At 51.5% G+C, this 56701-nt stretch carries 42 protein-coding genes and 1 other RNA gene (1 of these 43 running past the window's edge); 19 read left to right on the top strand and 24 right to left on the bottom strand.

Going from position 1 to position 56701, the window contains the following annotated elements:
- Positions 1 to 108: 108 nt before the first annotated feature.
- The 5 genes from B2U47_RS07065 to B2U47_RS07045 all read right to left on the bottom strand — a co-directional run bounded on the left by B2U47_RS07065 (position 109) and on the right by B2U47_RS07045 (position 6865).
- Entirely contained in the window at positions 109 to 1134 is a 1026-nt protein-coding gene (locus tag B2U47_RS07065) for a response regulator (RefSeq protein WP_296676142.1), read from the bottom strand.
- A 21-nt stretch (positions 1135 to 1155) separates the two neighbouring features.
- The gene (locus B2U47_RS07060) at positions 1156 to 4056 is read right to left on the bottom strand and encodes a hybrid sensor histidine kinase/response regulator (protein WP_296676140.1); all 2901 of its coding nucleotides are present in this window, start codon (positions 4054 to 4056) and stop codon (positions 1156 to 1158) included.
- 4 nt (positions 4057 to 4060) lie between these two features.
- The gene (locus B2U47_RS07055) at positions 4061 to 5893 is read right to left on the bottom strand and encodes a methyl-accepting chemotaxis protein (protein WP_296676138.1); all 1833 of its coding nucleotides are present in this window, start codon (positions 5891 to 5893) and stop codon (positions 4061 to 4063) included.
- Between the two features lie 41 nt (positions 5894 to 5934).
- Entirely contained in the window at positions 5935 to 6384 is a 450-nt protein-coding gene (locus tag B2U47_RS07050) for a chemotaxis protein CheW (protein WP_296676135.1), read from the bottom strand.
- Between the two features lie 94 nt (positions 6385 to 6478).
- Entirely contained in the window at positions 6479 to 6865 is a 387-nt protein-coding gene (locus tag B2U47_RS07045; protein ID WP_296676132.1) for a response regulator, read from the bottom strand.
- Positions 6866 to 7093: 228 nt separating this feature from the next.
- On the opposite strand from B2U47_RS07045, the gene ffs reads away from it, so the two are divergent.
- The 7 genes from ffs to B2U47_RS07010 all read left to right on the top strand — a co-directional run bounded on the left by ffs (position 7094) and on the right by B2U47_RS07010 (position 12949).
- Positions 7094 to 7190: signal recognition particle sRNA small type (gene ffs / locus B2U47_RS07040), an RNA gene on the top strand.
- Positions 7191 to 7224: 34 nt separating this feature from the next.
- A complete protein-coding gene (gene dnaX, locus B2U47_RS07035; protein ID WP_296683054.1) occupies positions 7225 to 8898 on the top strand; it encodes a DNA polymerase III subunit gamma/tau in 1674 nt (557 codons plus the stop codon).
- Positions 8899 to 8945: 47 nt separating this feature from the next.
- Positions 8946 to 9272: a YbaB/EbfC family nucleoid-associated protein gene (locus B2U47_RS07030; protein WP_296675413.1), complete on the top strand. Its 327-nt coding sequence runs from the start codon at positions 8946 to 8948 to the stop codon at positions 9270 to 9272.
- A gap of 7 nt (positions 9273 to 9279) precedes the next feature.
- Positions 9280 to 9876, top strand: coding sequence for a recombination mediator RecR (gene recR, locus B2U47_RS07025; RefSeq protein WP_296675167.1), 597 nt, complete (start codon positions 9280 to 9282; stop codon positions 9874 to 9876).
- A complete protein-coding gene (locus B2U47_RS07020; RefSeq protein WP_296675171.1) occupies positions 9877 to 10221 on the top strand; it encodes a histidine triad nucleotide-binding protein in 345 nt (114 codons plus the stop codon).
- Positions 10222 to 10244: 23 nt separating this feature from the next.
- Positions 10245 to 12026, top strand: coding sequence for a hypothetical protein (locus B2U47_RS07015; RefSeq protein ID WP_296675173.1), 1782 nt, complete (start codon positions 10245 to 10247; stop codon positions 12024 to 12026).
- Positions 12026 to 12949, top strand: a complete 924-nt coding sequence (locus tag B2U47_RS07010) for a hypothetical protein (RefSeq protein ID WP_296675176.1) — start codon at positions 12026 to 12028, stop codon at positions 12947 to 12949. Before B2U47_RS07015 ends, B2U47_RS07010 begins: the two co-directional genes overlap by 1 nt.
- Before the next feature lie 15 nt (positions 12950 to 12964).
- Here B2U47_RS07010 and B2U47_RS07005 read toward each other — a convergent pair whose 3' ends face one another.
- Positions 12965 to 16045, bottom strand: coding sequence for an SdrD B-like domain-containing protein (locus B2U47_RS07005; RefSeq protein WP_296675179.1), 3081 nt, complete (start codon positions 16043 to 16045; stop codon positions 12965 to 12967).
- Between the two features lie 334 nt (positions 16046 to 16379).
- Between B2U47_RS07005 and B2U47_RS07000 the strand changes: the two genes are divergently transcribed.
- The 6 genes from B2U47_RS07000 to B2U47_RS06975 all read left to right on the top strand — a co-directional run bounded on the left by B2U47_RS07000 (position 16380) and on the right by B2U47_RS06975 (position 32820).
- A complete protein-coding gene (locus tag B2U47_RS07000; protein WP_296675182.1) occupies positions 16380 to 19559 on the top strand; it encodes an SdrD B-like domain-containing protein in 3180 nt (1059 codons plus the stop codon).
- A 110-nt stretch (positions 19560 to 19669) separates the two neighbouring features.
- A complete protein-coding gene (locus tag B2U47_RS06995; protein ID WP_296675185.1) occupies positions 19670 to 25033 on the top strand; it encodes an SdrD B-like domain-containing protein in 5364 nt (1787 codons plus the stop codon).
- Between the two features lie 41 nt (positions 25034 to 25074).
- Complete coding sequence (locus B2U47_RS06990) at positions 25075 to 26619, top strand: DUF11 domain-containing protein (RefSeq protein WP_296675186.1); 1545 nt, start codon at positions 25075 to 25077, stop codon at positions 26617 to 26619.
- 297 nt (positions 26620 to 26916) lie between these two features.
- Positions 26917 to 29058 (top strand): SdrD B-like domain-containing protein, encoded by a 2142-nt coding sequence (locus B2U47_RS06985; protein WP_296675188.1) that lies wholly within the window; start codon positions 26917 to 26919, stop codon positions 29056 to 29058.
- A gap of 56 nt (positions 29059 to 29114) precedes the next feature.
- The gene (locus B2U47_RS06980) at positions 29115 to 30641 is read left to right on the top strand and encodes a DUF11 domain-containing protein (protein WP_296675192.1); all 1527 of its coding nucleotides are present in this window, start codon (positions 29115 to 29117) and stop codon (positions 30639 to 30641) included.
- 112 nt (positions 30642 to 30753) lie between these two features.
- On the top strand, positions 30754 to 32820 hold the full coding sequence (locus B2U47_RS06975) for an IPTL-CTERM sorting domain-containing protein (RefSeq protein WP_296675194.1): 2067 nt from the start codon (positions 30754 to 30756) through the stop codon (positions 32818 to 32820).
- A 59-nt stretch (positions 32821 to 32879) separates the two neighbouring features.
- Here B2U47_RS06975 and B2U47_RS06970 read toward each other — a convergent pair whose 3' ends face one another.
- From B2U47_RS06970 to phbB, 9 genes are all read right to left on the bottom strand, one after another.
- The gene (locus tag B2U47_RS06970) at positions 32880 to 34601 is read right to left on the bottom strand and encodes a nickel-dependent hydrogenase large subunit (RefSeq protein ID WP_296675196.1); all 1722 of its coding nucleotides are present in this window, start codon (positions 34599 to 34601) and stop codon (positions 32880 to 32882) included.
- A 10-nt stretch (positions 34602 to 34611) separates the two neighbouring features.
- Positions 34612 to 35052, bottom strand: a complete 441-nt coding sequence (locus tag B2U47_RS06965) for a hypothetical protein (RefSeq protein WP_296675199.1) — start codon at positions 35050 to 35052, stop codon at positions 34612 to 34614.
- Positions 35049 to 36326: a (Fe-S)-binding protein gene (locus B2U47_RS06960; protein WP_296675201.1), complete on the bottom strand. Its 1278-nt coding sequence runs from the start codon at positions 36324 to 36326 to the stop codon at positions 35049 to 35051. The genes B2U47_RS06965 and B2U47_RS06960 overlap by 4 nt, the downstream gene beginning before the upstream one ends.
- On the bottom strand, positions 36323 to 36982 hold the full coding sequence (locus B2U47_RS06955; protein ID WP_296675204.1) for a hypothetical protein: 660 nt from the start codon (positions 36980 to 36982) through the stop codon (positions 36323 to 36325). The genes B2U47_RS06960 and B2U47_RS06955 overlap by 4 nt, the downstream gene beginning before the upstream one ends.
- A complete protein-coding gene (locus B2U47_RS06950; RefSeq protein ID WP_296675206.1) occupies positions 36979 to 38085 on the bottom strand; it encodes a hydrogenase small subunit in 1107 nt (368 codons plus the stop codon). The genes B2U47_RS06955 and B2U47_RS06950 overlap by 4 nt, the downstream gene beginning before the upstream one ends.
- Before the next feature lie 142 nt (positions 38086 to 38227).
- Positions 38228 to 39496, bottom strand: coding sequence for an AI-2E family transporter (locus tag B2U47_RS06945; protein WP_296675209.1), 1269 nt, complete (start codon positions 39494 to 39496; stop codon positions 38228 to 38230).
- Between the two features lie 82 nt (positions 39497 to 39578).
- Complete coding sequence (mog, locus tag B2U47_RS06940) at positions 39579 to 40112, bottom strand: molybdopterin adenylyltransferase (protein ID WP_296675211.1); 534 nt, start codon at positions 40110 to 40112, stop codon at positions 39579 to 39581.
- Positions 40113 to 40152: 40 nt separating this feature from the next.
- Positions 40153 to 40605: a polyhydroxyalkanoate synthesis repressor PhaR gene (phaR, locus tag B2U47_RS06935; protein WP_296675214.1), complete on the bottom strand. Its 453-nt coding sequence runs from the start codon at positions 40603 to 40605 to the stop codon at positions 40153 to 40155.
- A gap of 198 nt (positions 40606 to 40803) precedes the next feature.
- Positions 40804 to 41532, bottom strand: coding sequence for an acetoacetyl-CoA reductase (phbB, locus tag B2U47_RS06930; protein ID WP_296675218.1), 729 nt, complete (start codon positions 41530 to 41532; stop codon positions 40804 to 40806).
- A gap of 242 nt (positions 41533 to 41774) precedes the next feature.
- Here phbB and phaE point away from each other — a divergent pair, with 242 nt between their 5' ends.
- The 6 genes from phaE to B2U47_RS06900 all read left to right on the top strand — a co-directional run bounded on the left by phaE (position 41775) and on the right by B2U47_RS06900 (position 46115).
- Positions 41775 to 42884, top strand: a complete 1110-nt coding sequence (gene phaE / locus B2U47_RS06925) for a class III poly(R)-hydroxyalkanoic acid synthase subunit PhaE (RefSeq protein WP_296675222.1) — start codon at positions 41775 to 41777, stop codon at positions 42882 to 42884.
- Positions 42885 to 42913: 29 nt separating this feature from the next.
- Positions 42914 to 43975 (top strand): class III poly(R)-hydroxyalkanoic acid synthase subunit PhaC, encoded by a 1062-nt coding sequence (locus tag B2U47_RS06920; RefSeq protein ID WP_296675225.1) that lies wholly within the window; start codon positions 42914 to 42916, stop codon positions 43973 to 43975.
- Positions 43976 to 44091: 116 nt separating this feature from the next.
- Positions 44092 to 44463, top strand: coding sequence for a hypothetical protein (locus tag B2U47_RS06915; RefSeq protein WP_296675229.1), 372 nt, complete (start codon positions 44092 to 44094; stop codon positions 44461 to 44463).
- A 177-nt stretch (positions 44464 to 44640) separates the two neighbouring features.
- On the top strand, positions 44641 to 45213 hold the full coding sequence (locus tag B2U47_RS06910) for a Uma2 family endonuclease (RefSeq protein WP_296675234.1): 573 nt from the start codon (positions 44641 to 44643) through the stop codon (positions 45211 to 45213).
- A gap of 9 nt (positions 45214 to 45222) precedes the next feature.
- Entirely contained in the window at positions 45223 to 45795 is a 573-nt protein-coding gene (locus B2U47_RS06905; protein WP_296675238.1) for a Uma2 family endonuclease, read from the top strand.
- Positions 45741 to 46115: a XisI protein gene (locus B2U47_RS06900; RefSeq protein WP_296688294.1), complete on the top strand. Its 375-nt coding sequence runs from the start codon at positions 45741 to 45743 to the stop codon at positions 46113 to 46115. The genes B2U47_RS06905 and B2U47_RS06900 overlap by 55 nt, the downstream gene beginning before the upstream one ends.
- Here B2U47_RS06900 and B2U47_RS06895 read toward each other — a convergent pair.
- The 9 genes from B2U47_RS06895 to B2U47_RS06855 all read right to left on the bottom strand — a co-directional run.
- The gene (locus tag B2U47_RS06895; protein WP_296675245.1) at positions 46110 to 47465 is read right to left on the bottom strand and encodes a hypothetical protein; all 1356 of its coding nucleotides are present in this window, start codon (positions 47463 to 47465) and stop codon (positions 46110 to 46112) included. The two genes, B2U47_RS06900 and B2U47_RS06895, sit on opposite strands and share 6 nt — an antisense overlap.
- A 4-nt stretch (positions 47466 to 47469) precedes the next feature.
- Positions 47470 to 49542 (bottom strand): ATP-binding protein, encoded by a 2073-nt coding sequence (locus tag B2U47_RS06890; protein WP_296675249.1) that lies wholly within the window; start codon positions 49540 to 49542, stop codon positions 47470 to 47472.
- Positions 49543 to 49554: 12 nt separating this feature from the next.
- Positions 49555 to 50541, bottom strand: a complete 987-nt coding sequence (locus tag B2U47_RS06885) for a DNA-methyltransferase (protein ID WP_296675252.1) — start codon at positions 50539 to 50541, stop codon at positions 49555 to 49557.
- A 271-nt stretch (positions 50542 to 50812) separates the two neighbouring features.
- Entirely contained in the window at positions 50813 to 51139 is a 327-nt protein-coding gene (locus B2U47_RS06880) for a BrnA antitoxin family protein (protein ID WP_296675255.1), read from the bottom strand.
- Between the two features lie 132 nt (positions 51140 to 51271).
- Positions 51272 to 54097: a valine--tRNA ligase gene (locus B2U47_RS06875; RefSeq protein ID WP_296683917.1), complete on the bottom strand. Its 2826-nt coding sequence runs from the start codon at positions 54095 to 54097 to the stop codon at positions 51272 to 51274.
- A gap of 47 nt (positions 54098 to 54144) precedes the next feature.
- On the bottom strand, positions 54145 to 54483 hold the full coding sequence (locus B2U47_RS06870; RefSeq protein WP_296675267.1) for a hypothetical protein: 339 nt from the start codon (positions 54481 to 54483) through the stop codon (positions 54145 to 54147).
- A gap of 17 nt (positions 54484 to 54500) precedes the next feature.
- Positions 54501 to 54929: a DNA polymerase III subunit chi gene (locus B2U47_RS06865; RefSeq protein WP_296675273.1), complete on the bottom strand. Its 429-nt coding sequence runs from the start codon at positions 54927 to 54929 to the stop codon at positions 54501 to 54503.
- Positions 54926 to 56413, bottom strand: coding sequence for a leucyl aminopeptidase (locus tag B2U47_RS06860; protein ID WP_296675275.1), 1488 nt, complete (start codon positions 56411 to 56413; stop codon positions 54926 to 54928). Before B2U47_RS06860 ends, B2U47_RS06865 begins: the two co-directional genes overlap by 4 nt.
- A 56-nt stretch (positions 56414 to 56469) precedes the next feature.
- Positions 56470 to 56701, bottom strand: partial view of an RDD family protein gene (locus B2U47_RS06855; protein ID WP_296675278.1) — the 3' portion only. The gene runs 215 nt beyond the window's last position; the window shows 232 of its 447 coding nt (coding positions 216-447); the start codon falls outside the window, past its right edge; its stop codon occupies positions 56470 to 56472.

Below are 56701 nucleotides of genomic sequence, written 5' to 3'. Positions count from 1 at the left end.
TGTTACGTTAGCAGGGCTTTTTTTTATGGAAAAAATTTGAAAAACAAAGCAAGGATGCCGAAAGCTAAAATGCAAGCTATGCGCTACCCACAAGCTGGAAAGCCCGTGTTAACGGGCAAACTCAGTTAGCCATTTCGATACTCTTTTCAGGGTTTGCTGAAATTGTTCGTGTTTGACGGGTTTAGTCAGATAGGTTGACGCACCAGCAATGACACCTTGCACTTCATCCAGTGGGGACGTTTTGCCGCTAAGCATGATTATAGGTGTTTTCTTCATGGTTTTACGCGAGCGCATTTGACGACATACTTCATAGCCGTCAATTCCTGGCATGATAATATCGAGGAAAACTAAGTCATATTGTTTTTGAGTCGATTTTTCCAGAGCCTCTTCACCACTTTCCGCAAAGTCAGCTTTGATTTGGGCATTACGCAACTCGATTTCTAGTTGTTTGCGGATAGCTGCGCTGTCATCAACTACCAGTGCCAGATAACTATATTCTTCTTCTGTTGCTGCATCGGGTGATACTGTGGGTAAGATTTGTAGTGTTTCTTGACCATTTTCTGTATTGGCTGGAGGTGTCGTCGCTGCCTGACTGGCAACAGGTGCTTCTTCAACAGGGGCAGGAGGGCTTGCTGTTGATGCCGCAGGAGTTTCTGGAACTGGTATTGCTACTGAGACGGGGGCTGTTGGTGGGATTTCCAGATGCTGGGTTTGTTCAGGGATGATGCCTGTGTTGGTTTCCTGATCCTGATGTGCTGTCGTAATGACCGCTTGGATCTCTGGCACAAGGGATTCACTAGTCGGATCTGTTTGTTCAACGACTGGGCGGGTTTGCAGCAAATGGGCGGCATCATCCAGTGCCCGCATGACGCGGGTCACTAGCAATGGACGTTGCAATATCAGATCACTGGGGTGTATACCGGCATCACCAATGCGGATGGTCAGGGCATTAGTTGCTGGAAGGCTGATATTGTCCAGTGCGATAACGATATGTGCGCCTTCCACTTGTGGGTGCTGCGCATAGGGTTTTCCTTGAGAGGAGCCGAAAGTGATAACACGCTGGATGACCGCCTGATCTTTGTCCGGCAAGTCAAACAAGCAGATGCCAATGGTTGTGCTTTTTGTCGCAAGCATTGCTGTATTCTCTCCGTGGGCTCAGGCCGCTAGCTGTGTTCTGAGCCATTTGTCTAGTTGTGTATTTAATGTGTCCTGGCTAACTGGTTTCGTCAGATAATCATCAACACCAGCTTGATGTGCCATCTGCCGGTGTTTAAGTGTGCTACGTGACGTAATCATGATAACAGGTATGTGGCGCTTTTCTGGCCAAATACGGATAGCTTGTGTCATTTCCAAACCGTTCATACGCGGCATTTCAAGGTCGGTCAATACCAGTTCTATTGGATTTTCGTGCAAACGTTGCAGAGCTTCCAACCCATCTACCGCTGTAATCGCCTGATAACCCATGTGTTCTACCATCAGGCTCAGAGATTTGCGGTTGCTGAGTGAGTCATCAACAATCAGGATGCGGGAACGGGCTTGGGCAACACGGGATTGTGTGGTCAGTTGTTTGCCGGGTGTCAGCAAGCCTTGTTCCAGGCTACGCAATAGACGCAAGGTATCAAGCACTGGCGCAACCGTACCATTGGCAAGAATACATGCACCACTGACACCTTGGGTGATATTTATCCACGGCGCAAGACTTTTGACAACAATATCACGTGGCTGAAGGATTTCATCAACGTGCAAGGCGTGAAGTTTATGTTCGCTTTCCATGAGCAAGAGTGATTGTCCTTTGCTCAAGTCAGGAGGTGTACTTTGCCAGCCAAGTAGATGGGCAAGTTGCATGACGTGTAACGTTGTTTCCTGATGCTGGATAGACCATTGTCCGTTTTCTTGCAGATGTTCGTTGGCTGATACATACAGCAGTTGCTGGATGGTGCTACCGGGAATTGCAACAAGATGACCCCCAGTACGTACCAGCAGTGCGTTAGTTGCAATCAGGGTGAGTGGAACCTGGATGTGGATACTGGTTCCTTGTCCTGGCTTGCTGTCGAGGTGAAGCAAGCCTTGCAGGTTTTCGACCGCAGTCTGGACAACATCCATGCCAACCCCGCGCCCGGAAATTTCGCTGACCTGATCGCGAGTGGTGAAGCCGGGTTGTAGAATCAGGCGTAGGATGTCTTCTTCCTTTAATTGGTCGTCCGGCTGGATTAGTTTGCGCTCAATGGCACGTGTACGAATGCGCTGGGTATCAAGCCCTCGCCCGTCATCCTTGAGGGTCATGTGGATGTGACTGCCTTTTTGTTCAAAGCGCAATTCAACATGCCCTTGGGCGTCTTTTCCAGCCGCGTTACGTTCTTCTGGCAGTTCGATGCCGTGGTCGATGGCATTGCGCAGCATGTGTAGCAGGGGGGCTGTCAGCCCTTGCAGGATGTCCGTGTCGATTTGCAGGTTTTGACCATGGATGCGGATAACAGCATTTTTGCCGGTACGGCGGCAGGTTTCGCGCACGGTGCGTTCTACACGGGCGGTAATGGCTTGTACAGGAACCAGACGTGTACGCAGGATGGTTTCGCTCAGTTGGCGTTGCAGACGTTGTTGTTGGTAAACCTGATCGGAAATTTGGCGGATTTGTTGTTGCAGGTTACGGGTCAGCTCCCGGTTGTCAGCAATGGATTCTGTTAGCAGGCTGGAAGTGCTGTGCAGGTCATTGTATGCCTCCAGTTCCAGTTGGTCGAAATTGTCCACAGTCTGGCTGGGCAGGAAATTCCGGCGACCTGATGCCTGCCCGATATTGGCAGATTGTTGGTCAATGGCTTCACCCAGCTCGTCCAGCATTTGTCGGACATGCTCATCTTGCTGTTGCAGGTATTTGCCGAAAGCCAGTGTTTGTTGAGCATGTTCGGCAATTTGGCTGGTGGAAGTAATCAATTCACCTGCCAGATTGAGCAGGCGCTGGACTGTTTCCATCGGTACGCTGAGGTGGGTCGAACTGCTGCGGGGAATATCGGCGACAGGGGTGTTGTCATCACTGGCTTCGTCATCCTCCAGCCCGGTTTGCAGGATGAAATCGGGCAGAACCAATGGCTCCGTGGGGAGCAGGTCGGCAATCTCTTCTGCGGCGGGAACGGCTGTATCTGTGGCAGGTTCGCCCAGGCGTTGTTCCCAGTCATCCATCGCTGCCAGCAGGATGGAATATTCATCTGGCAGGGGTTTGTTTTCCTGCAAGTGATCAAACAGGCTTTCCAGACAATCAGCGGCTGCTTCGAGGGTGGCACCCAACCCGTTCGGCAAGTGCCGGTTGATGTCCAGTTCGAGAATGTCTTCCAGCCTGTGGGTGAATTCTGCAATGGCACTGACACCGACTACCCCGCTGGCTCCCTTGACAGTATGGGCAAGGCGGGCTGCATGGCGTTTCTGTTCAGGTGTGCTGCTACCTTTGGCAATCAGGTGGATCAGACGGGCAGCCTCCGCAATCTGACCGGGGGTTTCCTGCATGTATGCTTCAAGCAGTTCAGGATGGATGTCGGCATCCCATGCCAGCAGATTGGGTTGCCCGCTAGCGTTGGCACTCAGTGACTCGGCTGTTGCGTCGTCATTGCCTTCTTCCGTTGCCGTCGAGTGGGCAGCTTGCAAGGAACTCATGCGCAGACCGACCAGCAGTTTTTCCATTAGTTCTGGTGCTGGTGGTTCCGGCCATGCATCGCTCATCAGTTCGGCTGACAGGGCTGGCAGGTGAGAGAGTTCTTCTGGTTCCCGCAAGACAATGGCGGTGAGTTCGATCCAGCCAAACAGTTGCCCGCCTTGCAGCAACTCCAGAATCGCTTCCGGTAGTGTTTCCTGAAAACTGACCAGCATTTCACTGATCCATTCGGTTGCCTGCTGGACACCTTCCTGTCCATACATGGCAGCGGTCATGCCAAGGCGTTCGTATTCGGCAACGACAGTTTCCACGGTAGTCGCAACTTCATCCGGCTCTTCTACCAGTGGATTGAGACTGGAAAGTTGCAGGGCAACGTCTTCCAGTTCCTCGGCAAAAGCGATGGCGTCATCCATAAACTCAGGCTTCCAGCTTGAAGACGTTAACGGATTTCACCAGACGTTGACCGTATTCAGCCATGTTTCTGGTCAGGCCGGTCAGGGACAGCAGTTCCTTACCCGTGGATTGTGTGGCATCCAGAATGCGTTCGGCACGGTTTTGCAGTTCCTTGCTGATGGAGACCTGTTCTGCGGAGGAGACCGCAATTTTTTCAACGGATGTAACCAGTTGGTTGGTTGCTTCTAGGGTGGCCTGCATTTGCTGGGCAGCTTCTTCGGCAAGGGATGAGCCGTTCACAACCTGTTCGATGGTGTTGTCCATCGTGGCGATGGTGGTGTTGGCCTCTTGCTGGATGTTGCGGATCAGGGTGGAAATCTGGTTGGTGGATTCGCGCGAGTTTTCTGCCAGCCGCTGGATTTCTTCCGCGATCATGGAGAAGCCGCGCCCCGCTTCACCGGCTGCGGTGGCTTGCATACTAGCGTTCAAGGCCAGTACGGTGGTGCGTTCGGAGAGGTTGTTGATTACGTCGATGATCTGGCTGATTTCCTGGGAACGTTCACCCAAACGTTTCAGGCGCTTGCCGGTTTCTTGTACGGTGGAGCGGATGTTGGTCATGTTATCGAGAGTACGGGATACTGTTTCCTGCGCATGACGGGTGGTGCTGGAGGTGGTATCTGCAACTTGGTTGGCCTGCTGGGCTGCGTGCGCGATGCTATCCAGTTTTTGCAGGATGTTTTCAAGCTGGTTGGCGGTTTCTTCTGCTTCCGACTGTTCCAGTTGTGCCAGTTTGTTAACTTCCAGTGCGTAATGATTTACATCCTGCGAGGCTGTTTCTACCGAGGTGGCAACTTCACGTACCTGTTTCAATACGTCGGAAGTGTCTTCCGCAAACTGGTTGATCGCATCTGCCAACGGGCCGGTAGCGTCTTCGGTTACTTTGGCGCGGACAGTCAGGTTACGTTCGCTAAGGTCGAATACGGCATCCAGCAAGGAACTGACTGACTGGTTGAGTTGTTGGTGATCCCGGTCGATACGTGCTTGGGTGGCAAGACGCTCTTCCACCATCTGGTCAAAGTTATGCCCAAGTTCTGCCAGTTCGTTGGTCCCTTCCAGTTCAACCCGTGCGTTCAAATCGCCCGCAGAGATTTTGCGTACTGTGTTGAGCAGTTTATCAATAGAGGTCGCAATGGAATGGTAAATGAAGTAACTGAGGAAAGCTGCTAGCAGCGTTCCCGCTAGGATCAGACCGATGGTGATGTACAGGAATTTTTTAACATTGCTTTGCGCGGTCATGAAAGATTCTTCAACCTGCTGAATGTCACGTTCTACTTCCTTGTGGATACTGTCACGCAATGGTGTTGTGTCTTTTTTGAGTTCGTTAAGCAGATATTGGCGTAGTGTCTCAGGGTCTTCGGATTGCAGCAGCTTTTTACGTTCTTCTGTGGTTGCGAGCAGTTTTTCCAGTTCGGCAAAGGCTGTTTTGGTTTGTTCATCCTGTTGTTCCGGTGCTGGTTTGACCGCTTGGTAGGCGGGCAATACAGAACTGTGCAAGTCAGCATCCAGTTTTTCCAAGGCGGTGATGCCTTCTTCCTTGGTTCGGCTGCCGATATGTACTTCGTACAGGACGCCGATGTAATCACGTTGCATCCGGCGGATAACCTTGTTGCCCTTGTCGATGGCCACTACCCGGTTGTTGATGTCCTGGAATGCCACGCGGTTCTGGTTCAAGGCGATGACAGCAAATATGCCTGTAATGAACAGGATGACCAACGGCACCAGGATCAGCATGTAAATCCGGCGGGCAACCGACAGATTGCCTAGAAAGTTGGAGGGTTTCTTTTCCTGGATAGCCATTATGTTTCTATCTCCCTTGACTTGAAACGGGTGGTTGATTGCTAGCTGTTGTTGGTGGAGCGCTGAATTTGTCGCAGAAGCCTGCCATGATCTGCAACCAGCAGGGTTTGTCCGTTGTGTTGCAGCGTATGGGGAATCCAGCCTGGCAGGTTTTCGGCAGGATATTCGGTCATGTCTTCATCCGGCAACCTGATCTGGCGTGGGTAGCCGTCACAGGTCAAAACAACTGGAGGAAAGCGGAAATGTTGTACCAGCAGTAACTGTTGCTGTGTAGTGGATGATGAACCCTGTACAACCTTGTGCATATCAACAACCGGAAACAGGTCGCCACGCAAGCTAATGAGACCGGCGCACCATGAGGGAGCAAAAGGCACAGGGTAGAGCGGCTGCGCGGTCAAGACCTCAGCCTTCATTTCAGGTTCCAACAGGATCAGGTGCGATCCGATACGGTAACAAAACCGGCTCGCAACCGGCGTAGGCAACTCAGACACCTATGTTTCCTCGCTTGTTGTTCATTTCCCCTCTCAGGTTTTTACTGTTCTGGAAGGGTTGTTTTTATTGTTCTTGGATACCGGGCTTTCTTTACTACAGGGCTGCAATTTGCTGTAGAACGTCTTCGTCCTTGTAGGGTTTGACAATGTAAGCATTTGCGCCCAGTTTTTGCGCCCATTGCCGATCCACCGGGTTGGATTTGCTGGAAACCATGATCACCGGAATCGACTGGGTAGCCGGGTTGCGTTTCAATGACCGGCATGTCTGGTAGCCATCGCCATCTTCCATGATGATATCCAACATGACCAGATCGGGCATATGGGACTCTGCCAGGGCTTTGGCTTCATTACCTGACTGGGCTGTGATTACTTCATAGCCAGCCGCTTCAAGGATCTGCTTAAGATTCAGTCGTTCCGTATTGGAATCATCTGCAATCAATACTTTGTGGATGGCAGATGGGGTTCCTTGCTCACTCAACATAGGGTTCCCTTCATGTTGTTGGGGGCATCAGGGTCTGTCGCCCTGTCTCTCGACCGCTTGGGGGAGCGGACAAATTAATCACTCGCACCTTTATAGTCAAACCACTGGCATTAAGCAAACTTATTTCTACGGAATGCCGAAGATCGTCGACTAAATAACTCGGTCAGCAAATGCTTGTGACTCCCAGTTAATTTAGTCATAATCGGCACTCTTCGCAATGGTGGCCTGCATTGGTTCTCCCGCGACGATAAGTGGTGAACCCCGCCAGGCCCGGAAGGGAGCAACGGTAACTGCTGATTCGGGCGCCGGGATGTGGCTGGTGCGGGCTGCCACCCACTCCAAAAATATTCAATTATTCCATGAGTTATCAGGTACTGGCACGAAAATGGCGACCGCAGGACTTCCAGCAGATGGTGGGTCAGGCGCATGTGCTGCGTGCCCTGATGAATGCACTCAACGGGGATGATGGTCAGCAACGCCTGCATCATGCCTATCTGTTCACTGGCACGCGCGGGGTCGGTAAAACCACGCTAGCACGTATTTTCGCCAAATGCCTCAATTGCGAAACGGGCGTCACCGCCAAACCTTGCGGGGAATGCCGCAGTTGCCGCGAAATTGCAGAAGGTCGGCACGTTGATCTGATCGAAGTCGATGCTGCTTCCCGCACCAAGGTCGAAGATACCCGTGAACTGCTTGATAATGTGCAATACGCGCCGACTCGTGGTCGTTTCAAGATTTACCTGATTGACGAAGTGCACATGCTCTCCGGGCACAGCTTCAATGCGCTGCTGAAAACGTTGGAAGAGCCGCCGCCACACGTCAAGTTCCTGTTCGCCACCACTGACCCGCAGAAACTGCCGGTGACGATCCTGTCACGTTGCCTGCAATTCAATCTCAAGCGGATGCCGGTGGACATGATCAGCGGGCATCTGGCGAATGTGCTGGAGCAGGAACACATTCCTTTCAGTGATTCCGCCTTGCGACTATTGGCTCGGGCGGCAGATGGCAGTATGCGCGATGCACTGAGTCTTACTGATCAGGCGATTGTTGCCGGGGGAGGGGCTGTCAGCGAAGACGATGTGCAAGACATGCTCGGCCTGTTGCCACACGAACATCTGGTCAGCCTGATCCAGTCGATTGCGGATGATGATGGCAAACGAATGCTGGCAACCGTTACGCAAATGTCGCAACTGACCACCGATTTTACCGCTGCGGCTGACAGCCTGATTGCTTTGTTGCACAGCGTGGCAGTCCAGCAGGTTGTCACGTCGGAAGAGGTGGATGCGGACGTGGCGGCACTGGCGAAATTGCTGTCGCCAGCAGATGTGCAACTGTACTACCAGATGGCATTGCATGGGCGGCGCGATTTGCCGTTAGCTCCTGACCCGCGCGGCGGTTTTGAGATGCTGTTGTTGCGGATGCTGGCATTCCGGCTGGATGACGGCAGGGCACAGAAGGTGGTAACAAACTCGGCACAGGCTGAGAAAAAAAAAATTGTAGTTGATAACACCCCTCACCCCAACCCCTCTCCCTCAAGGGGAGAGGGGCTAAAGAATCTCCCCGCTGTTGCTTCATCTTTTCTTTCTCCCCCTCGCCCCTTGAGGGAGAGGGAGAGGGGGGCGGGGGGTGAGGGGTTCTCCACCAACGACTGGCACAACATCCTCCCCCAACTAAACCTTTCCGGCATGGCGCTACCACTCGCGCAACACTGCCTGCTCGAAAGTGTCGGGGAGGAGCAGATTTCCCTGCTGCTGGACGAAAGCGGTTCTACTCTGCAAAGCCCCCGTGCCGCAGCTCAACTGGCAGAAGCGCTGGCAAAACATTACGGGCGTGACTTGAAACTGCATTTCAATCAGGTGGAGTTGAGCGAGGAAACGCCGGAAAAACGCACAAAACGTGAAGCCACTGAAAAACAGGTGGCAGCAGAAGCCGCGATCAGGAATGACCCCTTCGTCAAGCAATTGCAGGAAACGTTTGGCGCGGTGATCGTGCCGGGCAGCATCCGACCACGCACAGATACGGATAAAATGTAGTAAACTGCATTCCATATTGATCAAAGAATGAGGAAAGACAAACCATGATGGGTAAAGGCGGAATCGGCGGCTTGATGAAGCAGGCGCAAAAAATGCAGGAAAACATGCAGAAGGCGCAGGCTGAAATTGCCGCGATGGAAATCACCGGGCAATCCGGTGGCGGGCTGGTTTCTGTGGTTATCAACGGCAAGCATGAGTGCAAGCGTGTCAACATCGACCCTAGCCTGTTTGAAGACGACAAGGACATGATCGAAGACCTGGTGACTGCCGCTTTCAACGATGCCGTCCACAAGGTCGAAGAAGCCAGCCGCGAGCGCATGGCTGATGTGACTGCCGGAATGCCAATGCCCCCTGGCTTCAAAATGCCATTCTGATTGACGCATGAGTGACTCGTCGCTGCTGAAGGAACTGGTTGATGCCCTGCGTTGCCTGCCGGGGGTAGGAGTTCGCACGGCACAGCGCATGGCGTTCCATTTACTGGAACATGACCGGCGCAGTGGCGAGCGCCTTGCCGATGTGATGGGGCGGGCTATGCGTGACATCAAGCATTGTTCACGTTGCCGTACCCTGACTGAACACACTACCTGCCGTATCTGTGCCAACCCGGCGCGGCAAAAAGAACTATTGTGTGTGGTGGAACACCCTTCCGATGTGGTTGCCATCGAGCAGGCTACCGGTTATCGCGGTTACTACTTCGTACTGGGTGGTAGGTTGTCGCCACTGGATGGCATTGGCCCTGAAGACATCGGGCTGGACATGCTGGAAGCACGGCTAGATGAAGGTGAAGTACGTGAACTGATCCTCGCCACCAACCCGACGGTGGAAGGTGAAGTCACCGCGCATTACATCAGCGAACTTGCCGCCAAACGTGGCATTCCGGCATCGCGGATTGCCCACGGTGTACCAATGGGCAGCGAACTGGAATACGTTGATAGCGGAACCCTTTCCCATGCCTTTGAAGGACGGAGAAAATACTAAATGAGCAATTGTTTATTCTGCCGCATTGTCGCGGGTGAGATTCCGGCAAAAATCGCTTACCAAGATGAAGATGTCATCGCGTTTCATGACATTAACCCGCAAGCGCCGCTGCATGTGTTGGTGATTCCGCGTAAACACATTGCGACCATCAATGACATTCAGCCGGAAGATGCGGCACTGGTGGGTAAGCTATTTTTGGCGGCAAAACAGATTGCGGCGGATGCAGGGTATGCCGAAAATGGCTATCGTGTCACCATGAATTGTGGGGTGGATGCGGGGCAAACGGTGTTCCATATTCATTTGCACTTGTTGGCAGGGCGGGCATTGGGCTGGCCGCCGGGTTAAATTTTTCTTTTTTAGGGCTAAACATGAACACCCGTATTGGCATATGGCTATGCCTGCTTTCGCTGTGGCTTGGGGGCTGCGGGGAAGAAAAACCGCAAGCGGTGACGTTACCGGCTGTTGATAAATTCACCGATACCAGCCAGTTGGCTGCACACGTGTCGCGTGAGCAGTTGCAGGCGCAAATCCCGGAGTTGGCGGACTATTTCCAGCGCGTGCAGGCTGCCTTGCAAGCTGATCCGCCAATTTTGCAATTGGATAACACCCAATTGCCGGATGCCAATGCACAAACGGCGCAACAATTGGCGGTCGCTAACCCCGATTTCCGCAAATTTACCCGTGATGACAAGAGCGGTGCGGCGTTGCGCAATGAAATCATGAATGTGCGCAAAGCATTACCGGGGGATTTCAACGGCGGCAATGCCGGGCCGTGTGCGCAAGCCGAGTGTTGGCGGGTGGAGATGTATAGCCATTTTCATAATGCCTCGACCATCGCGTTTGTGGATGTTAGCAAGCAGCAGGTGTTGGGGGTAAGTCGTCAGAATTTCGCCCAGCCGGATTTGCCACAACACTTGGTGGAGTTGGCGGCGAAAATTGCCGGAGCAGCACCGGAAATCCAAGCCATTTTGCAGGATCGTAAGCGCGAACCGGACAAGAAAGAGTTCAAGACCGCGTTGCAGAATTCCATGTGCGAACGTTCGCATCATCTGTGTGTTGCGCCAACCTATGTGTTTGAAAACGATGCACTGTGGGCGATTGTCGATTTGACTGATGGCAAACTGGTGGGATCGCGCTGGACAGATTTGGGCAGCAGTGGTCCGAAAACGGTGGTGACAGAACGCAGTTTAGAAAATGAAACCACCTTCCGTAATTTCTGTGAAAAGGTCAATTCGCTGGCGCAAGATGGCTGGAACATGGATTACGTGATTACGGGGTCGGATGGTTTACAGCTTAGCAACGTCAAATTCAACGATAAGCCGGTGTTGAAAAATGCCAAATTGCTGGATTGGCACGTGAGTTATTCGACCCGCGAAGGCTTTGGGTATAGCGATGCGATTGGTTGCCCGCTGTTCAGTGCTGCGGTGGTGATTGCGTATGATGGCCCTAAAGTGGAGCCGATTGTCAATGATGGGCAAGAAGTGGGCTTTGCGGTGGTGCAGGATTTTCGTCAACCGCCTTGGCCTACGCCGTGCAACTACCGTTATGTGCAACGCTTTGAGTTTTACAAAGACGGGCGGTTTCGGGTAGCGCAAGCCGATTTCGGGCGTGGTTGCGGGACGGATGGGATGTACCGTCCGGTGGTGCGGATTGATCTGGAAACTGGCGCGGAACAAACGGTGGCGGAGTGGGATGGCGGTCAATGGCAAACGTGGGACAAAGAGCAATGGCGGTTGCAGGATGATAACAAGCTGACCCCAGAAGGTTATCAGTACAAGGTAACGAGCAAGGATGGCACGGGCTTTTTCGTCGAGCCGGGGCGCGGGCAGTTTGGTGATGGCGGGCGCGGTGATAAAGCGTTTACTTATTTCAGTGCTTATAAACCTGAAGAGGGTGAGCAGGATACGGTAACGATTGGTTCGTGCTGTAACAGTGATTATCGCCAGGGACCTGAGCAATTCATCGAGCCTGCGGAGCCGTTGCAGGATAAGGACGTGGTACTGTGGTATGTACCGCAGATGAAAAACGACGGTAATCCGGGTAGTGAGTATTGCTGGGCGGATATACGGGTAAAAGATGGCGTGGCAAATATCGAGGTTTGGCCTTGCTGGTCAGGGCCGATGTTTGTGCCGGTGAAGGGGGCTTTGTGATGCACAAGGTATTGGGCATAATCATACTGGGCGTATTGTTGAGTGCTTGCGGCGAGCCGGACATGGGTAATTTCAAACCCGGTGTGGCAAACGCTTGTCAGGCGATGCCTGCGTTCATCAGTCAAACCGGGATTGGGCAGGCGGTGGCGATTGATACCCAGCAGCGCGGTTACACCGGCTTGCGCTTGCTGAATCCACAGACCCGTAAAACTTGGCAACACCCGACGTGGGATGATGCCGGGCATGTAGGGGCGTTTACCCGCGATAAAGATGGCAATATTTACGTTGCGCCGACACCGGAAGTGAGCCTTGCAGATAATCCGCCTGCTTTGCAAAACCGCATTTACAAGATTGATGCCAAGAGCGGGGAAATGGCATTGTGGCTGGAATTGCCAGCGGTTGCGCCGCCGTCACCCGCAAATCCGTTTGGGACGATGGGGCTGTTTTACGATTGCGATACCCACAGTTTGTATGCCAGTTCGCTGGCGGGGTCAGCGCCGCGTCAGGCACATGGGCGTATTTACCGCATTGAGGTTGCCAGCCAGCAAGTGCAAGCGCAGTTGGAGGCAACCGATGCGATTGGGGTTGCGGTGTTCAACGGTGTGCAACACAAGCGACTGTATTTCGGTTCGGCACGTTCTTCGGATGTGTATTCGGTAGCGTTGGATACCAAGGGTGATTTTACCCAGGATGTACGTCATGAGTTTGCCCTAGCAACACTGCCGGACGGGAATTCCACCAGTGTGCGCAAGCTCGAGTTTGCAGCAAAGTCGGGGCAATATGTCATGCAGGCGAAGGAAACCGAGTTCGGGTTCCGCTTGCTGGCGGAAAACAATCCGCGCAAGCGGCTTTACCAGTTTACCTACGATGCTGGGCAGGATCGCTGGGTATTCGTCGGCGCACAGCAGGAAGCGGGGGTTTGATGTTACTGCAAGCCATCACTTCACTCGTGCCTCAATCCGCAATTGTGTTTGCGTACCTGCTGGCACTGTGCCCGCGTTCCAGCTTCCGTTAACCGGGTCGTAAACCCCGTTGGGGCTGGCTTGCAGAAACAGCAATTCTGGCGGCAAACGCTCTTGTACACTCACTTCCGTAGCGTCTGCGGGGCCAGTGTTGCTCAATGTGAGGGTGTAAAATACGGTTGCTCCGCGCCGTAATACGGTGCTGTCGCAGGTTTTTTGCAGGCTGACATCCACGCCAGCGCCCCATGAGAAGCCAGTGTCAGTGATGGCTTTGATTCCCGCATCCCAGCCGCTGGCCTTGTCGCCCGCAAGTAGGGTGATCAGCGGTGTTTTGCCGCTGGTGTCGGTATCGCTGTCGGTGAGCGGGTCGCCACTGGCTCTTGCTTGGGTAAAAACATGGTTGGCGGGTAGCCCGGTAAACGTCAGCACATAATGCCCTGCACTCAAATTTGCAAAACGGTAATAGCCTTGTGGGTCGGTTTGGGTCATGGCAATCGTATCCCCCTTGCTGTCAGCCAGCCTGACTTGCACATTGGCAACCCCCGGCTCATCCCCATCCTGTAAGCCATCGGCATTATGATCCAGCCAGACTCTATCCCCCAGTTGGGCGGGCAAGGTAAAGCCAACATCAGCATCTGTCATCAAACTGCCCGCCATCCCGGTGGTAGCATTCATGTGAGTGACTGGGTATTCGCCGGGTTTTTCTGCCTGTAGGGTGTAGGGATGTTGCGGCAACAAGCCCTGAAAGCGGTAATGCCCATCGGCATCCGTGAGGGTTTCCGCTACCAGTACTGCACCGTCGTACAAACGCACACTGACATCTGCCAGTAGAGGTTCATCTGCATCCTGTTTACCGTCGGCGTTGCGGTCGAACCAGACGGTATCGCCGATACCTGCGGTAGTGGCTGCATCCAGCAATACCAGCCCCAGTCGGGGTGGCTCGGTGCGTAACAGGGTTTCTGTGCTGTTGCTAGCGGGGTCGAAATAGTGGGCAGTGTAGGCAAAACTGTTCCATGCCACCCCACTGCTGGCGGTGTCTGTATCGGCTTGTTGTACCGGGACATGGATACGCAAGGTTTCCCCCGGTTTCAGACCCGTGGCAGGAATCCAGTGCAGCCGGAAAGCACGAGGATCCGTTTGGTAACGGATGCCATCGCCGAGTTCGCTGCCGGGAATGGCTTGTACCGTACCATCCGCAGCAACCCTTTCTAGCGTAACAGCACCTGCCAGCGCAAGCTGCCACGCTGAACCCCGTGGTGTGCCACTGACCAGCATGGTGTCATTGGTGTGGGGCAATACATCTTCCACTTCCAGTTGGGTATGGGTGACATTGCCGGTATTGCGGATTTCCAGCCGGTAATTGCCCCGACCCTCCGGCAAGGCGGTTTGCCCAATACCGGGGACTCGGGTATGACTGGCATCCAGTGAACCCTTGACCCATTGGGTGCTATCCAGATTGGTTAGTTCCGGCACGGTGAAACTGGTCGTGCTGGAGCGGCACTGCGGCAGCCAGGTTTTGCCCGAGTCTGCGCCATTGGCGCAATGCACCAGCGGGTAGTCGCCGGTCAAAGCGTGGGCGATATTGCTGATTTTTGTGCCTGCGGCAGTGCCGGGGCGGATACGGGTGGAAAAATACACTGCCAATGCCGGGTCAGACATGCCCGCAGGCAATTCGCAGCCGTCGAATTCCCAGCGCAGTTTTACCCGCCCATCGGCTTGCAGGGTGCGGCTGAAGCGTGGGTTGCTACAGGCGCTTTGGTTGGTTGAGGCTTTGTTGGTGGGAACAGAAACGCGCCACCAGTTGCCCGCCGGTGTGTTCAGGTAGTCAAGTTCGGCGGGCAGGGTGTCTTCGATCACTGGAAAACGTGTGCCCGTACCAGAGAGTTCATCGACCGCAAAGGCAGCACGGTACACATGGTCATGGCTGGCAGGAGCGGGGGCAACGGTTGGTTTCCAGCCAACCACGTTGTAGGTGATGGTTGAGCCATTCGCCGAGATGATGCCGCCACCGGGGGTGGTTTTGCTGATGGTAATCAGGGGCTGCCCATTGGCAAGCACGGGTACTGGCGGTGCACAGCTCGTACCGTGCAGGGAGGATGATGCACAGTTTTGCAGGTTGTCACCGTTAAAGCTGCTATCCAGCACCAGCCTGATGTCCAGTGTCTGGTTGCCACTATTGGCGTTGACTACCCAGCGCAAGTGTTTGGCATTGAGTGTGAGCAAACCCGAGGCTTGCTGGCTGGCACGACAGCCGGTTGCGATACCGCTGGCATTGCGCAAGTCGGCTCCACGCCCTGCGTTGTATTCCGCTGCGACCCAATCCAGCAATGGCTGGTTAATAGTGTGAAAATCATCCACGCCGTTATCAGTGCAATCCACTTCAGGGTGGCTCATGATTTTGGGGGTATTGCTGGCAGTGGCAGTGTAAACCTGCATTCCGGCAGGAATGGTTTCGGTGACGTGGTAGAGGTTACTGCTGTTGGGCAGTTTGACACTCCAGCGTTCCAGTCCGCCGGGCTGGATGAAGTCTGCGCTGCCGGTTTTACTGAAATCGCCAGCGGGTAGTGGAGGGGGTGCTGGGCAAGGTTGCCCGGTAGCGACTGGTACGATGACATCCGGCGCATTACTGTTGTGGGTGCTTGTACCGGCCTGGGCAACGGCTTGATTACTTACGGTGGCTGGTGGGGTGATCGCTCCGCAGGTGGGGAATTTTACCTGTAGCTTGAGGATGCCGGTTGAACCTGCTGCCAGACCATCGGCTGGCACGCCTTCGGGCAAGCGATCAGGTGGTGTTGCCAGATGCCATGTCAGGGTTTTGCCATTCAGGTTTGTACTCGCCACATTGCCGCCTTCCGGGGTATGACTGACAATTTTCAGGGGGGCAGGTACATTGTCCGTCACTGTTGCAAGGGGGCAATAAGTGCCATCGGTAGCGGCACAACGATAGCGGATGGTGTAGGTGAAGACTTCCCCGGCGGCAGGTGTAGTGGTACTGGTTTGCTTGATGATGAGTAATTCAGCGTCAGCGGCGTAAACCCACGGAGTTACCCATAACATAAGTAAATTAAGTAGCGCAATTTTATATTTGCTGTCGCAAACAGCCTTGTTTTTATTGTGCATGGCAAGCCCGCCAGGAGAGTTTCCGAAAGCGGGTGATTGTTGGGTGTTTGTGTATCTATAGTCAAGTATCGCCGACAAACTGTATTTGTTGCGCTGGCGTAGTGACTCGTTGTCGTGCAACTACCGTTCTTCGGGTTTTGATCGTGGTTATATAGTGCCAGTGGTAGAGTTTCACCGATTAATGGCTAATGTATCCAGTCAGTGGTTATCCGTGTTCATTTGACCAACAACGATAAAACGGATCGGGGCAATGTATATAATAATAAAATCAATGAAGTACCGGCTTTTTGCGCTGGGAATCTTGCTACTGGCTTCACCTGGAGTTCATGCAGATATTTCCGGTAAAGTGTTTCTGGACTACAACCTGAATGGGCAACTGGATAACACTTCCACGATGCGTAACTTCGCGAATACTCACGATATTCATGTAGCAGTTGACACTGGAGTTGCTGGTGCTGAAATTCGTGCCGAATGCGTTACCGCCAGTGGCAAAACAGCTTTCGGGCCGGTAACGACTAATACGAATGGTCAGTTTACCCTGCCAACTCCTGCAGCAATCGAGGGTTCACTTAATTGTGTTGTGCAACTGTCAACGCTGCCAGCCGCCTATGCAGTGGCAACGCAGGCAGGTGCAGGTAATATCCTGACCCAATTCGTTAGTCCCACTAGCGATACCGCGAATTTTGCTGTGCAACAGGCTGCCAGTTACTGCCAGAATAATCCCGATTTGGTGACTAGCCGTTATGCCAATGGGCAACAAACTCACAATATTCCTTGGGGCGGTAATCATGATGTCGCCAATTTGTTTGGCTTTCCCTACAACAGTGGGGTGAGTGGTCAACCGCTAACACTGCCTACCGGGTATGATGTTCCCAAGGATGCAGATGCGGCCAAAAAGAATCTGGCATTGGCCAGTGAGGTGGGCAGCGTGTTTGGTTTGGGGTGGCATCCTGCCTCCAAAAGTCTGTTTTCAGCCGCGTACATGAAACCCTGGACAGGTTTTGGTACAGGTGGAACAGGGGGTATTTACCGCACCAATATCAGTGATCCAACTAATCCGGTAACAGTGCTGTATGCTGATCTGAACCAAATTTTTCCATCAGCGCCACCGACAGCCGGTGAAGACCCCTATTTGACGGGTGTATTTTCACCTGCTAACCCCGGCTATGCCCAGATTTCAGACGGTACTGCCCCCAAGGGGGATGGTACGAATTACCCGGATGGTAGCTATGTTCCCTCTGGTGATGCAACCCGTGACAATCAAGATGGTCAGATAAGCAATGCCTTGGGCAAGGTGGCGTTTGGTGATCTGGATGTTACTAGCGATGGCACGTCTATTGTGGTTGTCAATATGGCTGACCGTCATTTGTACGTACTGCCAGTCCAGGAGACTCCCTTGTCGGCGGCTGATGCAGGCAAGATCGAGCGTTACCCTATCCCGTTTGAAAGCACTTGCAAAGCAGATGGTGTCGGTTTCTTCGATAAGGCTGCTTTTGGGTTAGGGGAATATCAAAAAGCTATCTATGTAGCGACCCGTTGTGATACAGGCTGGGCAGCACCGCTTTTTTCCATGTTCCGTTTTGATCGCCAGACCAAGACTTTTACCGCGACACCCAGCATGAGTTACAAGGTGACAGGCGATATTTATGGTTTGCATTTTGAGTTTCCGTCTGACATTGCATTCAACCAGCAGGGTAATGCGGTACTGGCCTTTCGGGAAGTGATGAGCGAGGGCAAGGCGGCTGGTGCTGCTTATGGTGTGGTTCGGCATCTTTGTGTGCAGGATGCGTCAACCCACACTTGGGTGATGGAAAACAATGGCAGTTGCGCTGGTGTGACTACTGCTGGTAAAGATAGTGGGCAAGGGCCTTTTGGCGGCGATTTTTTCTTCCAGGAATGGCCCGTTGATCAGGGCGCAAACTACCATCAGGCAAGTTATGGTGGGGCAGCGCATATTCCGGGGTTTCTGGAGTCTGCCTATACAATAGCTGACCCTTTCCAAACCTTTGAGGCCGGAGTTTCATGGTTTGACCTTGGCTTGGGTGATGTGGCAACAGCCGGGCAACGCAACCGTGGATATGGTTTCTACCGTGGTACAGGGGCTTTCACTTACCCGGATAACCGCCCCATCAATGGCAAGCAGGCAGCAATTGGCGATCTGGAAGTCATGTGCGATAACCCGGCGGTTGAAATTGGCAACAGGGTGTGGGAGGACAAGGATGGTAACGGCATTCAGGATGCTGGTGAGCCAGCCATTGCAGGGGTGAAAGTCGAGTTGTTTGCCCAAGGTGCAGATGTTGAAAGTGCAACCCCATTGGCAACCGCTTTGACAGATGTTGATGGTTATTATGTGTTTTCTGGTGATGGACGTGGCTATCCAATGGGGGGCAATACTGCGCCTAACGATACCGCAGGGAATTCGGGTGGGTTTGATCCGACGGATATACAGGGAGGGCGAGCGAGTACTGCTAGTCGTAAGTATGGCTTGGTATCCCTGCGTGCTGCCACGACTTATCAGGTAGTGATTCGCCATGTTGATGGTGGTGGCAAACAGTCAGCTCTGGCTGGTCTATTCTTGACCCCGGATCAACAAGGTTCAGATGCAGAGCGTAACTCGGATGGGCAATTGAGTGGTATTCATGCGGTTGCTGTGGTTATGACTCTGGACTCGGGCAAAAACACTCATGCGGTGGATTTTGGGTTTAAAAATACGCCAGCTCCCCCCGTCACCCACAGTATTGGCAACCGCATCTGGTTTGATACCAACAACAACGGCACTGCGGATTCCGGCGAGCAGCACGCGGGTAATGGTATCAAGCTGGAACTGAAAGACAGCACAGGCAACGCTGTCCTGCAAACTACCACGACGGACGCCAACGGTCGTTACCTGTTCTATGGTTTGACAGCAGGCAATTATCAGGTCTGCGTTACTGCCGACAACTTTGCCTCAGGCAGCAAGCTGGAAAAATACCGCTCCAGCACCGGTCAAGCCGATACGGAAGGTTTCAGCACAGACGGCACTGACCGGGGTGATGACAACCTCAGCAACGGCAGTTGTTCCACGATTATCGTGCTGGATGACAAAGAACCGACTGGCGAGTACGGCATCACCGACCAGCAGGACGGTGCAGATGGTCAAGGTACGCCCGACACCCATTCCAACCTGACGGTAGACTTTGGCTTTGTGCCGCCGACTGACCTGAAACTGGTTAAAACCGTGGATAAGGCTTCTGCCAAGCGGGGTGATATGCTCACTTACACGTTAACCCTGAGCAATGAATCCGCAGTAACTGCCACTGGGGTGCAAGTGACTGATCAGTTACCGGCTGGAGTTTTGTACGTCAGTGATGACAGTGCAGGGGCTTACACGCCAGCAACAGGGCTTTGGTCAGTGGGCAGTTTGGCAGCAAACGCAACCAAAACGCTGAAGATTACCGTGACCGTAAAATAGGCTTATTAGTGGATTGAACTACCGTTCTTCGGGGATTAGTGGTGCATTGCTCTGATGAGCGGTATTCTTCCCCTGATAAGATCAAGCCAGTAATAATAACAATGGGCTGAATGATGCTAACGAAAAACATACCCTATTACGCGAGATACGCAGGTGTTGGGCTGCTGCTCTCTGCCGCTGCGGTACAGGCCGATATTTCCGGCAAAGTTTTCCACGATTTCAACGCCAACGGTACATTCGATACCGGTACAAGTTTCAACGAAGTTGGGATGGCGGGTGTTACCGTCAAAGCGTTTGATGCAACAGGTGCACAAGTTGGCACGGCAGCGACTACCAACGCAGATGGCAGCTATACCCTAACAGGTTTAACCGCAAGCACGGATTACCGCGTGGAATTTTCGTGGGCGCAAAGCTGGCTCAAGCCGGGGACAGCGGGCGGCACTTCGGTACAGTTTGTCAAGGATGGCACCACTGGCGTGAATATGGCCGTTGGTAATCCAGGGCAATATTGCCAATCCAACCCGACGATAGTGACATCGGAACTCATGTCAGGCGCAAGCAATCAAGCATCTACTTTCCGCAGCATTCTCGGCTGGCCTTACGATGCATCAGGCACAGTGGCAGCTAATCCCGGCGTTATCACCACACTGTCTAATAAAAATCAAACTGGGGCGGTGTATGGGCTTGCCTACAGCCGGACAGAGAAGCGGCTATTTGCCTCCGCTCTCCTGAAGCGCCACGTTGGGTTATTGGGCAGTGATGCAGGTAATTTGGGAGCTATTTATGCAGTTGACCCTTTTTCCGGGGTAGCTAATGCAAGTCTGTGGCTAGATGTGACGACGCTTGGCATCAATGTTGGTGCTATTGGCTCTGATACTGCTCGTGGTCTGGGAGCATATGATTCTGCAAGCCACGATGATGACGCTTTTGATGCAGTCGGGAAGCGTGGTATCGGTGATATTGAGATTAGTGATGATGAAAAAACTATCTATTTCACCAATCTATATGATAAAAAAGTTTATGCCATTGACATAGCAAGTAAAAGTCTTTCGGGTAGTTGGACAATTACAGGTGTGGATTGCGGCACGTATTCGCCAGACCATTTGAGGATTAATTCGGGTTCTGAAACTAATTTTACAGATAGCAAAGGCCACACATGGCTAGCGGATGTCATGTACCGGCAATCTTGGAAATATTCCAATGCAGCGGTTATTGACACGGCAAGCAATGCAATTACGGGTACTAGCGATGCTGGTTTGTATGCAACTTACAATAGCACAAAACATAGTAATACTGCGATTTCTTATAATATCCCGGTTAAAACTGGGACAACCTACACCATTAAGTTACATTTTGCGGAGCCAACAAAAACTGCTGCCGGTCAACGTACTTTCAATATTGACATTGAAAATGTGAATGTTACCAGTGGTTTTGATATTTTTTCTGAGGCGGGTGGGAAAAATAGGGCGATTGTCAAAACCTTTACAGGGCAAGTCGTTTCCGCAGACGGTGTACTGAATATTGATCTATTGAAACCCGGAGCAGTCGAAGCAGATCGAGCTATTATTTCTGGCGTGGAAGTCATTAATGAAAACCCTGCTGCTATTAATGTTGCTGCTGGGGAGTATCGGCCTTTTGGTCTTAGTTTTCATAATGGTTCAGTATTTGTAGGTGGAGTATGTACAGCGGAAACTTCACAAAATGAAGATCAGATGCAAGGGTTTGTTCACCGGATTGATGCTGGCGGCGCTGCTACACGAGTCCTCAACTTCCCACTAAATTATACAAAAGCTAATGTTTACAGCACTGATGCACAAGCCAAAGGTTGGCATCCTTGGGTATCTGGAATGGCTGGTATGAAGAATGACGGACCCGATATGGCCACGTATCAGCAACCTATCCTTGCGGATATTGAGTTTGATGAGCAGGGTTACATGATCCTTGGGTTTATAGACCGCTTGGCACTTCAACTTGGGAAAAGAAATTATGGCGTTTCTGGTGAGCAAGGTGTGTTAATTACAGGCGAGGCTGGCGGTGATATTTTGATGGCAGCCCCTAATAGCGACACTAGCTATACATTGGAAAACAATAAAGTGGTTGGGCTTAGAATGGGGAGTGGCAGCAATAATCAAGGACCAGGTGGCTCAGAGTTTTTCAATGATACCATTAGAGGCGGGCATAACGAGCAAATATTGGGTAGTCTGATACTGTTGCCCGGCTCTGGTGAAGTTGCTGCTACAGGATATGCATTGTTAAATGACTATGATAATGGCGTTGCTTTTTTATCAACGACTAACGGCAACTATGTTGACCGCTTCCAGGTTGCTTTACCAAGTGTTGTTGGCAAGTCTGGAGGACTTGGTGATATTGAAATGTTGTGTGACCCAGCACCTATCGAAATTGGCAACCGTGTGTGGCATGACATTGACAGCGATGGTATTCAGGATGCAGATGAACCAGGCATTGATTCCGTCGAAGTCAAGCTGTTTTGCGGTTCATCGGGTACAGAGTGGGCAACGACAACCACGTCAAACGGTGGTTTATTCCGTTTTACCAATGCAGCCGGTGGCAATGCGCTGTTCATGGACTATGGCGAAGATTGTACCCTGTGGGTGGACAATAACCAGATAGCACTTTCTACTTATAGTCTGACTGATCAGGATGCCGATAACATCACCGATAACAACGCCCTGACAGACTTGCGTGATTCGGATGCTGCGACGAATGCAAGCATGGCAGAAATTAAATTTACTGTCGGCAAAGCAGGTGAAAACAACCACACGCTGGATTTTGGTTACAAACCTACGCCTAATGAAACCCGTAGCATCGGCAACCGTGTCTGGTTCGACACCAATAACAATGGTACGGCTGATGTGGGGGAATCCCCTGTAGGCGCTGGCGTTAAGCTGGAACTGAAAAATGCCGCAGGCGATGTCCTGCAATCGGCCACTACTGATGCCAACGGGCATTACGTCTTCGCAGGGTTGGCATATTCGCCCACAGGCTACCAAGTCTGCCTGACGGCGGATAACTTTACAGCAGGCGGGTTATTGGAAAACCATGAGTCCAGTACCGGGTTCACCGACCCCAATACCACTGCTGTGGATGGGGATGACAGTGGGGATGATAATGAGAGCGATGGGGTTTGTTCGACCGTAGTAATGCTAGATCACAACGAACCTACTGGAGAACTCGGCATTGACGGTAACTATGATGGCAATGATGGTGCGGGCACATTGGATTTCCTGTCCGACCTGACAGTGGATTTTGGGGTTGTCGCCAGCACGCCCAGTTTTCCACCGCCACCCGGCCCATCTGCCATGAGTTGTACTGCTGACACCCGTCTGGCGACCTCCATCCACGTCAACGGCGATAGCCAAGCCGCAGGCAGTACAGGTGCGAGCGTTAATGGCTTGATTACCTTCGATTACGCTGCCACTGGCGAATTGGCTGCCCCATTTAGCAAGGGTACGGCAGGGCAGGTTGGCTCAGTTTGGGGTTTGGCGTATGACGTAACCCGTAAAAAACTGTATACCTCAGCTTTCCTCAAACGCCATGCCAGTTTTGGCCCTGGCGGTGTCGGTGCTATTTACCAAATGGATGGCAGATCTGCCAGCGCAACGCCAAGCCTGCTGATTGATTTGGCAGCGAATGGTGTGGATTTGGGTAGCAGCCCGCGCACCCTTTCCAATGGCGTGGTGGATGACCCTAACGAATTGCCTGCTGATGCGTCCCAACCCTCATGGGACAGGGATGCCTTTGCCCAAATTGGTAAAATCTCCCTTGGTGACATCGACATCAGTGCGGATGGCAATATCCTGTGGGCGGTCAACCTCAAGCAGCGCGAACTGGTTGAAATCAATCTGACTAACACCACAGTCACTGCCAAACACGCAATCCCCGACCCCGGTTGTAGCAATGGCGAATTCCGCCCTTGGGCGGTCAAGGTACACGATGGCAAGGTCTGGGTTGGCAGCATCTGTTCCGCCGAAACCTCACAGCAAGCGGCTGACCTGAAGGCTTATGTGCAAGCGTTCGATGGCACAACGTTCACTACCGCCACCAGTTTTGCGCTGAACTACCCCAAAGGTAGCGTTGGCAATGGTCCTGGTGATGAAAAATGGCAGCCTTGGACAAGTACTTTCCAAACCCTGGCATCCGGTGAATTTGCCATTTATCCCCAGCCAATCCTCTCTGACATCGAGTTTGATATGGATGGTTCGCTGATTCTGGGTTTCATGGATCGCATGGGGCATCAGGTAGGGGGGGTTAACTACACACCAAACTACCCGGATGACAACACCATGATCCAAGGGCAAACGGGTGGGGACATCATTCGCGTTTGTAACAACGGCGGCAAATACGAACTGGAAAATAACGCCACTTGCACTAGCGGCAGCACAGCAGGCAAAGATAAAGGCCAAGGCCCCGGCAATGGTGAATATTACTGGGGTGAAATGTGGGACTTTAACCCGTGGAATGCCGATGGTGGTTTCCACCAGGAAACCAGCTTTGGTGGTTTGGCCTTCAAAGCCGGTTCAGGTGAAATTGCCCTGACTGCCATGAACCCGCTCAACCCCAACGCCAATGCAGGCGGTGTCATCTGGCTGGATAATGCCACAGGTGGGCGCAGTGCCAACGCAGGCGTACAAGTCTATCGCCAGCAAGGTGCAGGTAGCCCCTACTTTGGCAAGGCTGCCGGTATGGGTGATCTGGAAATCTTCTGTGCAGAAGCTCCCCCCGTCACCCACAGTATTGGCAACCGCATCTGGTTTGATACCAACAACAACGGCACTGCGGATTCCGGCGAGCAGCACGCGGGTAATGGTATCAAGCTGGAACTGAAAGACAGCACAGGCAACGCTGTCCTGCAAACTACCACGACGGACGCCAACGGTCGTTACCTGTTCCACGGTTTGACAGCAGGCAATTATCAGGTCTGCGTTACTGCCGACAACTTTGCCGCAGGCAGCAAGCTGGAAAAATACCGCTCCAGCACCGGTCAAGCCGATACGGAAGGTTCCAGCACAGATGGCACTGACCGGGGTGATGACGACCTCAGCAACGGCAGTTGTTCCACAGTACTGGTGCTGGATGACAAAGAACCGACTGGCGAGTACGGCATCACCGACCAGCAGGACGGTGCAGATGGTCAAGGTACGCCCGACACCCATTCCAACCTGATGGTAGATTTTGGCTTTGTGCCACCGACTGATTTAAAGCTGGTCAAAACCGTGGACAAGGCTTCTGCCAAGCGGGGTGACATGCTCACTTACACGTTAACCCTGAGCAATGAATCCAATACGGTGGCAACCGGTGTCAATGTTACGGACAACCTGCCCGCAGGTGTGGAAATCATGGGCAACCCGGTGGCGAGCCAAGGTTCATTTGACAAGGTTACGCGCATTTGGAATATCGGGACAGTAACGGCAAACAGCACAGTCACGCTGAGTTTGAGCGTTGAAGTAAAATAAGTGACTTTATTATTTACATAATTAAAAACAGGAACTTATGAATGAAAAACAATAAAGGTGGATTGAGCAGTCTGGTGCTGACCTGTTGTGCGGTGGGGATGTTGACAATCGCCAGCCCAACATGGGCAGCCGACATTACCAACTGCGCCCAGGTTTCAGCAGCGGCTGAAACGGATGCGGATTCCCAACCCAATAACCTTGCAGGCACAACACCTGTGCAGGATGACGAATCCTGTGTGCTCGTGCCGCTGGAAATTGTCTACGACTTTGGTGATGCGCCCCAAAGTTACCAAACCACGTTGGCTGATGATGGCGCAAGGCATGAAGTTGTACCCTGGTTGACTCTGGGTAATACCATTGACCATGAATCAACCGGCGTGCCTAGTGCTGCGGCAGACGGTGATGGAACGGATGAGGACGGCGTGAACGTTCCTTCACTGGTCGTTGGTCAGAAAAATATCAAACTGGCTGTGACCGGTGCAACTAACACCACTAGCCAGAACACATTTATTGCTTGCTGGATTGACTACGACAAAAACGGTACGTTTGATGCCAGTGAATACGGCAGTGCAGTATTGCCAGCCAACACACCCAGCTTGGGCGCACCGATCGAAGTATCCATGCCGAATGTGCCATTGACCACCACCGCTGGCGACAGTTATGCCCGCTGCCGTCTGAGTACAGTACAACCCACCGCAGCACAATCCACTGGAGCCTTGCCTGACCCGAGTGGTGTCGCCGGAGACATCGCTGATGGTGAGGTAGAAGATTACCCCATCACCTTTACCGCACAACCTGAGTTCGACGTTGCCTTGATCAAGACAGTCAAAGCAGGGCAGCCTGCCAGCTTCAGTGTTGGTGACACAGTGACTTTTGAAATTGAGGTGCGAAACCAAAGCAGTATCGAAGGCCAAGACATCACGCTCACCGATTACATCCCGGCGGGTTTGACTTTGGCGGCGGCTTCTGCGGCTGAATGGAATGTTGCCGGTAATGTTGCAACCCTGAAAACACCGATTGCTTCACTGGCTGCGACTACTGGTTCTGCCAAAGTCGAAATCAGCTTCACCATTGACAGCAATGCGGCACTTGGTGAGCTGACGAATGCAGCGGAAATCAGTGCCGTCAGTGCAGAAGACAGCAATGGCAACCCATTACAGGATAAAGACTCCACAGCGGATGCGACCAACAGTGACACCGTGAAAGATGACGAAATCAATGAAAACGGTAAGGCAGATCCTGCTAATGACGAAGACGACCACGACATTGCCAAGATCACCATTACACCTAAAGTAGACGTTGAGTTGAGCAAAACGGTGAAAGATGACCAAGGTGCTGACATTACCAATGTCCGTCGTGGTCAGTCAGTGGTTTACACCTTATCTGCGGTCAACAAAGGGCCAAACAACGCCAGTGGGGTGGTTGTCACTGACGTATTGCCAGCCAACTTGGTGTATGTTGCTCCTGCCGTAGCTGATCCTGCGGTTGTTTATGATGCCGGTACACATACCATTGTCTGGACAATTGGTAACATGGTAGCCAACGCCCCAGCTAAAACAGTTGCGATTACCGCTACTGTAAAATAAGGCTGGGTAAAAAGGCTATTCCTGTCATACCACCCACGCAGCGACAGGGTTTCCGTTTAGTGAAACTCTGTCGCCATCTCTATTGCTATGCTCCCCACAAGTCTGCGGTGTCGAGATGTCGGGGTCATGTGCTGCGCCAGAAGTTAGCTGCCGTCATTTCGGCAAAAAGTATAGCGGCTAGGTGTTGTTGCTGAGGTGGCTACCGTTCTTCGGATTTGATTTGAGTATCGTGGGTAACTGAATCTACAATGCCTGATTATTGAAAATAATAAATATTAATTATGCGCAGGGCATATCATGACCTACAAAAAGCTAGTTTTATCAACGTCTTTTTCTGGACAGGGTAAGTTGCAACAAGCCATTCAAAGTACGGTGCTGGCATGTTCGTTGATTGGCGTTGCGGTGTTGGCGGGTGCAAATCCAGTGTGGGCTGATTTGCCACTCTTGCAGGGACAAGCGATTACCACACATTTTTCTGGCACAAATAACAATACCTGGTCTCCCTTATTGGAAGGCAAGGTATTGACCGTACTAGATATTCGCGATCCGGTTGCCAATAGCGCACCCTTCGCTCTGCCGGGGCCAACTAACTGGACTGTTCCGCGCTACCAACATGCATCATGGGATGCTGCTACTTTAGGGGAAGTCTTTGGTTTGGCACTGGATACCAGTAAGGCCCAACCCGATATTTATGTGATCAGTAGCTCTAGTACATATTTTGGCAATACCGCTTTTAACATGACACCTGGTTCATTGGCTAACGGCTATGGCGGGGTTTTTAAAATTGACGGTATCAGTGGAGCAGCCTCGCTCTTGGTTAATCTACCTAATACCACATTTTCAGCATATGGCTATACCCGTTATGCGGGTTTGGCACAAATTGCCGCCAACCCAAACGCAAGAAGTCTGTACGTAGCGAACTATGAGGATGGCAAAATTTATGTCATCAGTATGGATACGGGTGCAACGCTGGAAACCTTTGATCACGGTACACAAGCCGCCAGCCCCACGATCACGGATGATGGTACGGCTGGGTTTACCCAGTTAGGTCGACGGATCTCTGCGGTTCAATATAATCCGGTTGAGCAACGCTTGTACTATTCCGTATGGGCATCTGATGGCAACAAAATCTGGTCGGTTCCGGTCGCCAGCAACGGTACTACCAACGGTGCGGCACGTTTTGAATTGTCTTACGCTTCACCCAGTTGGTCTGGGTCAAACCACGCGGTTATTACCGATATTGCTTTCAGCAAAGACGGGCAGCGGATGCTTGCAGCAGAAATGCCCATCAGTGGTGGAAGTTACGCCAGAAGTTCCCATTATACGACAGGTATCGAATGGGTCGGATCAGGTGGGAGTTGGGCATTAAACAACAGTTTGGAAAGTGGGAATGGCACTATTGCTGTCGGCTTATACGGAGGCAAAATTAATGCGGCCGGTTCAGTCTCTTATGGTCACAATAACTACGGTATCAATGCCGGGGCTAGTGAGCCGTGCGAAGACGCTTTCGTGTTGATGGGCGATGCCCTGCATTTTCCTTCACCATTCATTTACGGCATACAAATTAGCCCTTTGACGGGTTCGACGACAGCTACGTTGGGGCAAGATGATTACGTTGTCGACTTGGAAAACAATGTCGGTTCTAATGAAAATATGGATAAATCTGGTTTGGGCGATGTGGAAGTTTTAAGTGGTTGTTCTGTACCTCCTCCTCCTACCCATAGCATTGGCAACCGTGTCTGGTTTGATACCAACAACAACGGCATTGCTGATTCCGGCGAGCAGCACGCGGGTGATGGCATCAAGCTGGAACTGAAAGACAGCACAGGCAATACTGTCCTGCAAACCACCACGACGGACGCCAACGGTCGCTACCTGTTCCACGGTCTGGCGGCAGGCAGCTATCAGGTTTGTGTTACCGCCGACAACTTTGCCGCAGGCAGCAAGCTGGACAAATACAAATCCAGTACAGGCTTTAGTGATGCTAACACGACCACTGTAGATGGTGATGACAGCGGTGATGATGATGCCAGTAATGGCGTTTGCTCTACAGTGGTTACACTGGATGCTACCGAGCCAACCAGCGAGTATGGCATTACTGACCAACAGGATGGTGCAGATGGTCAAGGCACGCCAGACACACACTCCAACCTGACGGTTGACTTTGGCTTTGTGCCGCCGATTGACCTGAAACTGACTAAAACCGTGGACAAGGCGGCAGTCAACCGTGGTGGCACGCTCACTTACACCCTGACACTCCACAATGATGGGCCAGCCAAGGCTACAGGTGTGCAAGTGACCGACAAGCTGCCAGCAGGTGTAAGCTGGGTCAGTGATGACGGGGCTGGGGCGTATGACAAGGATACCGGTACATGGACTGTTGGTGAGATTGAAAATGGTGCTGACAAGCTATTGAAGATTACAGTAACCGTGAACTAATCATAAAAATGATCCCTTCGCTTGAACGATAATGTAGAACAAAGAGAGCTATAACGATGAAAAAAATGACCAACCTGAAAGCGATGCTTCTGACCATGTGTGCTGTCGGAGTATTGTCAGCAGCCAACCAGTCTTGGGCTGCCACAGAAGTTGCCAACTGCGCACAAGTGACGGCGACTACCGAGGCAGACACTGATTCCACGCCAAACAACAAAGCCAGCGATGCGGATATTCTTGCAGCAGTCACTGCCAAACCTACGCCGACCAATGAAGATGATGAGGCGTGCGCAATCCTGACGGTCGAGTCGATTTACGATTTCGGGGACGCTCCCAAGGAATACGGTACATTGCTGGCAGACAGCGGTGCGCAACATGAAATCATCCCCGGTCTGAAACTAGGTGCTACCGTTGACGAAGAAGCTGATGGTCAAAACAGTTCGGGTGCAACGGGTGATGGCGTGGACGAAGACGGTGTTACCATTCCAACCCTGATGGATGGTCAGGCAGTCACACTTGAAGTGAAAGCTACCAATACGCTGGGTAAAGATGCGGCTGTTGCCTGCTGGATCGACTACGACAAGAGTGGCACATTCGATTCCACTGAATATGGTAGCGGTACAGTTACTGCTGGCAGCACCGATGCAACGGTCAACGTGAACATGCCTGCTGTACCCGCAAATGCCAGCACCGCTATGCCGGATGGCACATTTGCCCGTTGCCGTTTGACTACCGATGTCATTGATGGAACCAAAGCAACTGGCCTGCTGGCAGATGGCGAGGTGGAAGACTACAAAGTGACCTTTACTGCCCAACCTATCTTCGACCTAGCATTGGTCAAGCGTCCGGCAGATGGTCAGGCTACCACGCTCAAGCCAGGTGATGCGGTCAAGTTCACCATTGAAGTTTCCAACCAGGGTACGGTAGATGCGAAGGATGTGGTCGTAACTGATTATATCCCGACCGGTCTGACCCTGAATGATGCCAACTGGACCGACAACGCCGATGGCACTGCAACCCTGACAACAGCTATTGCCAGCATTCCGGCAGGTACCTCAGCTTCTGTTGACATTATCTTCAAGGTTGCTGATACCGCTACCGCAGGCAAACTGACCAATACGGCAGAAATCAGCGCAGCCAAGGACAAGGATGGCAACCCGGCTACTGACAAGGATTCCACACCTGATGCAGACAAGGGTAATGATGCAGTGGTCAAGGATGATGTGATCAACGAAGACGGCAAGAATGGTGGTGATGAAGATGACCACGACATAGCTGAAATCACTGTAGCGCCTGATGCGAAAGTCGACATCAATCTGACCAAGGCAGTCACTGACGACAAGGGTAGCCCGATCACGACCGCACGCCGTGGCCAGAGCGTTGTGTATGTTCTCACTGTCATCAACGATGGCCCGGATAATGCCACCAACGTTACGGTGAAAGATGCGCTGCCAGCCAGCCTGCAATATGTCTCCGATGATAGCGCAGGCAAGTATGACCAAGCGTCCGGTATCTGGACGGTGGGTGATATGGCAGTGGGTGCAGCCGGTAGCAAAGTGCTGAAGATCACGGCAACCCTCAAGTAAACCGCGCTCAGGTTGAAGAGAAACGGCTGGCGGTATTCAGGACCGCCAGCCTAGGCAAGCCGTACAGCACGCACGAACAATTAGAAAAATTATAAATATCCAAGGCATTATCATGAAAATAACCAAGCTGTCCTTGTGCATCTCCATGGTTGGTGTGCTGGCAACACTACCCGTTGCCTATGCCAACGAAGTTGTTACCAACTGTACCCAGGTATCCTCGGTGGAAAATGGCGACACTAATGCCTCCAATAACGAGTCATGTGCAGCCCTGACTATTCCGTTTGATTACGGTGATGCACCTGATCCTTCCTTTGTTACCCTGTCAGCCAGTGAGGGTGCACGCCACCAGTTGGGGACAGGTGTCTATCTGGGTAAGTGTGTGGATGCTGACTCGGGCTTGTTGCAAGGTTCAGCCAGTGCGGACGATGGCGATGAAGGCCAGCCGGTATACGGTACGTGTGATACAGATGCTTTTGGCAAAAAAGATGATGAAGACGGCATGGCTATCGGCGAACTGCGCGTTGGTGATGCCAAGGTTGTGGTACAGGCGACTGCCAGTGCTGCCTGCAAACTGAATGCTTGGGTAGACTGGAACCAGGATGGCAGTTGGGGTGGTTCCGGTGAGCAAATTTTTTACGATAAACCGCTTGATGCAGGTGTAAACAATCTCACGCTGGATGTTCCCGCCTTTGCCAAGGAAGGGGCTGCTTATGCCCGTTTCCGCTGTTCTACTGAAGGTGGTGACGGCATCGGCGGTGAAGCTGCTGACGGTGAAGTGGAAGATTATGCATTGACCATTCTGCCGCCGAAAGTGGTGGAGGAAGCCGTTTCTGTCGGTGACTATATCTGGATTGATGACAACAAAAACGGTCAGATTGATCATGGCGAGCAAGCGCTGGAGGGAGCAATCGTCACGTTGCTACATGCTGATGGGACAGTCGTGGAGCGGGATGGTCTGGCATTGTCAGTTTCCATCGGTAGTGATGGCTACTATTTGTTCGATAAGCTGCCGGAAGGTGATTACATGGTGCGTGTAGAGCCACCAGCAGGTTATCAGGTTACGGTAGGTGGTGCAGGTGTGGATGATGATCCTTCCAATACTGACAATAACTGTCAGGTGGTCGGTGCACATATCCAGACCCAGCAGTTTAACCTGACAGCGGGTCAGGAACCTGATATGGCAGCAGATGGCAATGATACCAACAGTAACCTGACTGTTGATTGCGGTTTCTACAAGTCGGTAGTTGAGCCGGGTGCTGTAGTGGCTGTTGGCAACCTTGTATGGCTTGATGAGAACGGCAATGGTATTCAGGACGTGGGTGAAAAAGGCTTGCCGAATGCGGTTGTCACCCTGACGGATGCAGCCGGGAACGGTGTTACGGATGCCAACGGCAAGCCAGTCGGCTCTTACACCACAAGTAATGACGGCTTATACAGCTTCAACAATCTGCTTGAGGGTGACTATATCGTAACGGTTGCACCACCAGCAGGTTACAGTCTGACCAAGGGTGGAGCTGACCCGGATGAAGATGAATCCAATACCGACAGCAATTGCAAGGTAGTGGATGGTCGTTTCCAGACGGCGGCAATCACTCTGACTGCTGGCAAAGAGCCGGATGCCAAGGTGGACGGTGATGATGCCAACAGCAACAGTACGGTGGATTGCGGCATGATTCGTCCGGTCAATCTGGGTAGCCGTATCTGGATCGACCTGGATGGCAATGGTAAGCAGGATGGTGGTGAGCCGGGTGTTCCGGGTGCGTTGATTACCTTGCTGACCCCGGATGGTCAGCCGGTCAAAGACCTGTTTGGCAACCCTGTTGCACCGCAAACCACAGATGCGGATGGCAAATACCTGTTTACCGATCTGCGTGAAGGTTCCTACGTGGTCAAGGTCACGCCACCGCCAGGTTATTTGCCAACCATCGTGGTCAAAGATCCAAACAACGATGACGGCAACGACAGCAACGGCATTCCGACTGGTGATGGCAGCGTTATCAGCCAGCCGCTCAGCCTCAAGTGGGGTGAGGAACCTGATGATGGCGGTGCAACCAATACCACGCTGGGCTTTGGTTTTGTGGCAAACCTGCAAATCCCGACCCTTAGTGAGTGGGGTGTGCTGCTCATGAGCATGTTGCTGGCTACAGCCGCCTTCTTCCGCCGCCGCCGGGAAGACTGATTGGGTAATTTCCCTGCCTGACCCTCCGCCCGTAAAGGGTGGAGGGATTGCAGTGGTAACTACCGAACCTGCACCTTCACCAACTCCTCCCCATCCGGGTCAGTGACATGCACCGCGCAGGCAATGCACGGGTCAAAACTGTGGATGGTGCGCAGGATTTCGATCGGTTGTTTCGGGTCGTGCAGGGCGTGACCTGCCAGCGAAGCCTCATACGCCCCCGCCTGATTTTTGGTGTCACGCGGCCCAGCGTTCCATGTGCTGGGAACGACCGCCTGATAGTTGGCGATCTTCTGGTCTTCGATCACGATCCAGTGCGCCAATGCACCACGCGGAGCTTCCATGAAACCCACCCCTTGCGCTTTGGAAGGCCAACTGGACGGCTCCCACAGCGTTTCATTGAAGGTTTTGGTGTCACCCGCCTTGATATTGGCAAGCAGGTTGTTGAACCACGTTTGCATATTGTCGGCGATGACCTTGGTTTCCAGCGTGCGGGCAGCGGTGCGCCCCAAGGTGGAATACAGGGCTTCGATCGGTGCATCCAGATACTTCAGGGTGTAATCGACCAGTTCCTTGGTGTGTGCGTGACCTTTGGTGTACAGCATCAGCACGCGGGCGAGTGGCCCGACTTCGACTGGCTGACCTTTCCAGCGTGGGGACTTCAGCCAGGAGTAAGACTGGTCAACGTCAAGCTGCTTATACGGCGGTTTCGGCCCGGTGTAGTTCAACTCGGTTTCACCCGCGTAAGGGTGCAAGCCCTTGTCTTTGCCATCGCTGTAGTCGTACCACGAGTGGGCGACGAATTCCTGAATCTGGTCGTCGGCACTCAGGTCAACCGGGTGGATTTCCGCGAGATTGCGGTTGAGGATCACGCCGGACGGGATCAGGAACGACGCCGGGTCATCCATGCCTTTTTCCGGGAAATCGCCGTAAGTCATGAAGTTGCCCAAACCTTCGCCCTGTGCAAACCAGTCCTTGTAGAAGCTGGCGATGGCGAGGGTATCCGGGACGTACACCTTGTCGACGAATTCCTGCATTTTCTTGATGATGTCCTGCACCTGCGCCAGCCGTTCCATATTGATGGCGGAATCGGAATTCAGGTCAATCGGGCAGGGAACGCCACCGACGAGGAAGTTGGGGTGCGGGTTCTTGCCGCCAAAAATGGTGTGCAATTTCACCACATCACGTTGCCAGGCAAGCGCTTCTAAGTAGTGGGAAACCGCCATCAGGTTGGCTTCTGGTGGCAGCTTGTAAGCAGGATGCCCCCAGTATGCCTTGGCGAAAATGCCCAGTTGCCCGGCTTCGACAAACTTTTTCAGCTTGGCTTGCTGGTCGGCGAAATACCCGGCGGAGGAATTCGGCCAAGTCGGGGAAATCTTTTGCGCGAGATCGGAAGTCGCCTTCGGGTCGGCTTTGAGCGCGGATACCACATCCACCCAGTCGAGCGCGTGCAAATGGTAGAAGTGCATCACGTGGTCATGCACGTATTGCGCCGCGATCATCAGGTTGCGGATTAGTTGCGCATTGGGCGGAATCTTGTATTTCAACGCATCTTCCACCGAGCGCACCGATGCCAGCCCGTGTACCAGTGTGCATACGCCGCAGATGCGTTGCGCATACGCCCAGGCGTCACGCGGGTCGCGCCCACGCAGGATGATTTCAATACCGCGTACCATCGTCCCGGCGGAATACGCCTGCTCAATGGTGTTGCCGTTCATTTGCGCTTCAATGCGCAAGTGGCCTTCGATGCGGGTGATGGGGTCTACAACGACACGTTCAGTCATTTTAGTATCCTCAAATGTCGTTCAGGAACTGCTCAAGGAGGCGGTACTGTGCTTCGCTTTCCTCGTGCATGGATTCGTCGGAGGCATCAATTTGCTGGCAGGTACGTGCCATCCGCGCATTGGCGGCGGCTTCCCACGCCGGGGCTTTGGCCTGTTTGTCCGGTGCTACCAGTGCGGCAGCGGCACGGGCAACAAAGTAACCGGCTTGTGCCTGCCAGTCGCTGTCTTCGCCGCAACGGGTGTGGCTGTCGAGCGCGGCAGCCTTGGCTTGGCGGAAGGCTAATGCCAGTTCGTCGGCGGTTGCATCGGCATTGGCTGCTACGTCCACCGCCTTGCTGACCACTGGATTGAAGGCCAGCACGTGGCGCACAAAAGCAGCACCCACCCGGCGTTGTTGCCCCACCTCCAGCTTGTCGAGTGCTTGCCGGAAATCGCTGTCATTGCTGATCATGCTGCACCTCCTTCACGTTCCACCAGATGTTCGGCAATCATTTCCGTCAGGCCGACCACCGGAATATCCATCTGGTTAACTTCCAGACCTTCTTCCAACTGGATGCGGCAGTTGGCGCAAGCTGTCACCAGCGTATCCACGCCCAGTTCATCCAGTTGCTTTTTCTTGCGCAAAAAAGCCTTCATTTTGACTTCTTCGGCATCTTCGTTGGCAGAGACACCACCGCCCGCGCCGCAACACCAGTTGAGCGTGCCGCAATCGGACATTTCGACGAAGTTTGTCGCCACCATGTTGAGCAGGTTGCGTGGCTGCTGCACCACACCACCACGGCGTACCAACTGGCACGGGTCGTGGAAGGTGAGCTTGGCATCTTCCATGCCTTCGGTTTGCAGCAAGCCCTGTTCGCGCAATTCGTCCAGTACTTCGACAATGTGCTTGGCAGCGAAAGTGTAAGGCCGCCCGATCAGGTTGGGGCCTTCCCAGCGCAAGGCGGTGTAGGCGTGACCGCATTCGGGGCTGATCACCGTTTTGACCTTGAGCTTTTCGGCGGCATTGACCACCCGGCTGACTAGTTCCCGTGCGATGTCGGACGAACCAATCTGGATGCCGGAGTTGGTGGCTTCAAAGCAATCGCTGCTCAATGTCCAGGTTTTACCGGCATTGGTGAGGATTTTGGCAACCGCACCCAAATATTCCGGGTAGTTCATGATTTCCATCGACGACAGCATCAGCAGGTATTCCGCGCCTTCCTTGTCGAAAGGCACTGCCATGCCGGTGGATTTTTCCAGCCGTTTCACTTGCGCTTGCAAGGCGGGCAGTTTTACCCCCATCGGGCTACCGATGGTGACAGCACGGGTGGAAGCACCAATCAAGCCTTCGGGGGCGTGACCGGAAGCCACCATGCCTTCGCGCATCTTGCGGATCATGTAGGTGATGTCATTACCCACCGGGCAAATCAGGGTGCAGCGCCCGCACAGGGAACAATTGTTGTACACCAGCTCCTGCCATTCGGCGAGGTCGGCGTCGGTCACTGGTTTGCTCAAGCCTAGTCTGGCCTTGAGTTTGCCGATCAGGGTGTATTCCTGTTCCCACACCCGGCGCAACGGTTCGAGCTTGTAGATCGGGGTATGGCGCGGGTCGGGGTTTTCGGTGTAGAACAAACAGGCTTCCGCACACATCCCGCACGACACGCAGGAGGAAAAGAAGCTGGCCATGGGCGCGTCAATCTGCGCCTTGAAAGCATTGATGCCGCGTTCGAGTGTCAGTGCGCTCATGATTTCACCCCCCGCATCCCCATGGATGCACCGTTATACCAGCGGGACAGGAACACCGTGAAAGTGTGCATCAGCTTGGTGAAGGGGAACAGCACCATCAGCACTTCCACACTCAAGATGTGCAACCCTAACATCAGCGAGGGCGACAACAGCAAATGGTGATAAGCCATGTAGCCAGTTAGCACTGGGATAAATGTTGCTGCCCATACCACGTAATCACCTTTGGTAGAGAGAAAACGTTTAACCGGATGGGTCAAGCGGTGTACCAGCACTGCCAGCAAGCCCAGCATGGTAATGACTGCAAACGCATCCACCACCGGAGTCGACAGGTTAGGCCAGCCGAAACCCAGCACGGTTTTGAACACTTCAATATGCGCTGCCAGCAGGAAAATCACCACAAACAGGCCGATGTGGAATACATAACCTGCCACGATGGTGAACATCGAACGCTGGAAGGTGGCCTTGTCTGGTACGGAACGGCGAAGGATTTCACGCAAACCGCCCTGCATCGGGTCGCCTTTAGGGACAGCGAAATTGTGCTTGCGCCCCAAGGAAAGGATTTCAAACAGGCGTAACACCAGCCCCAACACAAAAATGATCGTTGCCGCAGCAAACAGCGGCCCTTTGACCAGTGACAGGAAATCGACTTCGTTCATGACTGTGACTCCTGATTCAGTTCTTCGACCGTAACGGTTTTGTGCGCCGTTACCGCGTCGGATTTGGTTTTCTTGTTGAGTGCGCCAATGGCAACCCCGGCAGCAATACCGGCGGCTGCGGCGTACACCACTTTTTCACCCACACTGCCGGTCGGGATCGGCAACGCCCGGTATAGCCCGCCGAAATCCCAGAAACCGGGTTCGGAACAGCCAAGGCAACCGTGACCGGACTGGATCGGGAAGCTCGTCCCCCCGTTCCATTTGGTGGTGGCGCAAGCGTTGTAAGTGACCGGGCCTTTGCAGCCGAGCTTGTACAGACACCAACCGGCTTTCGCACCTTCATCATCGAAGGTTTCCGCAAACAAGCCGCGCTCATAGAATGGGCGGCGGTAGCAACGGTCGTGGATGTTTTGCCCGTAAAAAGCCTTCGGACGCCCCAAACTATCCAGTTCCGGCAAACCGAAGGTCAGGAAGTGGGCAATCACGCCAGTAATCACTACCGGGATGGGTGGGCAACCGGGTACGTTGATAATCGGTTTGTCCTTGATGATGTCGGATACGGACACTGCACCCGTCGGGTTCGGGTCAGCTTTGGGCAAGCCGCCGTAAGCGGAACACGTTCCCACCGCCACGATGGCGGCTGCTCCTGCGGCTGCTTCCTTGAGCATATCGAGGTTGCTGATACCGGCGATGGTGGAATAGCCGGGGTTATCCAGCGGAATCGAACCATCGACCACCAGCACGTATTTGCCGTAGTGTTCTTTCATTGCCTCTTCGCGGGCATGTTCGGCGGCATCACCGGATGCAGCCTGCAAAGTGTGGTGGTAATCAAGCGAAATCGCGTCGAAGATCAGCCCTTCAATGCTGGGGCTGTGCGAACGGGTGATGGATTCGGTACAGCCAGTGCATTCCTGGAAAGACAGCCAGATCACTGAGGGGCGTTTGGCGTTTTCCAATGCTTCAGCGATCTTGGGGATCATGCTGGGCGCAAGAGCCATGCTGGAAGCCAGTAGCCCGCAGAATTTTAGGAAACCGCGCCGCGAAATGCCCTGCGCTCGCAGGTGTTCGCCGACGGTTTGTGTGTGTAGGGTTATATCAGCCATGCTTTTTCCCTCCTTATCCCTTGCGGGATGACAGTATGGCCTGTTCTCTATTAGCGCCTTCTTATTGTCTGTCTTTTGGGAGGTAGAGGCTTGACCTGTGTCAAATCAATGCTTGATCAAGCCTTGGAAAATGACGGATGGGTCAAGGTTTTGGCGGTTTGTAACGAATCGCATGGTTGAACAAGTAAGTGCATACCGGTAAACCCAGTATCAGTCCCCAGATATGGAAGAGCTTGCCGCCCACGGTCAGGATAATCAGCACAATGACCGGATTCACCCGCAAGCGTGCCCCGTAAATCATTGGATTGAGGATATAACCTTCTACCATGTGTATAAATATGATCATGCCGATGACCAGCAATACCAGATTGATGCCTCCCATGTTCAGGGCAATCAGGCAAATGGGGATGGAGCTGATGAAAACACCCGCGACAGGTACAAAGCTGAACAGGAACACGATCACCGCCAGGAACGCGATGTGTTCCCCCATGCCCAGAAATTGCAAACAAATGGAGGTAAGGAAAGTATTGACGCAGGCAATGTAAAACTGTGCCTGCATGGCGTGCCCCAGCACCTTGCCGAATTCGTAGATGTTGTTGGCGACTTCCACATAGACAAAGCGCAGGCGGGTATTTTCCAGCTCACGCACACTGGCAGACAGGCGCGGCAAATCCAGTACGATCAGGAATGAAAACAGTAATGCCAGCAGGAAGGTGGAGAGTATCGTCACCGTCTGGCGGCTGATGTTGGTCAGATGATCCAGCACTACCTTGGCGGCTTGTCCACCATCAACCGGTTTGCCCCCTCCGGTTAGCACCCCCAGCAGCAAGCTGGTTGGTGATCCCTGGAAGGTGTGCTGGGCTGGCTCTTTGCTTGTCGTCGGGGTGGCTTGTGGTAACGTGCCTGTTGCCCATTCCGGTACGGGTTGCTGTGCAGGTTGCTGTTGGGCGGGTGTATTAGGTTTGCGCAGTTCCGGGATGGCTTCCTGGATGATCGGGTAGCGTTCCGCCACATCCAGAATGGTCTTGTCAAGCTGCTCCATGTAGACAAACAGCCCTTTGGCAAATCCGGTGGCTTGCTGGTAAACCTTGGGGGTAACGAAGACTCCGACTGTTATAATGACACTGAGGAACATCACCCCGGTCAACACTACCATCGGGATGCGCGAATAACGTACCCGCCGTGCCAGCAAATCCACGATGCTGGATTGCAGATAAGCAAATACAAAGGTCAGGAAGATCAGGGTGAAAAAGGAACTGAGCAATGCCAGTAAACCAAAAAATGCCCCCCACACCAGTACGCGAGTCACAATAGGCAACAGCAGTTCCCAACGGATTCCAGCCTGCGTCTGCATCTGGTGGGGGGCAGGGACTAGCGGCTGCTCGGTAGCATGGTTTTCAAGTTGTTGCATGGGAACTTTCTTGGCGGTATCGGGTGACGGCAGTATAGCATTATTATTTCGCAATATAATGAATACCCTCCCGTTCCATGCATCAGGTGGATTTCGGGCGGAATGCCTTGATTACTGCTTCATTGCACTGGAGGTAAGGGCCGCCAATCAGATCAATACAGTAGGGAATGGCAGGGAATACCGCATCCAAACATTGGCGGATGGAGGCCGGTTTGCCCGGCAGGTTGAGGATCAGTGACTGACCCCGGATACCGGCAGTTTGGCGGGAAAGGATGGCAGTGGGCACATATTGCAGGCTCACCTGTCGCATCAATTCCCCAAAGCCGGGCAGCATTTTGATGCAGACATTTTCAGTGGCTTCCGGGGTGACATCACGCGGGGCAGGCCCGGTTCCACCTGTGGTCACAATCAGGCAACAGGCTTGTTGATCTGCCAGTTCGATCATGGTTTGTTCAATCACAGCCTGTTCGTCAGGGATGCAGCGGTAAACAATCTCGAAGGATGACAACAGGTAGCTTTTCAAGGTGTCCTGTATTGCCATGCCGGAAATATCTTCGTAAATGCCTGCACTTGCCCGGTCTGATGCAGTGATGATGCCAATTCGGATGCAATCCATGCCTGTCCTGCTGTCTGGTCGTGTTGGGGATAAGGTACAGTTACTTTTTTGGCTGTAAACTTGACATGATGCTTTCCTGCATTTTTTGCCAGGTGTGCATGTTGTGCTCGCCTACTTTGAGCCATGTATCCAATGGTGTGCCTGCCAGTACCTTGTGCATCTGCTCGCGCATGGCAGTTTGTTGGCTGGTAAACAAATCAATGCTCTGACGCATGTATTCCGAGAAGCCCATACGGGTGGTATCACTGTAATTGCGGATGAATTGTTCCAGAATATCTGCGCTGAAAAGGGGTTGACCGCCAGACTCCTGTTCCATGATGATTTGTAACAGGATGCTACGGGTGATGTCATCGCCAGATTGGCGGTCAATAACCTTGAACGGTGTGTCTGCAAGTACCAAATCGCGTACATCATTCAGGGTGATGTAGCAGCTTTGGGTAGTGTCATACAAACGACGGTTCGGGTATTTTTTGATGATGCGTTCTTCTGCCATAGATAGTCGATTGGTTGTCGTGCTGTGGATAACAAGATCAGGCGTACATCTGCCGTGTCGCTCTTGCCTTGATTCTATAGGTTAACGTTTTGTTATGCACACAAAAAACGTGAACTTGTGCACGAAAAGGGGGAATGCAGGCTGAAAACCCTTCCCGCCTCGCATGGGGGAAGGGTATTAGACAGGATAATGCCAGTCTTAGTGGATGAACTGACCGCCGTTGGCAGAAATGTTCGCACCAGTGATGAAGCCAGCATTGTCGGATGCCAGGAAGGAAACGATCGCAGCCATTTCTTCTGGTGTACCCAGACGGCCTACCGGGATTTGCGCAATGATTTTGTTACGCACGTCTTCGGCAATCGCCATAACCATTTCGGTAGCGATGTAGCCAGGGGACAGAGTGTTGATGGTAACGCCCTTGCGTGCTACTTCCTGTGCCAGCGCCATGGTGAAACCGTGTACACCTGCTTTCGCTGCGCTGTAGTTGGTTTGACCGAACTGACCCTTCTGACCATTGACGGAAGAGATATTGATGACACGACCAAAACCACGGTCAGCCATCTGGTTAACGAACTGGTGAGTTACGTTGAAGATGCTGTCGAGGTTGGTTTTCATGACCGCAGCCCAATGCGCCGGGGTGATTTTCTTGAAAGTGGCGTCGCGGGTAATGCCTGCGCAGTTGACCACGATGTCAACTTGACCAAAATCGGCTTCCACTGCTTCTTTCAGTTTCACGCAATCGTCGTAGCTGCTGACATCACAAGGGTAGATGGCAACTTCATAGCCTTGCTTGGCTTGCCAGGCTTTGGCTTGCTCTTCCGGCTCGAAATAGGTGGTGACTACCTTGTAGCCCTCTGCGGCAAATTGTTTGCAAATCGCGTTACCGATACCGCCAGTACCGCCAGTTACCAGTGCAACCTTACTCATAATCAATGCTCCTCAATGTAGTAATGTAATCTGTCATCAATTTGCTTCCCTCTCTCCCTAGCGGGAGATGGGGGGTGTAGAATGTCTCAAACTATGCTATGCGCTTGGGTTGTCAACAATAAGCCGATTGCTGTTGTTTTGGCAAGCCGTAATTGAGTGGAACTGTCAACATTGTTGCGGCGCACAAATTAGCATGATAAGCTCGTGAAAGGCAACCTTTTTTACGCATTGAGGATAGAACAATGATACCTGCTTGGTCTGACGATATGATGAAAAACTGGTCTGATGCACAAAAGCGTTACTGGGATGCGTGGGCGGATTTGTCCAAAATGGGTCAGCCAGGTATTGCTGCACAACCTGCCATGCCAGACTGGACACAGGGTCTGGATCAGTGGTGGAAAGCGGTTAGCCCTCACACTGTTCCCGGTGCCTCTACCGATGCTTTCCAGCGCATGGTTGACATGGGCAAGGTCTACATGAACCTCGCAGAAAGTACCTACAAAGTCCGGCAGGCGGGTGCTACTGGCGCAGAAGCCATTGAAGCGTGGATGAACTCGATGGAATCCGGTTTTCAGTCTTGCTGTGCGAATCTGGATGCAGGCAAGTTTTCTGCCCACGGTTTCGGCGCAGGCCAAGCATTGCTGGACAGTTGGCAGCGTGTCACCAAAAGTCTGGGGATGGAAGCGTTCCAGAAAATGGGTGCAGGTGGTTTCCAGATGCCAATGTCACAAAACTGGCAGGAACAACTGGATAAATTGCTGGGTACGCCAGCGATCGGTTACAACCGCGAATCCCAGGAACGTCTGCAAGCCCTGACACAACTGGGTGCAAACTATCAGGAAGCGCTGGATGATTACCTGAAAGCCTTCGCCAAGCAGGGGCTGGAATCGGTGAATGCCCTGCGTGCGCGGGTTGCCAGTCTGCGTGAAGAGGGCAAGAGTATCAGCAGCCTGCGTGAGCTGTATGACCTGTGGGTGGATGTTAACGAAGAAGTCTACGGCAAATTTGCCATGACCGATGAATATCAAGTGGTTTACGGTGATTTGGTCAATGCGCTGATGGCATTCAAGCAGGGTGTCAATGCAGAAATGGATAGCATTTATGAGGCTGCCAACCTGCCAACCCGTAAAGAGCTGAATGCAGCGTTCCAGAAACAGCAGGAAGCCCGCCGTGAAATCCGTGCTTTGCGTCAGCAGGTTCAGGAACTTTCCCGCAAGCTGGACGCCTTGAGCGCAGTTGCTTCGGCTCCGGCAGCCGCACCTGCCCCGGTTGCGGAAGTCGCCCCGGCAACAGAACCTGTTGCTGAAGCTGCACCACCTGCCAAACCAGCCCGTCGTAGCAAGAAAGCCTGATCACCACAGCGAATTCAAGGAGAACGAACATGCCGTTTCAAATGCGTCCCGATGCGATCCTGAGCGAAGTGAAAACTTTCAACGAAAAACTTGCCCAGGGTGTGACCAACCTGATGGAAGTCGGCGAGATTTCTTCCGGCGTTACTCCGTTCGAGGTGGTGTATACCGAAGACAAGCTCAAGCTGCTGCGTTACGTGGGTGAAAAAGAGCCGACCAATACCGTGCCAATGCTGATTGTGTACGCGCTGGTGAACCGCCCGTACATGACCGATATTCAGGAAGACCGTTCCACCGTCAAGGGCTTGCTGGATGCGGGTCAGGATGTGTACCTGATCGACTGGGGCTACCCGGATGCTTCCGACCGTTACCTGATGATGGATGACTACCTCAACGGCTATCTGGACAACTGTGTGGACTTCATCCGTGCAAGCCACGGGGTGGATGCCATCAACCTGCTGGGTATTTGTCAGGGTGGTGCATTTAGCCTGTGCTACAGTGCCATGCACCCTGAAAAGGTCAAGAATCTGGTGACAATGGTGACGCCGGTTGACTACCAAACGCCAGACAATATGCTCAGCCACTGGGTACAAAACATCGACATCGACTTGTTGGTGGATACGACCGGCAATATTCCAGGCGAAATGCTCAACTGGACATTCCTCAACCTGAAGCCATACCAGTTGATGGGGCAGAAGTACCTCGGCATGGTCGACATGATGGGCGATGCCAAGACCCTGAAAAACTTCATGCGCATGGAAAAGTGGATTTTCGATAGCCCGGATCAGGCGGGAGAAACTTTCCGCCAGTTCATCAAGGACTTTTTCCAGCAAAACAAGCTGCTGAAAGGTGAAGTCCAGATCGGCAAGTACACGATTGATCTGAAAAATGTCACCATGCCGATTCTGAATGTGTTTGCCGAGCAGGATCACCTGGTTCCGCCGGATGCGTCCCGTGCGCTGAATGGTGCGACTGGCTCATCTGACTATACCGAGCTGTCTTTCAAGGGCGGTCATATCGGTATCTACGTCAGCGGCAAGGCACAGAAAACCATTCCACCCGCCATTGGCGAATGGTTGACCAAACGTAGCTGACAGTTTCCCGCCCGCCTCCCCTCGTCGGGGAGGTGTCGGCTGACAGGGGGTTACTGATGACTACGTAGCAGGAACATGCCATGATCGTGGCTGTTTATCACTGCAAGGACATCGTAATGAAAATCACATCCTGGTTAGCCACTTCCCTGTTCTGCCTGAGCGCAGCAGCGTCTGCTGATGCCCCTTTCATCGAGCACACTACCGGCTTTTTCGAGTCCAGTATGCCATTGGCTGAATGCCGCGAGCAGGGCAAAAAAGCCTTTGCTGCCTTGGGTGTCACCGAAAAAAGTTCCACCAATCCGCGTAACGAAGTTGTTGGTTTCAAAAGCGACTATAAGGTCGTGCTGTATTGCGTGAGTGACGAAGGTGGCTGCGATGCACCGGAAGAGCCTTATGCTAGCGGTGGCACAGTGATTGTGGCAGGACCGGATTATACCAAGGTCAAGGGCTTGGTGGATGGGGTGAAGGCGAAGCTGAAGTTGCAGTAATTGTTGACAGCTAGAGGGGCGCAAACTGCCCCTCGTAATTGGTTTGGACTGGTTGGAATGCGTGGGATTTGTGGAGGCAACAGCGGTGCTGCTAAGTGTTGCCTGGTATTTCAATCGGAATAGCGACAGCGGGCGAGCCGTGCTATGTTCAGCGGTAGTGACTTAAGGAAATACACCATGCCAGCGCAACCTGCTTACCTGTTGAGCGAAGCGGAATACCTCCAGCACGAACGCCAAGCCGAGTTCAAAAGTGAATATTTGAACGGCGAAATGTACGCAATGGCGGGGGCAAGCCGCGAACATAAGCAGATTTCCACCAATCTGGTAGTTTCATTGGGGGCGCAATTGCTGGAAAAACCTTGTGGGGTTTATTCCAGCGATATGAAAGTCAGGACACGCACCGACAAAACCAACAAGTTCAGCTATCCCGATGTGGTCGTTACCTGTGGTGATGAGCTATATGAGGATGAAAACGGCGATGTATTGCTGAATCCGCTGGTGATTATCGAAGTCCTGTCTGCATCTACCGAAGCCTATGACCGTGGGCTGAAATTCTTCCATTACCAACTGATCCCGTCCTTGCAGGAATACCTGTTGGTGGCGCAGGATTATTGCCGCGTGGAAAAATACCAGCGGCAGGCGGATAAGCAGTGGGTCTATTCCGAGTTTCATGAGATGCAGGATGTGGTGGAAATCAGTACGCTGGAATGTCGGGTGACGGTGGCGGATATTTATCGAAGGGTGTTGTAGGAGAATGTTATGCCTGTAGCGCGTCAAATGTCGGGGCAATATCTTAGCGAGGCTGAGTATCTGGAAGGTGAAAAACTTGCCGCTGAACGCCATGAATATGTGGATGGGCAAATTTACCTGATGGCAGGGGCGAGCAAGCGGCACAACCGTATTGCTAGAAACTTTATTAATCGCATGGAGGATGCAGCCAACCGCAAAGGCTGTGAGGTGTTTTTCTCTGACGTAAAAGTACGGGTAGCCAAATACAAAACCTATTATTACCCGGATGTGGTGGTGAGTTGCTCGGCAGATGATGAGGCGGATGACTACTACTTGGAAAAGCCTTGCTTGATTGTTGAGGTTGCTTCTGATTCCACCATTCGCAAGGATTATATGGAAAAATCCCTGGCCTATCAGAGTATTGCCTCCCTGCAAGCCTATCTGGTCGTTGCGCAGGATAAAGCGCAGGTGGATATACTGGTACGCTTGCCTGATGGTAGCTGGGGATTACAGCAGTTCGATCGGTTGGATGATGAAATTACGCTGCCTTGTTTGGATATAGTGTTGAGTGTGGCGGCAATTTATCAGGGTGTGCTGAATTGAGTTACTCCGAGATTATCAGGAAAATTCTGTTGGAATACCTCAAATACGATTCCGTAGATGATGTCATCAAATCCAGTGTAAGTTTTGATGATGAACATGGCAATTATGTTTTATTGCAGGCGGGTTGGCGTGGAGATGATTATCTACAAGGTGCGGTTATTCATATCCAGTTGATTGATGGTAAGATTTGGATTCAGTACGACGGTACGGAAGAAGGCGTAGCAACTGAATTGGTGGATGCCGGTATTCCCAAGTCGGATATTGTATTGGGGTTTCGGCATCCATCAGTGAGGCAATATACAGGTTTTGCTTTGCTATAACTTCATGGTTGTCTTTGTGAATTTTTCGAGTAAGATCTGACTTGGGTGGTTAGATAGTGAAACTAATTTATTTGCCAATGCAACAGGAACAATAGAGTCGTCATACATATTACATCTTAATTTTTGAAGATTCAGTAGGATTATATCCAAATTAGCATAGTCATTTTTGTTGGGAGATAAGACAGAGTTTTTATCAGGTGTTGGTACAGTAATCGTTAGTATTTGTTTGTCGTTAGAATAAAAAATAACCTTTCCGCTGTAGTAAGAAGTCGATCCATAAGTGGTTTTATCTGCTTCGCCAGGTATTATATACTTGTAAATATACTGGTTATTCAATAAGATATACTGTCCATACTTGAGAATAGAATCTTTCGCCGAGCAAATTTGCTGAGCATGTTCAGTGAAAGCTCCACTTTTTTCTACCCCAACTAAAAATAAGTAATCTTTTTCTCTCAAAAAATTACATAATTCCCTTAATGGCTGATGTAATCTGGCAGTTTGTCCTGCAAAACTTAGAGGGCCATCTGATACAAAGAGAAACTCTTTTATTAAAGATGATTGTTTTTTGTATAAATAATGAATGTAATAAACAATTATTAGTTGTTCAACTGCTCGTGTTAAATAACCAAGCAGACCAGATGCACCATGCTCTTCATCCACAATTTCGTGCAGACGAAACACATCTGTTAAATATATCAAGCCTGAGCTAGATTCAAATGTGAAGTCTGATTTTATTTGGCTTCTGATAATATCTATTTTGCAATCTTCTATATTCTTGTTTGGGTCGCTACCTAAGGTGTATTTTTCAGTAGGTGTATTCTTATACTCTCTAAATAAAAGCCACTTAAGACTTTCCATTAAAGATGTACCATCACCTCTATCTTGCAAGAAAAATTCATGCAATGTTTTTCTTATGGAGTTATTGAGTGAATTTTCTTTTCTACGAGTTATGCCTTTTATTGGGATAGCTAGCTTAAGTCTTTCCAAATTATGTAGCTTTTGCATATCTTCGGGAAAGATAAATGGTTTTTCTGATAAGTCATTTAGATCCTTAGTCTTTAATAAGATTGCCCCAAATTGAAAAAAAGCAATTTGTGAAGATGGAAAAGTCTTTTTTGGCTCAACTATTGTATAACCGCCATCAACAGTAAGAATATAATTAATTGGATTGTTGATATTTTGAGGTAACGTGTTGATCTCGCTAATATCTGCAATGTCCACATCCGAACAATCTTTGGGGAGATGGCAGTTATCAATGAAGTTTTTTATAAAAGGATCATTGATCAAATGAGTGTGGTTTATTTTTGCCGCCCATTCATTTGGTTTGGAGCTTCGAGATGTAATCGCCATGCTTCTATACCTCTCTGTTAGCCAGAAATCTATCAATTTGAACTGGAACAACAAAAGGATTTGTATATGTTTTCATTCTTACGAAGCCTTTATCATTGCCGGAACTAAATTTCAATAATGAAGCAGTGAAATCTGAAAAGTCATAGTATTTCTTTAATTCTTTTAATTCATCTTCATTATTTAAATGCGCAATAAACCAATTTTGAGTGTTTTTCAAGATATTTGCACTGATGGAGCTAACTTCTTGTGTGGCATATGCTATCCCCAAACTAAGTTTTGCTCCTTCTTTGGCAAGTCGATTGTAAATATTCGATAAGTCTTTTTCCTCTTGCTTTGGGAAAAGATTGTGAGCCTCTTCAAAGTAGAACTGAATGAAGTTATTAGGTAATGTTTTTGTAAACCTATCCATGGAATTTTCGAATATTTTACGAGTGATTTTTTCTGAATATAATCTTCTTATATTTTCTTCTCCTTGCGATAAATCTATTATGATGATATTACCTTTTCGTAAACTATAGAGAATTTCTTGTTCAAAAGATGTATTTGATAACTCGGTATGTAAGTTCTGAAACTGACGCAATAATCTAAATCCACTATAACTAGCTTGTTTGCCCGGTGCTGGTTTTCTAGTTAAAAATGTGAGAAGTGCCAACATATCCTCATCAAAAAAGTTCTTCCCCTTCTCTTTTTTGTATTCTTCAAATTTTTCTTTATGCTCATCTGATGCCATAGCGTTAAAGACTTCTTGAAACCAAAAAGATGCATCTTCTAAAGAAATTCCAGAATGGGGCTTTATATTTGGAACAATTTTATTGATTGTTCCTGCATCACCATAAAATTTTACCGTATTATGACTAGATGATTTTTTGAATTTTGCTTCATGTAAACAGCATTTGTAAATGGCGATTTTTTTGTCATATGCAATTGCTGCATTTCTTTCATCGCTGGTTTTTTGATCGCGAGGTGCTTTGTAATTTTCTGGTTCAACAAGATCAACAGTGCAAAAGCTTTTAATATAGGCACTACTTTCATCTGAGAGTGCACTTACTATTAATCTGAATCCTGCTTGAATCTCATTATAAAAGTTTATTTTTAAAACTTTAAAACCTTCAGATGTTTTGTCAGTGATGGAATATCTAATTACATTATTTTGATACAGCTCATAAATGGCAGTTCCCTGATCCTGCATGTTGGGATTTGCATATTCTCCATTTATATCAAAGATAATTTGTCCGACTGGATACTGTGGTGATCCATCTTGTGTAAAAGGCGTTGATGACGTGACGGTATTTGGCAATGTTTTAGTGGGGGATTTTTTAGATATTTCAGCAGTTGCTTCAATAATTTTTTTGACTGTATTTGATTTTCCTGTTCTAGTCATGCCAAAAAGTGCTGTTCGTTTTCCGATAAGGTCTTGGGGACTCACAAAAACATCCACTTCCTTCTCAGTAGACTGAAAGCGACGGTTTGAACTATACCGCACAACACCTATTTTGAATTCGTTTTCGTTACCTGCAATAATTCCTTGGTCACGTTGATTAGTAATCTTTTGCAAAATTTTATCTGTGGCTTTATAAACACTGTAATTGTTGGCAGAATAAAAGTTTTCTAAGTCAGCACCAAATTCAATAGTTTCTTTTGCTTTTCCTTGTCCTATACTTTTCTTTATTTTGTAAAATGATCCAAGTACTCTACATTGTAAGCCAGAAAAACTGAATTCATAACGTGTAAAATCGTCAAGTTTACTTTTTTGTTCGCTGTCTGCTCTTCCACTTATGTCTGTGCCTTCTTTGTAATATTCAATCATGGAGCTAACAATATTATTATCAGTTGGTAGTTTTGAAGGGGCTAATGCTCGTAATAATAAAGCCTCATCTACGCCATCTTCTCCATCATAGAATGCTAATAAAAATGCACCTTGAGGAATGCCCTTGACTCGGTGTTTCCAAGCATCTGAAACAAGAATATTAGCTTGTTCATAATCAAGGTAGTATGGTCGCCCAACAAAAAGAGACTGATCACGACCATCCTTGAAAATATCACCTTCCATTATTAAATTTAGTTGTTGGGTAATCATTGGTTTGCCTCTCTATTTTGGGGTTATGATCTCAAGTTTTGAGTCAATGCTTGGGTCTTCAAATCTCACAATGGAATCATAAGCATAGTTTTTGTCCGCTTCAACAGAAATCCACTGCCGATTTAACTTTTCCGCACAATATCCTGTTGTATTGCTTCCCGCAAATGGATCAAGAATTAGATCATTTTCATTAGTTAAAAACTGAATAAAAAAATTAACTAATCCTTGTGGCATCCGGGCAGGATGGGGCGTAATGCCATTTTTTCTACACTGTTTTGAGTAGTGATCATTTGAGCTTGTATTAGAAAAGCTTAAAACATTATGTGGCAATCTGACATCACGAGATTCATCTATTGATTCTAGCTCTATCAGATTATGAGCAATGCTGCCACCGTTATCTTTTGCAAAGGTTTGTAGGCTAATGTCATGTTCTGATGGTCGTTTTCCTGCATTATATTGTTTGGTTTCTATAAGTTTCTTCATGCCTTTAGAGTAAGGACGTAGCACTTTTGAATTATCTGCTTTGGGGAAATCACTTTTGGCTAACCACCATACATGCGTATAGCTATCTACTGTTCTCAACCTATTAACTGTTACCCACTGTGCAGGAGATGGTAAGCGTGAGGGGTTATAACAAATGAATTCTTGTATTAATCTTAAATCGGAATCTTCATTTTTAACAAGTGAGAATAAACATTCCAAGTGAAGGAGTGATTGGACGGGTCTATTAGCCTCCCAAGAATTTCCTATTTCTATTACTAATGAGCCATCATCTGCAAGGAGATCATAAAATATAGGAGCTAAATCAGCAAACCATTGGTAGTAATTTTCGCCTTTCAGGTTTCCATATTTTTTTTTGTTGTTCAGAGGGAACGGTGGCGATGTTATTATTAAGTTAAATTTTCCTTGGTATTTTTCTTTTAATAGGTCTAGGTGCAGATCGTTAAAGTTAGCACCAAACAGTTTTCCATATTGAGTTTGATATATTTCAGTGGCCATATGACTCATCTGACTTGAATCTAAATTTCCGTGTATTCGTCATGCTTCGACACTCTTTTCATTACATAAAATATCATTTCTGACTTTTGCCGGAAGATATAAACATCTGGCAGAAGTAATTATTAGTTCACAACACCCGAATTTTCTTCAACTGCCCCAAAGTAGCCCGCTGCTAACCCGCTTGCTTGCGCGTTTGTGGAATACTGCTGCCGGAGCTTTATCCGCAAATAGCGGATTATTCAGCCGTCCTTCCCGCCTTTCGAGGTAATTACTAAGCTGCTTTATGCTGCTCCACCCACTCGCGCAAAGCATCATCCATGCGTGTTTGCCAGCCATCACCTGTTGCGCGGAAAAATTCCACCACGTCTGGGGAAATCCGTAGCGACAGTTGCACTTTAGGTGGTGTTTTTTGCCGCCCGCGTGTGCGTACTGTACCGACTTCATTCCCTGCCACCTTCATCACTGCGCCTTCCCAGTCATCGGTAGTAGTCTTGGGGCTATCGGCATCATGATGAATATCTTCATCTTTCATCGCCCGTACCTGCGCCCAATCGGTCAGGTTATCGGGGGAAATACTTCCAGTAGATTCGTTCTTCATGTTTCTCTGCCTTCCTTACGGATGGAGATAATGTGGTCTTTATACAAACGGGGCGTGTGTACCACAAATACAACCACCCCGTTCCATAATCCCAACGTCTGCAAGCGCAATTTACGATAAGGATTCAGTCAATCACAACGCCCGAATCTTCTCCAACTGCCCCACCAACTGTCCCAACGCCACGCGCTGCTCATCCGCCTGCTTGCGCGTCTGTTCCAGCACTGCTGCCGGAGCTTTGTCCGCAAACGCCGGATTATTCAGCCGACCTTCCAACCCGCCGAGATTCTTTTGCAGCTTCTCGATTTCCTTACTCAGCCGCGCAATTTCCGCGTCTTTGTCGATCAGCCCCGCCAGCGGGATGAGGATTTGCATTTCGCCAACCAGTGCGGTAGCCGACTCCGGCGCATCCGCCCCCGCTTCCAGCCACGTCACGTTGCCGACTTTCGCCAGCGTCCGCGCAAACGCTTCGCTGGTGGTGAACAGCGCCTTGTCGGTGTCGTTCCAGTTTTGCAGCAGCACGTCCAGCACTTGCCCCGGCTTGATGTCCATCTCGGAGCGGATGCGGCGGATGCCCATGATGAAGGCTTTCACCCATTCGATTTCCGTCAGCGCGGCTTGGTCAACCAGTGCCGTGTCGGCGACGGGGTAGGGTTGCAGCATGATGGAATCGCCGGATACGCCCGCCAAGCCCTTGATGTTCTGCCAGATTTCTTCGGTGATGAACGGCATGATCGGGTGCATCAGGCGCAACGCTGCTTCCAGTACGCGCACCAAGGTACGGCGTGTGCCACGTTTGGCGGCCTGGTTGTCGTTGGCTTTGCTTAAAATCGGCTTGGTCAGCTCCAGATACCAGTCGCAGTATTCGTGCCAGGCAAATTCGTACATCGCTTTGGCGGCAAGGTCGAAGCGGTAATTGTCGATGTGGTCGGCGACTTCAGCCTCGGTCTGTTGCAGCAAGGAAATGATCCAGCGATCTGCCGCCGACAATTCCACCGGCAAGGATGCGTCCAGCCCGGTATCCTGCTCTTCGCACTGCATCAGCACGTAACGCGCCGCGTTCCACAGCTTGTTGCAGAAATTGCGGTAGCCTTCCAGCCGCTGCATATCGAAGCGGATGTCGCGCCCCGCCGTGGCGAACGAGGCAAAGGTCATGCGCAGCGCATCCGTGCCGTGCGGGGTGATGCCGTCGGGGAATTGCTTGCGGGTGGCCTTTTCGATTTTCGGAGCATCTTCGGGACGCATCAAACCAGTAGTGCGTTTGGCAACCAGTGCTTCGAGGTCGATGCCGTCGATAATGTCGAGCGGGTCGAGTACGTTACCCTTGGATTTGGACATTTTCTGCCCGTCCGCATCCTTCACCAGCCCGTGGATGTACACGTCGCGGAACGGCACGTCGCCCATGAATTTCTTGCCGAACATGATCATCCGCGCCACCCAGAAGAAGATGATGTCGAAGCCGGTCATCAGCATTTGGGTCGGGTAGAAGGCTTTCAGTGCCTCATCGTCAACATTCGGCCAACCGAGGGTAGAAAACGGCCACAGCGCGGAGGAGAACCACGTATCCAGCACGTCCTCATCCTGACGCAAGGCGAGGTCGGCAGGCAGGCTGTATTTGCTGCGTACTTCAGCTTCGGAACGCGCCACGTAAACATTGCCCGCCTCGTCATACCACGCCGGAATGCGATGCCCCCACCACAATTGGCGTGAAATGCACCAGTCGTCGAGGTTGTTCATCCAGTGGTTGTAGGTGTTCACCCAGTTGCCCGGAATGAAGCGCACTTCACCATTCGCCACCACGTCAATCGCCGGTTGGGCAATCGCGGTTTTGCCGCCGGGTCGTCCGTCATCCAGCGTTTCGCGGGTCAAATCCACGTACCACTGATCCGTCAGGTACGGTTCGATCACCGTGCCGGAACGGTCGCCACGCGGAACCATCAGCTTGTGGTCTTCGATTTTGTCCAGCAAGCCGAGCGCGTCCATGTCCGCGACGATTTGCTTACGCGCCGCAAAGCGTTCCAGACCCTGATATTTTTCCGGTGCTACCTCGTTGATGCAGGCATCAATGGTAAAAATATTAATCAGCGGCAGGTGGTGACGCTTGCCCACCTGATAGTCGTTGAAATCGTGTGCCGGGGTAATTTTCACACAGCCCGTGCCTTTTTCTGGGTCAGCGTAATCGTCGCCCACCACCGGAATCAAGCGCCCCACCAGCGGCAGCACCACGTTTTTGCCAATCAAATGCTGGTAGCGCTCGTCTTTCGGGTTCACCGCCACGGCGGAGTCACCCAGCATGGTTTCCGGGCGCGTGGTGGCAACGATCAGGAATTCGTCAGTGGCATTGCCCGCCGCATCCGCCAGCGGGTAGCGGAAGTGCCACATATTGCCGTTTTCTTCTTCGGACACAACTTCAAGGTCGGAAACAGCGGTGTGCAACACGGTATCCCAATTCACCAAGCGTTTGCCGCGATAGATCAAGCCTTCTTCATGCAGGCGCACGAACACTTCACGCACCGCCTCCGACAAGCCTTCATCCATCGTAAAGCGTTCGCGTGACCAGTCGGGGGTCGTCCCCAAACGGCGCAATTGGCGGTTGATGGTGTCGCCGGATTGCCCTTTCCACTCCCAGACCTTTTCGAGGAAAGCCTCACGCCCCAGATCGTGGCGGGTCACACCTTGTGCCAGCAATTGGCGTTCCACCACCATTTGCGTGGCGATGCCTGCGTGGTCAGTGCCGGGTTGGTAGAGGGTTTTGTCGCCCTTCATGCGGTGGTAGCGGATCAGGGTGTCGATCACCATCTGGTTGAAACCGTGCCCCATGTGCAGCGTGCCGGTGACGTTCGGCGGCGGGATCATGATGCAATACGGCTTGCCTTCGCCTTTGGGGGCGAAATAGCCGCTTTGTTCCCAGTGCTGATACCAGCGTTGTTCGATGTCTTGAGGTTGGTAGGTCTTTTCCATGTGCCGCTACTTTGTGCAAGTCCAAAACACGGCATTATAACGGGATTTTACGGCTTCAACATCCCGGAAAGTTCACGGATCAGCTCGTGGCGGGCGGCGTCGATGTGCTTTTCTACTGAAGGGTCGAAACGCGACTGGGTGGATGCGTCGTTTTCCCGGTGGCTTTCCGAGCGGATGGCATGGGCACGCGCCAAGCCGGAATATTCATCTTGTCCGGTGGCAGATTGCAGCTCGGCAATGCGTTCCTTCAGGCGTTGTTCAAAGACCTGGCGACGCTGCTGTTTGGCTTGCTGGTTTTTGGTTACACCCACAACCTCAGGATTACCTGCTCTTACCAGATCGGTAATGACCGGAATGCGTATGGTTTTGTCAAAATCCTGCATCATGTTGCTTGTGGCTGTTGTCAGATATTCAGTTGATGGTAGTCCAGATTATAGCCCCTGTCCCGATAAAACTGATAACGTTTGCGACCAGCGTGCAAAATAGCTTCTTCCTGATCCAGAATTTCAGCCAGACGTTCAAACCGCGAGAAAAAAGACGGTATTTCGTTGGATAAATTAATCAGCAATCCACAGTTTTCCATCGGCTCGTGATCATGCCCCAGCAGGATGCGGCTATTGGCTTCCTTGCTGGGAGCCAGTGCATGAGGAATGAACGCAATGTCGTGAAATGTCCACAACAAATCATCCAGTCGTGCGGTCGTGGCGGGGCTGTCGGTGTGGATGTAGGTCGGCATCCCGTGTTGATGGGCTTTGGTCACGACCTTGCAGGCCAGCAACAGCCGTGCCTGCAAACTGTTGGTCTTGCCAACGTAAAAATCAACTTTGGTCATGTGCCAGCACGGTTGATCAGCCATTGGCACAGCAGGGGAACCGGGCGTCCGGTCGCGCCTTTTGCCGCACCGCTTTTCCAGGCAGTACCGGCAATATCCAGATGTGCCCACGGATAGTTTTCGGCAAAGCGTGACAGGAAACAGGCGGCGGTGATCGTGCCGCCCGGTGCGCCACCAATGTTTGCCATGTCGGCGAAGTTGCTTTTGAGCTGATCCTGATATTTTTCACCCATAGGCAAGCGCCACACATCATCACTGGCCTGTTTGCTGGCAATGATGATTTCTTCTGCCAGTGCATCGCTATTGCCAAGCAGTCCACTGGTGTGATGCCCCAGCGCAGTGATGCACGCACCAGTCAGGGTAGCAATGTCGATGACGGCTGCCGGGTTGAAGCGTTCGGCGTAGGTGAGGGCATCACACAAGACCAGACGACCTTCCGCATCCGTATTGAGAATTTCGATGGTCTTGCCGGACATGCTGGTCACGATGTCGCCCGGTTTGCTGGCTTTGCTGCTAGGCATGTTCTCAGCCGCTGCGATCATGCCGACCACATTCAAGGGTAATTGCATGGCAATGCAGGCGGTCATTGTCCCCAACACACTGGCTGCTCCACTCATGTCGAATTTCATTTCATCCATGGCAGCGCTCGGTTTAAGTGAGATGCCACCGGTGTCGAAGGTAATGCCTTTGCCTACCAGTACTAGCGGCGCTTCACCGGTTTTACCGCCGTGGTATTGCAGGATGATCATTTTGCCGTCTTGCGCACTGCCCTTGGACACCGACAGGAAAGAACCCATGCCCAAGGCTTCCATGTCGCCTTCTTCAAGAATGTTGACGTCGGTTTTGTTGGAAGAATTGGCAAGCTCCTGCGCCACCATTGCCAGATGGGAGGGGGTGCAGACATTGCCGGGGCTGTTGGCAAGGTCACGGGCGACGCACATGCCTTCAGCAATGGCAATACCATGACTGAGTGGTTTGCTGAAATCACCGGCGAGTGTGTGGGCAACCGTCCAGCCTGCCAATACCGGGCGGGCTGCTTCGTCTTTCTTGCTCTTGAACTGGTCGAAAGTGTACAGCGCATCCGTTACGGCAGTTACTGTTTGGCGCACGGCTGCTTCCAGAAAGTCCGGGGCAATTTCATCGGTCAGGAAGGAAACCACATTGTTGGTTTTGCTGGTTTTCAGCGCATTAACTGCTGTTTGGGTAAGCTGTGCGAGGGATTCCTGGGTTAGTTTGTCCTTTTCCCCCATGCCCACCAGCAGCACTCGTTTGCTGGTAACACCCGGCAGTTTGTACACCAGGCTGGTACGATGCTTGTCGCCGCTGAAATCACCCATGTCCAGATGGGCAGTAATGGCACCTTCACTGGCTGCATCCAGTTGACTGGCCGCCGCTGACAGTTTGCCCTGTTTATAGATGCCCACGATCACGCAATCGGTATGGATGGTGGCGGGGTTGGCAGATGCCTCAAAGTGGTAGTTCATGCATTATCCTTGCAGTCATTCTGGTGGTGATAGCGGGTAAGTTTACCCCAGACCGACTATTTTTGCTGCCGGGGCCACCAGGGAAGGGGTTTTTCAATCCTGATCAGACGTGTACCGGAAAAACGGTCATGCCACGTCAGTTTGTCAGTGTTGACAAGGGAAACCAGAAAACCGATACCCAGCGCAGCCCAACTGGCAATAGACCAGAGGAAACGCGCCGAGGCCTGCTGGCGGTTGATGGGCTGATCGTCGCTGGTGACTACGCGCACTTTCCAAGCCCGCATCCCC

It is taken from the genome of Thiothrix sp. UBA5583 (assembly GCA_002425225.1).
GTDB lineage: Bacteria > Pseudomonadota > Gammaproteobacteria > Thiotrichales > Thiotrichaceae > Thiothrix > Thiothrix moscowensis.
The sequence above is the reverse complement of the archived record's forward strand: the minus strand, read 5'-3'. Positions and strand labels throughout refer to the sequence as shown.

Bases quoted from the DNA above. Each gene is read 5' to 3' on its own strand.
- B2U47_RS06985 (WP_296675188.1), top strand. From the start codon at position 26,917: ATGACCTACAAAAAGCTAGTTTTATCAACGTCTTTTTCTGGACAGGGT.
- B2U47_RS07000 (WP_296675182.1), top strand. From the start codon at position 16,380: ATGAAGTACCGGCTTTTTGCGCTGGGAATCTTGCTACTGGCTTCACCT.
- B2U47_RS07055 (WP_296676138.1), bottom strand. From the start codon at position 5,893: ATGGCTATCCAGGAAAAGAAACCCTCCAACTTTCTAGGCAATCTGTCG.
- B2U47_RS07020 (WP_296675171.1), top strand. From the start codon at position 9,877: ATGAGCAATTGTTTATTCTGCCGCATTGTCGCGGGTGAGATTCCGGCA.
- B2U47_RS07060 (WP_296676140.1), bottom strand. From the start codon at position 4,056: ATGGATGACGCCATCGCTTTTGCCGAGGAACTGGAAGACGTTGCCCTG.
- B2U47_RS07005 (WP_296675179.1), bottom strand. From the start codon at position 16,045: ATGTTATGGGTAACTCCGTGGGTTTACGCCGCTGACGCTGAATTACTC.
- B2U47_RS07015 (WP_296675173.1), top strand. From the start codon at position 10,245: ATGAACACCCGTATTGGCATATGGCTATGCCTGCTTTCGCTGTGGCTT.
- phaE (WP_296675222.1), top strand. From the start codon at position 41,775: ATGATACCTGCTTGGTCTGACGATATGATGAAAAACTGGTCTGATGCA.
- B2U47_RS06865 (WP_296675273.1), bottom strand. From the start codon at position 54,929: ATGACCAAAGTTGATTTTTACGTTGGCAAGACCAACAGTTTGCAGGCA.
- B2U47_RS06860 (WP_296675275.1), bottom strand. From the start codon at position 56,413: ATGAACTACCACTTTGAGGCATCTGCCAACCCCGCCACCATCCATACC.
- B2U47_RS06955 (WP_296675204.1), bottom strand. From the start codon at position 36,982: ATGAACGAAGTCGATTTCCTGTCACTGGTCAAAGGGCCGCTGTTTGCT.
- B2U47_RS06880 (WP_296675255.1), bottom strand. From the start codon at position 51,139: ATGAAGAACGAATCTACTGGAAGTATTTCCCCCGATAACCTGACCGAT.
- B2U47_RS07045 (WP_296676132.1), bottom strand. From the start codon at position 6,865: ATGTTGAGTGAGCAAGGAACCCCATCTGCCATCCACAAAGTATTGATT.
- B2U47_RS07030 (WP_296675413.1), top strand. From the start codon at position 8,946: ATGGGTAAAGGCGGAATCGGCGGCTTGATGAAGCAGGCGCAAAAAATG.
- B2U47_RS06875 (WP_296683917.1), bottom strand. From the start codon at position 54,097: ATGGAAAAGACCTACCAACCTCAAGACATCGAACAACGCTGGTATCAG.
- B2U47_RS06970 (WP_296675196.1), bottom strand. From the start codon at position 34,601: ATGACTGAACGTGTCGTTGTAGACCCCATCACCCGCATCGAAGGCCAC.
- B2U47_RS06990 (WP_296675186.1), top strand. From the start codon at position 25,075: ATGAAAAACAATAAAGGTGGATTGAGCAGTCTGGTGCTGACCTGTTGT.
- B2U47_RS06890 (WP_296675249.1), bottom strand. From the start codon at position 49,542: ATGATTACCCAACAACTAAATTTAATAATGGAAGGTGATATTTTCAAG.
- B2U47_RS07010 (WP_296675176.1), top strand. From the start codon at position 12,026: ATGCACAAGGTATTGGGCATAATCATACTGGGCGTATTGTTGAGTGCT.
- B2U47_RS06895 (WP_296675245.1), bottom strand. From the start codon at position 47,465: ATGGCGATTACATCTCGAAGCTCCAAACCAAATGAATGGGCGGCAAAA.
- mog (WP_296675211.1), bottom strand. From the start codon at position 40,112: ATGGATTGCATCCGAATTGGCATCATCACTGCATCAGACCGGGCAAGT.
- phbB (WP_296675218.1), bottom strand. From the start codon at position 41,532: ATGAGTAAGGTTGCACTGGTAACTGGCGGTACTGGCGGTATCGGTAAC.
- B2U47_RS06915 (WP_296675229.1), top strand. From the start codon at position 44,092: ATGAAAATCACATCCTGGTTAGCCACTTCCCTGTTCTGCCTGAGCGCA.
- phaR (WP_296675214.1), bottom strand. From the start codon at position 40,605: ATGGCAGAAGAACGCATCATCAAAAAATACCCGAACCGTCGTTTGTAT.
- B2U47_RS06995 (WP_296675185.1), top strand. From the start codon at position 19,670: ATGATGCTAACGAAAAACATACCCTATTACGCGAGATACGCAGGTGTT.
- B2U47_RS06975 (WP_296675194.1), top strand. From the start codon at position 30,754: ATGAAAATAACCAAGCTGTCCTTGTGCATCTCCATGGTTGGTGTGCTG.
- B2U47_RS06885 (WP_296675252.1), bottom strand. From the start codon at position 50,541: ATGGCCACTGAAATATATCAAACTCAATATGGAAAACTGTTTGGTGCT.
- B2U47_RS06920 (WP_296675225.1), top strand. From the start codon at position 42,914: ATGCCGTTTCAAATGCGTCCCGATGCGATCCTGAGCGAAGTGAAAACT.
- B2U47_RS06965 (WP_296675199.1), bottom strand. From the start codon at position 35,052: ATGATCAGCAATGACAGCGATTTCCGGCAAGCACTCGACAAGCTGGAG.
- B2U47_RS06960 (WP_296675201.1), bottom strand. From the start codon at position 36,326: ATGAGCGCACTGACACTCGAACGCGGCATCAATGCTTTCAAGGCGCAG.
- B2U47_RS06945 (WP_296675209.1), bottom strand. From the start codon at position 39,496: ATGCAACAACTTGAAAACCATGCTACCGAGCAGCCGCTAGTCCCTGCC.
- B2U47_RS06910 (WP_296675234.1), top strand. From the start codon at position 44,641: ATGCCAGCGCAACCTGCTTACCTGTTGAGCGAAGCGGAATACCTCCAG.
- dnaX (WP_296683054.1), top strand. From the start codon at position 7,225: ATGAGTTATCAGGTACTGGCACGAAAATGGCGACCGCAGGACTTCCAG.
- recR (WP_296675167.1), top strand. From the start codon at position 9,280: ATGAGTGACTCGTCGCTGCTGAAGGAACTGGTTGATGCCCTGCGTTGC.
- B2U47_RS06980 (WP_296675192.1), top strand. From the start codon at position 29,115: ATGAAAAAAATGACCAACCTGAAAGCGATGCTTCTGACCATGTGTGCT.
- B2U47_RS07065 (WP_296676142.1), bottom strand. From the start codon at position 1,134: ATGCTTGCGACAAAAAGCACAACCATTGGCATCTGCTTGTTTGACTTG.
- B2U47_RS06905 (WP_296675238.1), top strand. From the start codon at position 45,223: ATGCCTGTAGCGCGTCAAATGTCGGGGCAATATCTTAGCGAGGCTGAG.
- B2U47_RS06950 (WP_296675206.1), bottom strand. From the start codon at position 38,085: ATGGCTGATATAACCCTACACACACAAACCGTCGGCGAACACCTGCGA.
- B2U47_RS06870 (WP_296675267.1), bottom strand. From the start codon at position 54,483: ATGATGCAGGATTTTGACAAAACCATACGCATTCCGGTCATTACCGAT.